Annotated in this window: 48 protein-coding genes, 2 tRNA genes, 3 rRNA genes, 1 other RNA gene and 2 pseudogenes (1 of these 56 cut by a window edge); 33 read left to right on the plus strand and 23 right to left on the minus strand. The window is 58.8% G+C overall.

All coding sequences use genetic code 11. The annotated features are described in order from the left end of the window. On the plus strand, positions 1–761 hold the final stretch of the coding sequence (locus IOD17_RS11165) for a type I secretion system permease/ATPase (protein WP_418904268.1). It extends 1390 nt beyond the left edge of the window; the window shows 761 of its 2151 coding nt (coding positions 1391–2151); the start codon falls outside the window, past its left edge; the stop codon is at positions 759–761. An 8-nt stretch (positions 762–769) separates the two neighbouring features. Then, on the plus strand, positions 770–2128 hold the full coding sequence (locus tag IOD17_RS11170; RefSeq protein ID WP_233685163.1) for an HlyD family type I secretion periplasmic adaptor subunit: 1359 nt from the start codon (positions 770–772) through the stop codon (positions 2126–2128). Between the two features lie 17 nt (positions 2129–2145). On the opposite strand, the gene IOD17_RS11175 is transcribed toward IOD17_RS11170, so the two are convergent. From IOD17_RS11175 to aceK, 6 genes and pseudogenes are all read right to left on the minus strand, one after another. Beyond that, positions 2146–2754, minus strand: coding sequence for a tRNA-uridine aminocarboxypropyltransferase (locus tag IOD17_RS11175; protein WP_233685164.1), 609 nt, complete (start codon positions 2752–2754; stop codon positions 2146–2148). A gap of 76 nt (positions 2755–2830) precedes the next feature. Further along, positions 2831–3850: a methyl-accepting chemotaxis protein gene (locus IOD17_RS11180; RefSeq protein WP_418904269.1), complete on the minus strand. Its 1020-nt coding sequence runs from the start codon at positions 3848–3850 to the stop codon at positions 2831–2833. A gap of 264 nt (positions 3851–4114) precedes the next feature. Next, positions 4115–4396 (minus strand): annotated as a pseudogene (locus IOD17_RS19530) (PAS domain-containing protein); the annotation flags it as partial. 185 nt (positions 4397–4581) lie between these two features. Beyond that, entirely contained in the window at positions 4582–4713 is a 132-nt protein-coding gene (locus IOD17_RS19385) for a PA1414 family protein (RefSeq protein WP_325175664.1), read from the minus strand. A gap of 89 nt (positions 4714–4802) precedes the next feature. Further along, positions 4803–6860, minus strand: a complete 2058-nt coding sequence (locus tag IOD17_RS11185) for a TonB-dependent receptor family protein (protein ID WP_233685166.1) — start codon at positions 6858–6860, stop codon at positions 4803–4805. A 5-nt stretch (positions 6861–6865) separates the two neighbouring features. After that, positions 6866–8596, minus strand: coding sequence for a bifunctional isocitrate dehydrogenase kinase/phosphatase (aceK, locus tag IOD17_RS11190; RefSeq protein ID WP_233685167.1), 1731 nt, complete (start codon positions 8594–8596; stop codon positions 6866–6868). 202 nt (positions 8597–8798) lie between these two features. Between aceK and IOD17_RS11195 the strand changes: the two genes are divergently transcribed. Next, positions 8799–9698 (plus strand): DMT family transporter, encoded by a 900-nt coding sequence (locus IOD17_RS11195; protein ID WP_233685168.1) that lies wholly within the window; start codon positions 8799–8801, stop codon positions 9696–9698. An 81-nt stretch (positions 9699–9779) separates the two neighbouring features. On the opposite strand, the gene IOD17_RS11200 is transcribed toward IOD17_RS11195, so the two are convergent. Beyond that, positions 9780–10082: a DUF1883 domain-containing protein gene (locus IOD17_RS11200; RefSeq protein ID WP_233685169.1), complete on the minus strand. Its 303-nt coding sequence runs from the start codon at positions 10080–10082 to the stop codon at positions 9780–9782. 233 nt (positions 10083–10315) lie between these two features. On the opposite strand from IOD17_RS11200, the gene IOD17_RS11205 reads away from it, so the two are divergent. Together IOD17_RS11205 and IOD17_RS11210 are read left to right on the plus strand one after the other, a co-directional pair. Continuing rightward, on the plus strand, positions 10316–11962 hold the full coding sequence (locus IOD17_RS11205) for an alkaline phosphatase D family protein (RefSeq protein ID WP_233685170.1): 1647 nt from the start codon (positions 10316–10318) through the stop codon (positions 11960–11962). Positions 11963–12046: 84 nt separating this feature from the next. Further along, a complete protein-coding gene (locus IOD17_RS11210) occupies positions 12047–13084 on the plus strand; it encodes an RNA methyltransferase (protein ID WP_233685171.1) in 1038 nt (345 codons plus the stop codon). A 78-nt stretch (positions 13085–13162) separates the two neighbouring features. Here the strand turns inward: IOD17_RS11210 and nfuA are convergent, their stop codons facing one another. Beyond that, complete coding sequence (nfuA, locus tag IOD17_RS11215; protein WP_090386038.1) at positions 13163–13747, minus strand: Fe-S biogenesis protein NfuA; 585 nt, start codon at positions 13745–13747, stop codon at positions 13163–13165. Positions 13748–13857: 110 nt separating this feature from the next. Next, positions 13858–14538 carry an alpha/beta family hydrolase gene (locus IOD17_RS11220; RefSeq protein WP_233685172.1) on the minus strand — a complete coding sequence of 227 codons (681 nt, stop codon included), beginning with the start codon at positions 14536–14538 and terminating at the stop codon, positions 13858–13860. A gap of 105 nt (positions 14539–14643) precedes the next feature. Here IOD17_RS11220 and ccoN (IOD17_RS11225) point away from each other — a divergent pair, with 105 nt between their 5' ends. From ccoN (IOD17_RS11225) to hemN, 15 genes are all read left to right on the plus strand, one after another. Then, positions 14644–16083, plus strand: a complete 1440-nt coding sequence (gene ccoN / locus IOD17_RS11225) for a cytochrome-c oxidase, cbb3-type subunit I (RefSeq protein ID WP_233685173.1) — start codon at positions 14644–14646, stop codon at positions 16081–16083. Beyond that, positions 16083–16691, plus strand: coding sequence for a cytochrome-c oxidase, cbb3-type subunit II (ccoO, locus tag IOD17_RS11230; protein ID WP_233685174.1), 609 nt, complete (start codon positions 16083–16085; stop codon positions 16689–16691). The genes ccoN (IOD17_RS11225) and ccoO (IOD17_RS11230) overlap by 1 nt, the downstream gene beginning before the upstream one ends. Before the next feature lie 3 nt (positions 16692–16694). Further along, positions 16695–16895 (plus strand): cbb3-type cytochrome oxidase subunit 3, encoded by a 201-nt coding sequence (locus IOD17_RS11235; RefSeq protein ID WP_233685175.1) that lies wholly within the window; start codon positions 16695–16697, stop codon positions 16893–16895. Further along, positions 16892–17830, plus strand: a complete 939-nt coding sequence (ccoP, locus tag IOD17_RS11240) for a cytochrome-c oxidase, cbb3-type subunit III (protein WP_233685176.1) — start codon at positions 16892–16894, stop codon at positions 17828–17830. The genes IOD17_RS11235 and ccoP (IOD17_RS11240) overlap by 4 nt, the downstream gene beginning before the upstream one ends. Positions 17831–18207: 377 nt before the next feature. Next, positions 18208–19650 carry a cytochrome-c oxidase, cbb3-type subunit I gene (ccoN, locus tag IOD17_RS11245; RefSeq protein WP_233685177.1) on the plus strand — a complete coding sequence of 481 codons (1443 nt, stop codon included), beginning with the start codon at positions 18208–18210 and terminating at the stop codon, positions 19648–19650. Beyond that, positions 19650–20258, plus strand: a complete 609-nt coding sequence (gene ccoO, locus IOD17_RS11250) for a cytochrome-c oxidase, cbb3-type subunit II (protein ID WP_090256144.1) — start codon at positions 19650–19652, stop codon at positions 20256–20258. The genes ccoN (IOD17_RS11245) and ccoO (IOD17_RS11250) overlap by 1 nt, the downstream gene beginning before the upstream one ends. A 6-nt stretch (positions 20259–20264) precedes the next feature. After that, on the plus strand, positions 20265–20450 hold the full coding sequence (locus IOD17_RS11255) for a cbb3-type cytochrome oxidase subunit 3 (RefSeq protein ID WP_090256143.1): 186 nt from the start codon (positions 20265–20267) through the stop codon (positions 20448–20450). Further along, positions 20447–21436: a cytochrome-c oxidase, cbb3-type subunit III gene (ccoP, locus tag IOD17_RS11260; protein ID WP_233685178.1), complete on the plus strand. Its 990-nt coding sequence runs from the start codon at positions 20447–20449 to the stop codon at positions 21434–21436. Before IOD17_RS11255 ends, ccoP (IOD17_RS11260) begins: the two co-directional genes overlap by 4 nt. Before the next feature lie 137 nt (positions 21437–21573). Further along, positions 21574–22986: a cytochrome c oxidase accessory protein CcoG gene (ccoG, locus tag IOD17_RS11265; RefSeq protein WP_233685179.1), complete on the plus strand. Its 1413-nt coding sequence runs from the start codon at positions 21574–21576 to the stop codon at positions 22984–22986. 24 nt (positions 22987–23010) lie between these two features. Then, positions 23011–23523 (plus strand): FixH family protein, encoded by a 513-nt coding sequence (locus tag IOD17_RS11270; protein ID WP_233685225.1) that lies wholly within the window; start codon positions 23011–23013, stop codon positions 23521–23523. Between the two features lie 8 nt (positions 23524–23531). Continuing rightward, positions 23532–25931: a heavy metal translocating P-type ATPase gene (locus tag IOD17_RS11275; protein WP_233685180.1), complete on the plus strand. Its 2400-nt coding sequence runs from the start codon at positions 23532–23534 to the stop codon at positions 25929–25931. A gap of 101 nt (positions 25932–26032) precedes the next feature. Continuing rightward, positions 26033–26299, plus strand: coding sequence for a hypothetical protein (locus IOD17_RS11280; RefSeq protein WP_233685181.1), 267 nt, complete (start codon positions 26033–26035; stop codon positions 26297–26299). 3 nt (positions 26300–26302) lie between these two features. Beyond that, positions 26303–26521, plus strand: a complete 219-nt coding sequence (gene ccoS / locus IOD17_RS11285; protein ID WP_233685182.1) for a cbb3-type cytochrome oxidase assembly protein CcoS — start codon at positions 26303–26305, stop codon at positions 26519–26521. Continuing rightward, on the plus strand, positions 26514–27197 hold the full coding sequence (locus tag IOD17_RS11290) for a sulfite exporter TauE/SafE family protein (protein ID WP_233685183.1): 684 nt from the start codon (positions 26514–26516) through the stop codon (positions 27195–27197). The genes ccoS and IOD17_RS11290 overlap by 8 nt, the downstream gene beginning before the upstream one ends. A 123-nt stretch (positions 27198–27320) precedes the next feature. Then, positions 27321–28703 (plus strand): oxygen-independent coproporphyrinogen III oxidase, encoded by a 1383-nt coding sequence (gene hemN, locus IOD17_RS11295; protein WP_233685184.1) that lies wholly within the window; start codon positions 27321–27323, stop codon positions 28701–28703. A 41-nt stretch (positions 28704–28744) separates the two neighbouring features. On the opposite strand, the gene IOD17_RS11300 is transcribed toward hemN, so the two are convergent. Then, a complete protein-coding gene (locus tag IOD17_RS11300) occupies positions 28745–29197 on the minus strand; it encodes a hypothetical protein (RefSeq protein WP_233685185.1) in 453 nt (150 codons plus the stop codon). A gap of 153 nt (positions 29198–29350) precedes the next feature. On the opposite strand from IOD17_RS11300, the gene fnr reads away from it, so the two are divergent. The 3 genes from fnr to IOD17_RS11315 all read left to right on the plus strand — a co-directional run bounded on the left by fnr (position 29351) and on the right by IOD17_RS11315 (position 31749). Continuing rightward, positions 29351–30085, plus strand: coding sequence for a fumarate/nitrate reduction transcriptional regulator Fnr (fnr, locus tag IOD17_RS11305; RefSeq protein ID WP_233685186.1), 735 nt, complete (start codon positions 29351–29353; stop codon positions 30083–30085). 28 nt (positions 30086–30113) lie between these two features. Then, entirely contained in the window at positions 30114–30662 is a 549-nt protein-coding gene (locus IOD17_RS11310) for an adenine phosphoribosyltransferase (protein ID WP_233685187.1), read from the plus strand. Positions 30663–30918: 256 nt separating this feature from the next. Beyond that, positions 30919–31749 carry a metal-dependent hydrolase gene (locus IOD17_RS11315; protein WP_233685188.1) on the plus strand — a complete coding sequence of 277 codons (831 nt, stop codon included), beginning with the start codon at positions 30919–30921 and terminating at the stop codon, positions 31747–31749. Between the two features lie 61 nt (positions 31750–31810). Here the strand turns inward: IOD17_RS11315 and IOD17_RS11320 are convergent, their stop codons facing one another. Then, positions 31811–32533, minus strand: a complete 723-nt coding sequence (locus tag IOD17_RS11320) for a TetR family transcriptional regulator (RefSeq protein ID WP_233685189.1) — start codon at positions 32531–32533, stop codon at positions 31811–31813. 115 nt (positions 32534–32648) lie between these two features. Between IOD17_RS11320 and IOD17_RS11325 the strand changes: the two genes are divergently transcribed. From IOD17_RS11325 to IOD17_RS11350, 7 genes are all read left to right on the plus strand, one after another. Beyond that, positions 32649–34202 (plus strand): flavin-containing monooxygenase, encoded by a 1554-nt coding sequence (locus IOD17_RS11325; RefSeq protein ID WP_233685190.1) that lies wholly within the window; start codon positions 32649–32651, stop codon positions 34200–34202. Next, entirely contained in the window at positions 34199–35083 is an 885-nt protein-coding gene (locus IOD17_RS11330; RefSeq protein ID WP_233685191.1) for an SDR family NAD(P)-dependent oxidoreductase, read from the plus strand. Before IOD17_RS11325 ends, IOD17_RS11330 begins: the two co-directional genes overlap by 4 nt. 156 nt (positions 35084–35239) lie before the next feature. Further along, complete coding sequence (locus IOD17_RS11335) at positions 35240–35689, plus strand: MarR family winged helix-turn-helix transcriptional regulator (protein WP_233685192.1); 450 nt, start codon at positions 35240–35242, stop codon at positions 35687–35689. A 271-nt stretch (positions 35690–35960) separates the two neighbouring features. After that, positions 35961–36089 carry a hypothetical protein gene (locus tag IOD17_RS19320; RefSeq protein ID WP_267925748.1) on the plus strand — a complete coding sequence of 43 codons (129 nt, stop codon included), beginning with the start codon at positions 35961–35963 and terminating at the stop codon, positions 36087–36089. Positions 36090–36152: 63 nt separating this feature from the next. Further along, positions 36153–36581 (plus strand): organic hydroperoxide resistance protein, encoded by a 429-nt coding sequence (locus IOD17_RS11340; RefSeq protein ID WP_267925749.1) that lies wholly within the window; start codon positions 36153–36155, stop codon positions 36579–36581. 53 nt (positions 36582–36634) lie between these two features. Continuing rightward, entirely contained in the window at positions 36635–37651 is a 1017-nt protein-coding gene (locus IOD17_RS11345) for an alpha/beta hydrolase (RefSeq protein ID WP_233685193.1), read from the plus strand. 426 nt (positions 37652–38077) lie between these two features. Then, positions 38078–38290: a cold-shock protein gene (locus IOD17_RS11350; RefSeq protein WP_233685194.1), complete on the plus strand. Its 213-nt coding sequence runs from the start codon at positions 38078–38080 to the stop codon at positions 38288–38290. A gap of 68 nt (positions 38291–38358) precedes the next feature. On the opposite strand, the gene IOD17_RS11355 is transcribed toward IOD17_RS11350, so the two are convergent. From IOD17_RS11355 to dnaX, 4 genes are all read right to left on the minus strand, one after another. Then, positions 38359–39507, minus strand: coding sequence for an acyl-CoA dehydrogenase family protein (locus IOD17_RS11355; RefSeq protein ID WP_233685195.1), 1149 nt, complete (start codon positions 39505–39507; stop codon positions 38359–38361). Positions 39508–39612: 105 nt separating this feature from the next. Beyond that, positions 39613–40212, minus strand: a complete 600-nt coding sequence (gene recR, locus IOD17_RS11360) for a recombination mediator RecR (RefSeq protein WP_233685196.1) — start codon at positions 40210–40212, stop codon at positions 39613–39615. Between the two features lie 87 nt (positions 40213–40299). Then, on the minus strand, positions 40300–40626 hold the full coding sequence (locus tag IOD17_RS11365; RefSeq protein ID WP_233685197.1) for a YbaB/EbfC family nucleoid-associated protein: 327 nt from the start codon (positions 40624–40626) through the stop codon (positions 40300–40302). A gap of 18 nt (positions 40627–40644) precedes the next feature. Then, on the minus strand, positions 40645–42714 hold the full coding sequence (dnaX, locus tag IOD17_RS11370) for a DNA polymerase III subunit gamma/tau (RefSeq protein WP_233685198.1): 2070 nt from the start codon (positions 42712–42714) through the stop codon (positions 40645–40647). Positions 42715–43174: 460 nt separating this feature from the next. On the opposite strand from dnaX, the gene IOD17_RS11375 reads away from it, so the two are divergent. Together IOD17_RS11375 and IOD17_RS11380 are read left to right on the plus strand one after the other, a co-directional pair. Then, complete coding sequence (locus IOD17_RS11375; RefSeq protein WP_233685199.1) at positions 43175–43396, plus strand: hypothetical protein; 222 nt, start codon at positions 43175–43177, stop codon at positions 43394–43396. 69 nt (positions 43397–43465) lie between these two features. Further along, positions 43466–43753, plus strand: coding sequence for a DUF3509 domain-containing protein (locus tag IOD17_RS11380; protein ID WP_233685200.1), 288 nt, complete (start codon positions 43466–43468; stop codon positions 43751–43753). Between the two features lie 226 nt (positions 43754–43979). On the opposite strand, the gene ffs is transcribed toward IOD17_RS11380, so the two are convergent. The 3 genes and pseudogenes from ffs to IOD17_RS19540 form a co-directional block, all read right to left on the minus strand. Then, positions 43980–44076: signal recognition particle sRNA small type (ffs, locus tag IOD17_RS11385), an RNA gene on the minus strand. 100 nt (positions 44077–44176) lie between these two features. Continuing rightward, positions 44177–44956, minus strand: coding sequence for a methyl-accepting chemotaxis protein (locus IOD17_RS19535; protein WP_418904270.1), 780 nt, complete (start codon positions 44954–44956; stop codon positions 44177–44179). 78 nt (positions 44957–45034) lie between these two features. Beyond that, positions 45035–45811 (minus strand): annotated as a pseudogene (locus IOD17_RS19540) (MCP four helix bundle domain-containing protein); the annotation flags it as partial. A 99-nt stretch (positions 45812–45910) separates the two neighbouring features. On the opposite strand from IOD17_RS19540, the gene IOD17_RS11395 reads away from it, so the two are divergent. Beyond that, a complete protein-coding gene (locus tag IOD17_RS11395; RefSeq protein WP_267925752.1) occupies positions 45911–46249 on the plus strand; it encodes an HU family DNA-binding protein in 339 nt (112 codons plus the stop codon). Positions 46250–46383: 134 nt separating this feature from the next. Here the strand turns inward: IOD17_RS11395 and rrf are convergent. The 5 genes from rrf to IOD17_RS11420 all read right to left on the minus strand — a co-directional run bounded on the left by rrf (position 46384) and on the right by IOD17_RS11420 (position 51551). Then, positions 46384–46499 (minus strand): 5S ribosomal RNA (rrf, locus tag IOD17_RS11400). A gap of 133 nt (positions 46500–46632) precedes the next feature. Further along, positions 46633–49523 (minus strand): 23S ribosomal RNA (locus IOD17_RS11405). Positions 49524–49765: 242 nt separating this feature from the next. Continuing rightward, a tRNA-Ala gene (locus tag IOD17_RS11410) sits at positions 49766–49841 on the minus strand. 31 nt (positions 49842–49872) lie between these two features. Further along, positions 49873–49949: transfer RNA gene (locus IOD17_RS11415), tRNA-Ile, on the minus strand. Between the two features lie 65 nt (positions 49950–50014). Continuing rightward, positions 50015–51551, minus strand: a 16S ribosomal RNA gene (locus IOD17_RS11420). The 16S, 23S and 5S rRNA genes sit together here with 2 tRNA genes alongside, the layout of an rRNA operon. Positions 51552–52301 lie beyond the last annotated feature (750 nt).

Consider the following 52301-nt stretch of genomic DNA (forward strand, 5'->3'; position numbering starts at 1 on the left):
GCCAGTCGAAACAGCGGCCACTGGATCGCACCCACCTGCATGGCGCACTGGATGTGCGCGATGTCACCTTCAGTTACCCAGGACAAAGCACGCCCGCCCTGGCCGGCGTCAGCCTGCGCATGGCAGCTGGCGAGCGCATCGGCATCATCGGCCGCAGCGGCTCGGGCAAAAGCACCCTGGCACGTTTGGTGATGGCCTTCTACAGCCCGGACAAAGGGCAGATCCTGCTCGACAACCTCGATCTGCGTCAGCTCGATGTAGCCGACCTGCGCCACCAGATCGGCTATGTCGCCCACGACTTGCCGCTGCTCGCGGGCAGCCTGCGTGACAATCTGACCCTCGGCGCCCGTTACGTCAGTGATGCACGCATGCTCGAAGTGGCTGAACTGACCGGGGTGGTCGACCTGGCACGGCAACACCCGCAAGGCTTTGATCGCCCCGTAGGCGAGCGCGGCCAGCTGCTCTCGGGGGGGCAACGGCAAGCTGTACTGCTGGCCCGCGCGCTGCTTCTGGACCCGCCCATCCTGCTACTGGATGAACCCACCAGCGCCATGGACAACACCAGCGAGGAAATCCTGCGCAACCGCCTGCAAACCTGGGCCCAGGGCAAAACCATGCTGCTGATCACTCACCGCGCCTCCATGCTCAGCCTGGTTGATCGCCTGGTAGTACTGGATAACGGCCACATTGTCGCGGACGGTCCGAAAGAAGCGGTCATTGAGGCGCTACGCAAAGGTCGAGTCGGCCCTGCAGCGGTATAGGAACGATCATGCCCACACGCCATTCGATTCGCGATTATTTCGCCAGCATGCGCCAGCGCAAGCAGGACACCGAGTTCATGCCGGAAGTCGACGGGGCCATTCTCGAAGACTCGCCCTGGTTCACCCGCATCACCGTGTGGGTGGTCAGCAGTTGCCTGCTGGTGGCACTGGTCTGGGCCAACTTCGCAGTGCTGGAAGAAGTTACCACGGGTGAAGGCAAGGCCATTCCCTCCAGCAAGATTCAGGTTATCCAGAACCTGGAAGGCGGCATTGTCAGCGAAATTTTCGTGCGCGAAGGCCAGGTGGTGGAGAAAGGTGCCGTGCTGCTGCGCCTGGACGACACACGCTTTCTCTCCAACCGGGGTGAAACCGAAGCCGACCGTTTGGCCCTGGTTGCTCGGGTCGAACGCCTGACAGCCGAGGCCGAAGGCCGGCCGATCAATATGCCGGAGGATATTCTGCGCCAGGCACCGCAGTTGGCCGAGGATGAACTGGCGCTCTACCAGTCCCGACAAAATCGCCTGCAAAGCGAACAACGCACCCTCGGCGAACAGCTACGGCAGAAGACTCAGGAACTGGCCGAGTTTCGCGCCAAAGCCCAACAGTACCGTTCCAGCATGGGCCTGCTGCAACAGGAGCTGAACATGTCACAACCGCTGGTGGCTACCGGCGCCATTTCCCAGGTGGAAATCCTGCGCCTGCGCCGCAGCCTGGTAGAAGTGCGCGGTTCATTGGACGCCACCAACCTGGCCATCCCCAGAGCAGAAGCGGCGATGGATGAAATCAAGAGCAAGATTGAAGAATCAGAACTTAGCTTCCGCTCAGAGGCCTTCAAAACACTCAATGAAGTGCGCACGGAACTGCAGAAGATCACCGCCACCAGCGTGGCCATTGATGACCGACTCAGCCGCACGACCGTGGTTTCACCAGTGCGTGGCATCATCAAGCAACTCAAGGTCAACACCATTGGCGGCGTGGTTCAGCCTGGCAGTGACATGCTGGAAATCGTTCCGCTGGATGACAGCCTACTGATCGAGGCCAAGGTGCGGCCGCAGGATGTCGCCTTCCTGCACCCTGGGCAGAAGGCCATGGTCAAATTCACCGCCTACGACTACACCATCTACGGCGGACTCAAGGCCAACCTTGAGCTGATCAGTGCCGATACCATCACTGACGAAGAAGGCAACAGCTTCTATCTAATCCAAGTACGTACCGACAAAAGCCATTTGGGCAGTGAGGAACATCCACTGCTGATCATCCCCGGCATGGTCGCCACCGTGGACATCATCACCGGTGAAAAGAGCGTGCTCGACTACCTGCTCAAACCGGTGCTCAAGGCCCGTTCGGAAGCCATGCGCGAACGCTGAGGCAGCTGCTAGTCAGACTACGACGACAGCCCAGTATCAACGTGATTGCGCTGGTAGGTGTGCTCGCCCATCGCCTCAATCTGCCCATCAATCAACGCTTCGAATGGTGCAAGCAAGGCATCGAAACGGTTAGGGGCTTCAACACTGTTGAGGGCCTCAACAATCGCTTCAATGGTCGACAGCGCTCCCGACATCGGCGCTTTGCGCAGGCGATAGCGCGACTGCTGCCCCTGCGCCAGCATCACCCGTGGCAACGCTGCTAAAAGCGGGTTCAGGTGCAGCAGTTTGCGCGCCTTGCGCCAGGTGCCGTCGGGCACCACCAGCAACAGTTCGCCACTCTGCTCGGCAAACGGCACTAGCGCGTGCGCCTGCTCTCCGGGAAACAACAGGCAGGCACGGTACCCCGGTTGCTGCAACAAGGCAGGCAACTGGTCGAACACTTCGCCCACCAGCAACTCGGCATTGCTCAGCCCCAGCGCGGCCAACCGTGCAGTATTGAGCGCATGACGCACCTCACTCGGGTGCTGCAGGATCAGCACCCGGGTGCGGCTCGCTAAATGGGGAATCAGTGCGCATAAACAGCGTTCGACCGGGCGGGTGCAGCGTGGGCATTGCGGGCGTGGCATGGGTCTCTCCTCGGCCGCGCAGTGTGCCACAAGCGCAGGCAACCGGCCCGCTTTCACTCGGGCCGGCTGCCCTGACTCAACGGTTGAAGCGTTCGGCCAAGCTGTGCAGATAGTCAGCCATGTCCTCCAGTTCCTGACCGATCTGCGCACCCTGATGCGCCTGCTCGGCGCTACGATCAGACAACTGCGCGATCTGGGTAATCTGCCGGCTGATGTCTTCCGCAACATGGCTCTGTTCTTCGGAAGCCGAGGCCATCTGCTGGCTCATGCCGGTGATACGGCTCACTGCCTCACTGATGCCATCCAGGGCGGTGCGCACCGACTCGACGCTCTCGACACTCTGCCTGGAAATCGACTCGCCCTTGCCTGCCGTCACCACCGCCCGCTCGGCACCGGCCCGCAGCGACGAGATGATCTGGTGAATCTGCTCGGTTGACTCACGGGTTCGCGATGCCAGCGAGCGCACTTCATCTGCCACCACGGCAAAACCACGGCCTTGTTCACCCGCACGCGCGGCTTCAATCGCGGCGTTGAGCGCCAGCAGGTTGGTCTGCTCGGCAATCGAGGTGATCACATCCGCCACGCTGCCAATGGACTGCGTGGAGTTGGCCAGATCATTTACCGCCTGGCCGATGTCTACCACGGCCTGTGCCATGTGCTGCATCGAATCCAGGCTGCCGCTGGCCAATTGCAGGCCCTGTTTGGCCAGGCGGTCGGCCTCCTCTGCGGCATGTGAAGTGTTCTGCACGTTGTGTGTCACTTCCTGGATGGTGGCCGCCATCTGGTTGATTGCAGTCGCCGACTGATCGGTTTCACTGCGCTGCTGATCCAGCATCTTGGCCCCGGAGCGGGACAGGTCTGCCGAACGCGTTGCGTGTTTCTTGACATTGTTGCCGGCATCTTCGATACGCGTCAGCGCGGTCTGCAAACGCGCGTCCTCACTGATCATGGCCATATCGAGCAAGGCCTGGGCACCGCGGCTGTCGGTATAGGTCAGGGCCACCAGTGAACTGGTAAAGGCCTTGGGATGCTCGGCCAGGGTTTGCCGGATCAGGCTGCGCTTGGCGTAGGACTGGTAAGCCCCCAGGCCAAACATCGCGGCAAAGATGAACGCCCAGAGCCAAGGACCACTGAGCACGAAGTGCGACGCAAGAATAATCAGCCCGGTGAGAATCAGTGGCAAGGATTGCACGATATCCAGCAACCAGTACTCCAGCTTGGGCACCGGTGGTTTACCTTCGCGCAGGCGTGCGTAAAGCTTCTCAGCGCGCCGTTTCTGCGCCTCATCGGGCAGTGAGCGCACCGACTCGTAACCGGCAATACGGCCGTTTTCATAGATGGGTGTGACATAGGCGCTGACCCAGTAAAAGTCGCCATTCTTTGAGCGATTCTTGACGATGCCCATCCAGGGCTTGCCCTGTTTGATGGTTTCCCACATGTGGGCGAATACACCGGGCGGCATATCTGGGTGACGAACCAGGTTGTGTGGCTGGCCGATCAGCTCTTCGCGGGTAAAGCCGCTGATCTCGACAAAAGCATCATTGCAATAGGTGATGATGCTGTTGAGATCGGTGGTAGAAATCAGCCGTTCGCTTTCAGGAAATGTTCTTTCACGCTGAGTTACTGGGAGGTTCTGGCGCATCTGGAGCTATCCCTGTCTGAGCTATTTACATAACTGCTGATGTAGGTCTAGCACAGCCATGTAAAGGCGCTAGCAAATGCTTGTTTTAAAAAACACAGCACTGATCCAGAGCAATTTTCCCAGGCGACAGCATGCTGCTGCCAGGCATGACCTGGCGACAGACAAGCTGCATTCAGAAGGAAGAATCAGTGTCGACGTATAGTCGAGCGGGCCGCGGGCACGTCGCTACGTACAGGGACTGGTTGCAGGCGCGGCCGCTCGCGCAAGCCCAGGGCAACCAACAGGTTCAGCAGGACAGTCTGCAACTTGGCACTCATAACATTGCCTCCAGCCAAGGACATCGGACAGGTGCATGCACACCTGCTTCCAGCCTAGTTCAGGCCTGAGCAGTCTGCAGGCACAGCCGTTAAAACATCACCCGCACGCCGGCATACAGGGTGCGCCCCGGGCCTGGTTCGAAGTAGCGTGCGTTGCCGTCATTGATGCGCAGGTTGTCAAAGTACTCGCGCCCGAGCAGGTTATCGATGCCCAGGTACGGCTCCAGGCTTTGCTCGGCAAACTGCAGGCGTTTGCCAAGCCGCAGGCTAAGCAAGGCATGCCCGGGGGCAGACTGAGTATTGCCATCATTGGCGTAGACCTGCGCCTGCGCCGTGACGCCCAGGCGCAGGTAGAAATCCTGATGCTCATAGGCCACTTCACTGAACAGGCTCTGCGCCGGAATACCGGGCACACGGTTGCCAGAAAAATCCTCAGTCTGTGCCTGGTAGTCGATAAAGCGGTAGCGGTTGTAGGCATAGGCCAGGGACCAGCGCCAGGCGTCGGCAAGCTGCCAGTCGAGACTTAGCTCCAGGCCATCGCGTCGCGATTGCCCGGCGTTACGGTAAAAGTTGCGCCCCGGTTGTGCCGGCAAGCTGAACGCGACCAACTCATCCTCCAGGTCGATGCGGTATACCGCCAGGGCATAGCGCAGCGCGGGCCATTCCCCCTTGATGCCCAGTTCACGGCTGAATGCCTGAGCCGGTTGCAAGGCACTGTTGAAGCCTGCGCCTTGCGGGTTACCCAGCTCATTGATGGTCGGCGTTTCGAACGAGCTGGCCAGGCGCGCATAGAGTGATTGCTGCGCGCTGAAGCGATAACTCAACCCGCTGCTGTAATTCCAATCAGCCAGGCGCCGTGAGCCGGAGTCATCACGGTTGTCGATCAGATAGGCATCATCCACCGCCAGGCGCACGCGGTCATAGCGCAGCCCGAATGTGGCCTGCCATTGCTCGCTGAGGTCGATCTGATCTTCGACAAACAGCCCCTGACTTAGCGCCGATTCCTCCTGCTGCTGGCGCAGGGTGCCGCGCTTGCCGAGCAGGTTGTCGTAGCGCTGCCGCTCATCGCGCTGCGCCTCCAGGTCGAAACCGGCGCTGAGCTTATGCGCCAGACCGGCCACATTACGGTAATGGCTGTACTGCCCACCTATGCCTGTGAAATAACGCTCGAAGGTGGTCTGCCCGTTTCGCTCAAAACCCAGTCGATTGCCAAACTCGCGGTGCCCCAGGTAGCTGCGCAGCTGATACTCATCGGCACCCGCCGCGTAGCCATCCCAAACCAGACCCAGGCGCTGCTGGCGGATATATTCATCAGCATCAAAGCGCAGGTTACCGGCTGCCGCCTGGCGGCGATCGGCCTTGACCTCAGCCGCCGTCAGGCCGCCGGGGTCTTCGGCACGGTTGTCGATGGCGTTGAGGTTCAAACGCAGTTGGCCGTTAGGCGCATACCAGCGCAGCTTGCCGGTCAGGCTATTGGTCTGCGCACGGCTGTGCTCACGGTAACCGTCCAGCTGGCTGCTGTTGAAAGCCAGCAGCCCACCCAGATTGCCATCGCTGCCACCCAACTCGCCGCGCAGGCGCTGATAACCCAGCCCCGCTGCACTCAGGTCCAGTTGCGTCGACGGCAGGCTTGGCGGCTCGCGGGTATCAATGGCCAGTACGCCGCCGGCGGCATTGCCATACAGCACCGAGGCGGGACCGCGCAGCACTTCCATGCGTTCGACCAGGCCGAGGTCGAGGCCGTCAAGCTCGGTCTGGCCATCCGGCATGGTCAGGGGCACACCATCGACCAGCACGCGAATCCCACGCACACCGAAATTGCCGCGTGCGCCAAAACCGCGAATGGCCGGACGCAGGCCCTGAGCCAGGTTGTAGCGGTTGAGGCTGAACACCCCGGGCACGCGGGCCAGCCACGAATCCAGTGCGAGGGACTGCTCGCCCTGAGTAGTCGATGCGTCAACCACGGTTACCGCCGCTGGCGTACTCAGCCAGCGCACATGACTGCGCGGGCTGGTAATCAGCAAAGGCGAGAGTTCGACCGCTTCAGCTTCAGCTTCAGCTTCAGCCTCGACCTCGGCCGCCAGCAGCACAGGGCGCTCCGCCAGCAGGCACAAGCCGGCAGCCAGCGCGGCCCAGGCAACACGCACGCGGCTCAATACTCCTTGTCGGCCTGATCCTTGCGCCGATAAGGGAACACGTCGATCACCTTGCCAGCGCGGATGGCTTCCTGCAGGCCCTTCCAGTAATCGGCGTCATACAGATCGCCATGCAATTCACTGAACAGCCTGCGCTGCTTGATATCGGCAAACAGGAACGGCGGGAATTCCTCCGGAAAGACATCCAGTGGGGCCACCGAATACCAGGGCTCGGAGGACATTTCATCCTCGGGGTAACGCGGTGGCGGAATGCGCCGGAAGTTGGCTTCGGTGAGGAAGCAGATCTCGTCGTAGTCGTAGAACACCACACGGCCGTGGCGGGTCACGCCGAAGTTCTTCAGCAGCATGTCGCCGGGGAAGATGTTGGCTGCCGCCAGCTGCTTGATCGCCAGACCGTAGTCATCCAGCGCCTCACGCACCTGAGCTTCGCTAGCACTTTCCACATAGAGGTTGAGCGGGGTCATGCGCCGTTCGGTCCAGCAGTGGCGCACCAGCACCGTGTCGCCATTGACCTCGACGGTGGATGGCGCCACTTCCAGCAGTTCCGCCAGGCACTCGGGATCGAACTTGCTCAGCGGGAAGCGGAAATCGGCAAACTCCTGAGTGTCAGCCATGCGCCCTACCCGGTCGACGGTTTTCACCAGGCGGTACTTCTCGATCACCGTGGCGCGGTCGACGTTCTTCGACGGCGAGAAGCGGTCCTTGATGATCTTGAATACGGTGTTGAAGCCCGGCAGGGTGAATACGCTCATCACCATGCCACGCACCCCCGGAGCCATGACGAACTTGTCGTCGGTGGTGGCCAGGTGGTTGATCAGCGAGCGGTAGAACTCCGACTTGCCGTGCTTGTAGAAACCGATCGAGGTGTACAGCTCGGCAATGTGCTTACCCGGCAGGATGCGTTTGAGGAAGCCGACAAACTCCGCCGGATAGCCAACCCGCACCATGAAGTAGGAACGGGTAAAGGAGAAGATGATCGACACCTCGGCTTCGTCAGTAATCAGCGCATCGATCTGAATGCCCTGCCCCTCGCGGTGCAGCAACGGGATCACCAGCGGCCATTGTTCATCGCGGGTGTAGATACGCCCCACCAGGTAGGCGCCCTTATTGCGGTACAGGCGCGAGGCGAACAGCTCGATGCGCAGGTCAGGGTCCTTGCACACCCAGTCCGGCAGGCTGTCGCGCAGTTGCTTGAGCAGACGCGCGAGGTCACGTTCAAGGTTTTCGTAGCCCACTTCGAAACTGAAATCTTCGAAAATCTGCCGCAGCGCCGGCTCTACATCGCCCTTGGGCTCGTACACGCGGGTTTGTGGGGCACGCTCATTGACCCGCAGCGCCGGGCGGGTGGTGTGGATGAACATGCAGCCGTCGTTGATCTGGTCATGGCTGAACAGGCCGCAGAAGATCGAGTTGAACCAGGTTTCCGCCAGCTCATCGTCGTAGCGCAGGTCGATCAGGGCGATGTAGGCCGACTTGACCAGCGGCCACTGCTCCACATCCAACAGCACATCGGTCTCATAGGCCTTGCGCAGGCGCTCGCTGACCGCCGTGACAAACTCTTCATAGAGGGCAATCCGAGCCGCAGATGCCTGCTGGATCTCTTGCCACTGGGCCTGCTCGAAACGCACCCGCGCCCCGTTGGTAATCTGCCGGAACTGCTCGCGGTAATCGTCGAAGCCTTCGAGGATAAGTGCGGCAATCGCGCTGGCCGGCCATTGCTGTGGCATAAACGAACCCCTACAGAAGAAATGCGGATAATCCGCCGAGCTTATCCAGTGGCCGCGCCAAGTAAAAGCCGGCAATGCATGGATAGGCGCTTATCTACGACGAAATATTGCCAATTCAGTACTTTGAAAGCGTATTTCGGATTGCCTTGGCAGGCGCGCCCGGCAACACTGCTCGGCCTGTTTCGCTGTTGTGGAGTCTGTTGTGCGCCTTGCTGACCTGAGCCGTCTGCTGTTGCTTGCTGCCATCTGGGGCGCCAGTTTTCTCTTCATGCGCATCGTCGCGCCGGTACTGGGCAGCATGCCGACCGCGTTTTTCCGCGCCAGCCTGGGCATGCTCGGCCTGCTGGTGATTCTCCTGCTGATGCGCGTGCGCTGGGACTTCACAGGCAAGCTCAAGCATTGTCTGCTGCTTGGAGTAATCAACGCCGGCCTACCCTCGGCCATGTATTGCATGGCCGCGCTGGTGCTGCCGGCCGGCTATTCTGCAATTTTCAATGCCACCACGCCCATGATGGGCGTGCTGATCGGCATGCTGTTCTTCGCTGAAGCGCTGACCCTGAGTAAAGCGGCCGGCGTGGCCATCGGTCTGTTCGGAGTAGCGGTGCTGACCCGCACCGGCCCGGTGGAGTTCGACCTTAACCTGCTGCTGGGAGCCGCCGCCTGCCTGGTGGCGACCGCCTGCTATGGCGTTGCCGGTTTTCTCACCCGCCGCTGGATTGGTCAGCAAGGCGGCCTAGACAATCGCTTGACGGCTTTTGCCAGCCTGTGTGGTGCCAGCCTGTTTCTGCTGCCCTGGTTTGCAGGTTCCCTGGTGTTACAGGCACCAGCCAGCTGGGGCGGGCTGGAGGTCTGGCTGTCGCTGGCCGGGCTGGGTTTTATCTGCACAGCATTCGCCTACGTGCTGTATTTCCGCCTGCTCAGTGATATCGGGCCGATCAAGGCCAGCACCACCACCTTCCTGATCCCGCCCTTCGGCGTACTCTGGGGCGCCTTGTTGCTCGATGAACCGCTGTCCTGGGCGTACCTGTATGGCGGTGTGCTGATCGCAATCGCCCTGTGGCTGGTGGTTCGCCCGACAGCCGGAGCCGGGAAACCGGCCTGATGCCAGCCTAAGCCAGGAAAAACCGCACAAAAAAGCCCGCAGTGAGGCGGGCTTTTTTGTGCAACACCGATCAAGCAGTGCTCAACTCAGGCGCGAGGTCGACTTGCGGATGATCTTGATCGAATGCTTGAGCGTCGGCTTGCGCGTCACGCTGATGGCGCGGCGGGTCACGGTGTCGATGGTGATATTCCAGAAACCGCTGCTGGGCACGGTGATCTTCGCCGGGAAGCTGTCGAACGCGCCGCCGTGATAGGTATGCCGGCCGCCGTTTTTAAAGCTGCGGAAGTTGGCATCACTCATCAGGCGAATGTTGCAGGTCTGCGAGCACTCGATCACGACGATATCGTCTTCGTAGAGGTGCTCGCGCTGGTGTATGAATTTCATCTGCTGTCTCAGGCTGCGTAGGCGACAAAGCCGCGACTATAGCATGCCGCCTGGGCATCCACGGCCAACGGGGCCGGGCCTAGACGCGAGACGTTACACAATCTGCGCCACCCAAGCTGGTCAGCGCCGGACTTTCACTTTATACAGCCCAAGTAGTCGCTCAGTGTCCGGTACGGTTATTGGAATCCAGTTGTCGAGCGTTTGATCTCCCCCTCGACTTCAGGAGCCTCACCATGACCTTGCTTGACCCTCGCGCCAACGAGCTCTACGCCAGCAAGCTCTACAGCGCCAGCATCATCGGCCACACCACCGCGCACAGTGCGCGGATCTGGATCCGCCTCTACGAACCCGGCCAATGGACCCTGGTGGTGTCCAAACAACCGTTCAGTGGTGACCTCAAGCGCCTGGGTGAACACAACATTGCCGCCTTCCTGCAAGAGCAGGCCATCCAGCCCTGCGCGCTGCTGAACCATGACTTCAGCTACGCCAGCAACCTGACCCACTGCTTTGACGTGGCCGATCTGGAGCCGTCGACACGCTATTTCTATGCGGTGATGACCGAGCGCAAGGAGGTCAGCCGCCGCACCGAACTGGGCTACGGCACACCTCGGCAGTTCCGCACCCTGGCGGCCAACCCGGAGGAAATCGTCTTCGGTTTCTACAGCTGCCACGACCATATCAACGCGGGCGGCGATGCCGGGGCCTGGCCGAACTTTCTTGAACAGCTGAACGACCTCAAGGCCGATTTCGTGATTGGCGGTGGTGACCAGATCTATGTCGACACCAATGCCAAGCTGGGCTTCCCGGACATCTGGAAATGGCTCAAGGACAACAAACCGGCTCTGCTGGAGCGTTACCGCAAGGGCCGTGGCTACGACCAGGCTGGCCTCTACGAGTACCTGCTGGACATCTACCGCTGGTACTACCGGGTGTACTGGAATGTCGGGGCGCTGCAACAGGTATATGAACGCTTCCCTCAGTACATGATCTGGGACGACCACGAGATCATGGACGGTTGGGGCTCGTTCACCGAAAAAGAACGTCTGAAACGCCTCTCGCGGCTGTTCAATGAAAATCAGCCAAGTGTCGACAAGATGCTGGTGAACCTGATGTGGAAGGCTGCCTGCCGCGCCTATTACGAATACGAGCACAGCCACAATCCCCAGACGCCCTACGACGCCGACGAGCCGGATAACTGCCAGTGGGATTATTCCTTCGCCCATGGCCCTGCCGCCTTCTACGCTCTGGATGTGCGCGGCCACCATGATGTGGAAAAACAGGGCGATCCCTACCTGCTGCTTGGCAAGGCGCAAATGACTCGCTTTCAGAACTGGCTGCAGGCCGCTGCAGACAACCCTGCCTGCGCCGTGCTGTTCGTGATCACTCCGGTGCCGCTGCTGCACTGGGTCGATACGCTGGTCAACTATGCCGACCTGGGCAGCGTCAAAGACGACTTCATGGATGAGTGGGACCACCAGAGCAACTGGAGTGAACGCGCGGTGCTACTGCGCAACGTCTTCGACCGCCTGGACAGCCAGGGCAAGCTGCTGGTGTTTCTCAGCGGTGATGTGCACTGCGCCTCGGCCTATCGCCTGACGCACGAGCGTTACCGTAAAGCCCGCATTTACCAGCTCACCTCCAGCGCCATCTCACGCAAACCTGCGCCCTCTGCCAGCATGCTTGGCATCAGCGCCGGCGGTGAACTCAAGGGCAGCAAAGGTGTATTTGGCGAGCGGTTGTTTGCCCTGACCGGCAACAAGAACTTCTCGCTGCTGCGCGTGCGCCAGCAACCAGGTGGCCAATATGAGGTGGCCGTGGACCTGTGCTGGCCCGGTGAAGAGGCCGGCGCCACCATCCGCAAGCGCCTGATTCTCGACTAGCCGAACTACGCCGGTCGGCCCGGCAGCCAGGCTGTTGTAAGCCGGCTGCCGTTTCGCTGGCGCCGGTGGTAGCATGCGCGCCCCATGCATATTCACGACTTTCAGCAACGCCTGACCGACCTCGGCGCCAAGCCCATGCACATCGGGCGCATTACCCGTGCCTGGCTGCGCGGTGTACCACTGGACACCGGCACGCGTAACCAGAAGACCGAGAATTTTCTGCCACTGGCGGTGCGTAACGCTCTGCCCGAAATCAGCAGCGAACTCGATGGACTGGCGCGCCTCAGCTCTGAACACCCCGGCGGCGATGGTTCGGCGCGGCTGCTGGTGGAGCTGGCCGACAAACAGATGGTGGAAAGCGTACTGCTGCCGCGCGATGGCCTGTGCGTCTCCAGTCAGGTCGGTTGTGCGGTGGGCTGCGTGTTCTGCATGACTGGCAAAAGTGGCCTGCTGCGCCAGCTGAGCACTGCCGAGATCGTCGCTCAGGTGGCGCTGGCGCGGCGCTTTCGCCCCGTTAAGAAAGTAGTCTTCATGGGCATGGGCGAGCCGGCGCATAACCTCGACAACGTACTCGAAGCGATCAACCTGCTCGGCACAGAGGGCGGCATCGGCCAGCGCAACCTGGTGTTCTCCACCGTCGGTGATCCACGGGTGTTCGAGCGTTTGCCACAGCAGCAGGTCAAGCCGGCGCTGGCGCTTTCGCTACACACCACCGACGCCGAACTGCGCCAGACCCTGCTGCCGCGCGCGCCGCGTATCGACCCTGAAGAGCTGGTAGAGCTGGGTGAAACCTACGCACGGCAGATCGACTACCCGATCCAGTATCAGTGGACGCTGCTCAAGGGCATCAACGATAGCCAGGAGGAAATGGACGGCATCTTGCGCCTGCTCAAGGGCAAGTACGCGATCATGAACCTGATCCCCTACAACAGCCTGGAAGCTGACGAATTCCAGCGCCCTGATGGTGACCGTATCGTGCAGATCGTGCGTTATCTGCACAGCCGTGGCGTGCTGACCAAGGTGCGCAACAGCGCCGGCCAGGACATTGATGGTGGTTGTGGGCAGCTGCGCGCACGGGCGACCGAAGTGCTTGAGCGTCGCAAAGGCCGTACTAAGCAGTGACCTCGCGAGCTTTTTATTAAATAACCAGCAGCATAAAAAATGCCCGCAGTGCGCGGGCATTTTTATCTGACCATCTACTCAGTAGTAGGCATTTTCCTTGATGCTGTGGTCGGTCACGTCACGCACACCTTTAAGCTCGGGGATGCGCTCCAGCAGAGTTTTCTCGATACCTTCCTTGAGCGTCAGGTCAACCTGACCGCAACCCTGGCAACCGCCGCCGAATTTCAGCACGGCAATGCCATCGTCAACCACATCGATCAGGCTGACTTCGCCACCATGGCTGGCCAGACCGGGGTTGATCTCGGTTTGCAGGTAGTAGCTGATGCGCTCGTTGATCGGGCTGTCTTCGTTGACCATTGGCACTTTGGCGTTCGGCGCCTTGATGGTCAGCTGGCCGCCCATACGGTCGGTGGCATAGTCAACCACGGCGTCTTCCAGAAACGGCTCGCTGACAGCGTCGATCCAGGCAGTAAAGCTGGCCAGGCCCAGCGCGGTGTCTTCAGCCTTCTGCTCACCTGGCTTGCAGTAGGCAATGCAGGTTTCCGCGTACTGGGTGCCCGGCTGGGTGATAAACACGCGAATGCCGATGCCCGGGGTATTCTGCTTGCTCAGCAGGTCAGCCAGATAATCGTGGGCAGCGTCGGTAATGGTAATGGTGCTCATGGCAACTCCTCGCAAACATGGGCGCAGTGTACGCCACTCGCCAGCGCCGGCAAAGTCCTAGTGTTTTAGTAGGAATATAACGTATTCACCAAACGCCAGCCCTCGCCGACTTATGCGCAGAGAAACTGCGCAATCGCATCGGCGGCCGCCTGCATGTGCTGCTGATGGCTGAGGCCTGAGCTTTTTAGTGGCTTTAGGTCATGGTCGCCGGCGGTTAACCAGTGCAACGTGATCGCCGCAGACAGCGTATAGCCTGCTACCGCTTGGTGATCGCCCAGGGCATCGCGCTCCCCCTGAATGATCAACGTCGGCGTACTCAGCTCGGCCAAGTGCGCGACACGCGGCTTTTCCGGCTTGCCGACGGCATAAAAGGGATAGCCCAGGCATACCAGCGCATCCGCGCCTAATTCATCAACCAGCAGACTGGCCATGCGCCCGCCCATGGACTTGCCGCCAATCGCTAGCGGCCCTGCGACCTGTTGGCGCACCTCGCGGTACACCTCACGCCATTGCTCGAGCAGTTTGGCCTGGGGGTTGGGGGGGCGTTTCTTGCCGTCCAGACGCCGCGCAGCCATGTAGGCAAACTCGAAGCGCACTACAGCAATCCCACGCGCAGCAAGGCTTCTCGCCATGGTTTGCATGAACTCGCTGTCCATTGGCGCACCCGCACCGTGAGCCAGAATCAGGGTGGCGTGCTGCTCGCCAAGCGGGCGATCCCACAACCATGCGCCCTCACCCTGCCCCTGCACGTATTGATCCCCGTCAATACCTGCCACCTGCCCTTTGCTCATGCTTGCCTCGCTTAAAGAATCCGTTGGACTGCGGTGCAGATCGTACAAGCCCGCAGCCGCTGATTTTCGATGATCTGCCTATAAACCGTGGATGGAAGCCCAGACATGAACACAGCAACCAGTTCCGCCTACAACTACAGGGTGGTTCGCCAATTCGCCATCATGACAGTGGTGTGGGGCATTGTCGGGATGGGGCTCGGCGTGTTTATCGCCGCGCAACTGGCCTGGCCCGAACTCAATTTCAACCTGCCGTGGACCAGCTTCGGCCGCCTGCGCCCGTTGCATACCAACGCGGTGATCTTCGCCTTTGGCGGTTGCGCACTGTTCGCTACCAGCTATTACGCGGTGCAACGCACCTCGCAGGCCACCCTGTTCGCCCCCAAGCTTGCCGCCTTCACCTTCTGGGGCTGGCAACTGGTGATTGTGCTGGCGGCCATCAGCTTGCCATTGGGCTGGACCAGCTCCAAGGAATACGCCGAGCTGGAATGGCCGATCGACATTCTGATCACCATTGTCTGGGTCAGCTACGCCATCGTGTTCTTCGGCACGGTGATCAAGCGTAACGTCAGCCACATTTATGTAGGCAACTGGTTCTTCGGTGGTTTTATCCTCACCGTGGCCCTGCTGCACCTGGTCAACAACCTGGAAGTGCCGGTCACCCTGACCAAGTCCTACTCGGCCTATGCCGGGGCGACGGACGCGATGATCCAGTGGTGGTACGGCCACAACGCCGTGGGCTTTTTCCTTACCGCCGGTTTTCTGGGGATGATGTATTACTTCGTGCCCAAGCAGGCTGGACGCCCGGTGTATTCCTACCGCTTGTCCATCGTGCACTTCTGGGCGCTGATTGCCGTGTACATCTGGGCCGGCCCGCACCACCTGCACTACACCGCGCTGCCGGACTGGGCGCAGAGCCTGGGCATGGTGATGTCGCTGATCCTCCTGGCACCGAGCTGGGGCGGCATGATCAACGGCATGATGACCCTCTCCGGGGCCTGGCATAAGTTGCGTACCGACCCGATCCTGCGCTTTCTGGTGGTATCCCTGGCGTTCTACGGCATGTCGACCTTTGAAGGTCCGATGATGGCGATCAAGACCGTCAATGCCCTGTCTCACTACACCGACTGGACCATCGGTCACGTGCACGCCGGTGCGCTCGGCTGGGTGGCCATGGTGTCGATCGGCTCGCTGTATCACATGCTGCCGAAAGTCTTCGGCCGCGAAGAGATGCACAGCACCAGCCTGATCAACGTGCACTTCTGGCTCGCCACCATCGGCACCGTGCTCTATATCGCCTCGATGTGGGTCAACGGTATCGCCCAGGGCCTGATGTGGCGCGCAGTCAACGAAGACGGCACCCTCACCTACTCCTTCGTCGAAGCACTGGAAGCCAGCCACCCCGGCTTTGTGGTGCGGGTGATCGGCGGCGCGATCTTCTTCGCCGGCATGCTGGTGATGGCCTGGAACGTCTGGCAGACCGTGCGTCATACCAAAGCCGCTGAGATGGAAGCCGCCGCGCAGTTTTCGCTTGAGGGAGCCCACTGATGAGACACGAAATACTCGAGAAGAACATCGGCCTGATGGCGCTGATGATGGTACTGGCCGTGAGTATCGGCGGCCTGACGCAGATTGTTCCGCTGTTCTTCCAGGACGTCACCAATGAACCGGTGGCCGGCCTCAAGCCCTACACCGCGCTGCAACTGGAAGGCCGCGACATCTATATCCGCGAGGGTTGTGTGGGTTGCCACTCGCAGATGATTCGCCCGTTCCGCGCCGAAACCGAGCGCTACGGCCACTACTCGGTCGCCGGTGAAAGCGTCTACGACCACCCCTTCCTCTGGGGCTCCAAACGCACCGGGCCGGACCTGGCCCGTGTGGGCGGCCGCTACTCGGATGAATGGCACCGCGCGCACCTGTACAACCCGCGCAACGTAGTGCCGGAGTCGAAGATGCCTTCTTATCCCTGGCTGGTGGAAGGCACTCTGGACGGCCAAGACACCCCGGCCAAGATGAAGGCCCTGCGCCTTCTCGGCGTGCCCTACAGCGATGAAGACATTGCCGGCGCCACCGCAGCCGTTAAAGGCAAAAGCGAGATGGACGCCATGGTTGCCTACCTGCAAGTGCTTGGCACTGCCGTGAAGAACAAGAGGTAAGCCATGTCATTCGAACTCATTGATATCGGCGCTCTGGATATTGGAACCATACGCGGCATCGGCACGGCACTGGTCCTGCTGTCGTTTGTCTGCGTGACCCTCTGGGCTTACAGCGGCAAACGTCGCGCAGCCTTCGATCAGGCCGCCCTGCTGCCCTTTGCCGATGAACCCAAGCTGGCTGCACCAAGGAGCAAGACCCCATGAGCACTTTCTGGAGCTGGTACATCACCCTGCTGACAGTCGGCACCCTGATCGCGCTGTTCTGGCTGATTTTCGCCACCCGCAAGAGCGAAGTTCACAAGAGCCCTACCGATCAGACCATGGGGCATGCCTTCGACGGCATCGAGGAATATGACAACCCGCTGCCCAAGTGGTGGTTCATGCTGTTTCTCGGCACGCTGATCTTCTCGATTGGCTACCTGGTGCTGTATCCCGGCCTGGGCAGCTGGAAAGGCGTACTGCCGGGTTACGAAGGTGGCTGGACCCAGGTCAAGCAATGGCAGCGCGAAGTCGACAAGGCGGACGAGCTGTATGGGCCGATCTTCGCCAAATATGCCGCCATGCCCCTGGAAGAAGTGGCCAAAGACGAACAGGCGCTAAAAATGGGTGGCCGCATGTTCGCCACCTACTGCTCGGTCTGCCACGGCTCTGACGCCAAAGGTGCAGTGGGCTTCCCCAACCTGACCGACAGCCACTGGCGCTGGGGCGGCGAGCCTAATGTGATCAAGACCAGCATCCTCCATGGTCGCATCGGTGCCATGCCGGCCTGGGCCGCCGTGATTGGCGAAGAAGGCGTGCAGCAGGTCGCCGCCTATGTGCGCAAAGACTTGGCCGGCTTGCCACTGTCAGCCGACAAGCAGATTGACCTGGAAAAAGGTGCCGCCATCTTTGCCGCCAACTGCCAGGCCTGCCACGGCGCGCAAGGCACCGGCATGGCCATGCTCGGCGCGCCCGACCTGACCAGCCCGGCTGGCTGGATCTACGGCAGCAGCCTGGTGCAGCTGCAACAGACCATCCGCCACGGTCGCAATGGCCAGATGCCGGCGCAAGAGCAGTATCTGGGCAACGACAAAGTGCATTTGCTCGCCGCTTATGTACTGAGCCTGAGCAAATCGCAGCAGAACGCTGCCGCCCAGTAAGACGCCCGTAGCACACTGACTGGCGAGCCAACCTCGCCAGTCAGTGCAAAACCCTCGCTCCCCGCGCTGGACAGTCGCTCCAGCCATGCGACCCAAGGTCGCACCCTTCCGACCAAGTGCACGCGTGATGTTTGACTTGAGCTAATCTTGTCGACAGTCGCCACCTGTCATAACTCCAAGGCGATTCCCATCTTTCGCGCTACGCCTGTTAGGCGTTTATTGCTTGCGGCAATGCCCTGCATACGCGGCCATGCAGGCTTGCCAACAGCCCTGAAAGCCTTATCGCGCCGGCTTGTGTCGTTGCAATGAGCACCTGCTTTCTCCATACTTGCCGCCGATTTTTGCCCCTAAAAAATCCATTAACCGTGGAACCCATAATGAGCACAGCAATCAGTCCGACTGCTTATAACTACAAGGTGGTTCGCCAGTTCGCCGTAATGACGGTGATCTGGGGAGTCATTGGCATGAGCCTGGGTGTTTTCATCGCCGCACAGCTGGTGTGGCCTGAACTTAACCTGGGTATGGAATGGACGAGCTTTGGCCGTCTGCGTCCGCTGCACACCAACGCGGTGATTTTCGCCTTCGGTGGTTGTGCGCTGATGGCCACCTCGTTCTACGTGGTGCAACGCACCAGCCAGGCACGCCTGATTTCTGATGGCCTTGCCGCGTTCGTATTCTGGGGCTGGCAAGCCGTGATCGTCGCAGCAGTGATCACTCTGCCGATGGGTTTCACCGGTTCCAAGGAATACGCCGAGCTTGAGTGGCCAATCGATATCCTCCTGGGCATCGTCTGGATCGCTTATGCCGTGGTGTTCTTCGGCACCATTATCAAACGCCAGACCAAGCATATTTATGTAGGTAACTGGTTCTTCGGTGCCTTTATCCTGGTTACCGCAATGCTGCACATCGTTAACAGCGCGGCCGTTCCGGTCAGCCTGTTCAAGTCGTACTCCATGTACGCCGGTGCAACAGACGCGATGATCCAGTGGTGGTACGGCCACAACGCCGTGGGTTTCTTCCTGACCACCGGCTTCCTGGGCATGATGTACTACTTCGTACCCAAGCAGGCTGAGCGTCCGATCTACTCCTACCGCCTGTCCATCGTGCACTTCTGGGCACTGATCACCCTGTACATCTGGGCCGGTCCGCACCACCTGCACTACACCGCACTGCCGGATTGGGCTCAATCCCTGGGTATGGCCATGTCGATCATCCTGCTGGCGCCAAGCTGGGGCGGCATGATCAACGGCATGATGAGCCTGTCGGGCGCCTGGCATAAGCTGCGTACCGACCCAATCCTGCGCTTCCTGGTGGTTTCTCTGGCGTTCTACGGCATGTCGACCTTCGAAGGTCCGATGATGGCGATCAAGACCGTCAACGCCCTGTCCCACTACACCGACTGGACCATCGGCCACGTACATGCCGGCGCGCTCGGCTGGGTAGCAATGATCTCTATCGGCGCCCTGTACCACCTGCTGCCGAAAGTCTTCGGTCGCCCGCAGATGCACAGCGTTGGTCTGATCAACGCACACTTCTGGCTGGCCACCATCGGCACCGTGCTGTACATCGCTTCGATGTGGGTCAACGGCATCACCCAGGGCCTGATGTGGCGTGCAGTCAACGAAGACGGCACCCTCACCTATTCCTTCGTTGAAGCGCTGGAAGCCAGCCACCCAGGTTACGTGGTGCGCATGATCGGCGGTGCCTTCTTCGTCGCTGGCATGCTGCTGATGGCTTACAACACCTACCGCACCGTGCGTGCCGCCAAGGCTTCTGAATATGAAGCCGCTGCACAGATCCCTGCTGGAGTAGCGCACTGATGAAACACGAAATCATTGAGAAGAATATTGGCCTGATGGCGCTGCTGATGGTTCTGGCCGTCAGCATCGGCGGCCTGACTCAAATCGTTCCGCTGTTTTTCCAGGACGTTACCAACGAGCCGGTAGAAGGCCTCAAGCCTTACACCGCGCTGCAACTGGAAGGCCGCGATGTGTACATCGCCAACGGCTGTGTCGGCTGCCACTCGCAGATGATCCGTCCGTTCCGTGCTGAAACCGAACGTTACGGCCACTACTCGGTAGCCGGTGAAAGCGTCTGGGATCACCCGTTTCTGTGGGGTTCCAAGCGTACCGGGCCGGACCTGGCTCGCGTCGGCGGTCGTTACTCGGATGAGTGGCAACGTGCGCACCTGTACAACCCGCGCAACGTAGTGCCTGAGTCGAAGATGCCGGCCTACCCTTGGCTGGTCGAGCACAAACTCGACGGCAAGGACACCGCCAAGAAGATGGAAGTCATGCGTGGCTTTGGTATCCCCTACACCGATGAAGACATCGCTGGGGCCAAGGACGCGGTAAAAGGCAAGACCGAAATGGACGCTCTCGTTGCGTACCTGCAGGTTCTCGGCACTTCCATCAAGAACAAACGGTAACGCGCGATGGACATCGGGACTATTCGTGGCATAGGCACAGCAGTGGTGTTCATCGCCTTTATTGGCGTGGTGCTCTGGGCCTACAGCAGCAAGCGTAAATCCAGCTTCGACGAGGCCGCCAACCTGCCCTTCGCCGACGATCCCAAACCCAACGAGCGTGACGAGCAATCTTCCAGGAGCAATAACCAATGACCACGTTCTGGAGTTGGTACGTAACCATTCTGTCTCTGGGCACTATCTTTGCCCTGACTTGGCTGATCTTCGGCACCCGCAAGGGCCAGCGCGAAGAAACCACCGAAGAAACTGTCGGCCATTCCTTCGACGGTATCGAAGAGTTCGACAACCCGCTGCCGAAGTGGTGGTTCATGCTGTTTGTCGGCACCATCATCTTTGCCCTCGGCTACCTGGCGCTCTACCCGGGCCTGGGTAACTGGAAAGGCCTGCTGCCGGGCTACGACTACCTCGACACCGAGGCCAAGACGCCATTTGCCACCAACGTGCAGATCGCCGGCGACGCCGAGCGCAATGCCGGCTGGACTGGTGTGCACCAGTGGGAAAAAGAGATGGCCAAGGCTGATGCCCAGTACGGCCCGATCTTCGCCAAGTACGCCGCCATGCCGATTGAACAAGTGGCCCAGGACGAGCAAGCGCTGAAAATGGGCGGTCGCCTGTTTGCTTCCAACTGCTCGGTCTGCCACGGTTCTGACGCCAAGGGCGCCTACGGCTTCCCCAACCTGACCGACAACGATTGGCTGTACGGTGGCGAACCAGAAACCATCAAGACCACCATCATGGGCGGCCGTCAGGCAGCCATGCCTGCGTGGAAAGACAGCATCGGCGAAGAAGGCATCCGCAACGTTGCCGGCTACGTGCGCAGCCTGTCTGGCTTGAAGAATCCGGAAGGTATCGAGGTTGACCTTGCTGCAGGTCAAAACATCTTTGCCACCAATTGTGCAGTCTGTCATGGCGCTGAAGGTAAGGGCCAACAGGCCATGGGCGCCCCCAACCTGACCGACAAAGTCTGGCTCTACGGCTCCAGCTTTGCCCAGGTGCAACAAACTCTGCGCTACGGCCGTAACGGCAAGATGCCAGCCCAGGCTGATTTCCTGGGCAACGATAAAGTGCATCTGCTGGCGGCTTACGTGTACAGCCTGTCGCAAGGTAAAACCGAGAAGTGATTCTCCGGCTCTGGCAGGCGCGACCGCGGGTCGCACCTGCCGAGCAATCGTCAGGCGTACGATAGCGCAAGAGCACGTATGACTTCGGCCGGCACGTATCGGTTGAAGCAGCCAATCAACCGCCGTGGTACGAACTGATGAGCGCACAGATTCCAGTTAAAGACGTCACCCCTGCCCCGGCCAAGGTCGAAGTTGTTGACCTGTACGCCAACCGCGAAAAAATCTACACCCGCTCCTTCACCGGCCTCTTCCGCAACCTGCGCATGCTCGGTGGTGCAGCCCTCTTTCTGTTGTACTTCGGCACCGTATGGTTGAACTGGAATGGTCGTCAGGCCGTCTGGTGGAACCTGCCGGAGCGCAAGTTCTATATCTTCGGTTCCACCTATTGGCCGCAGGATTTCGTCCTGCTCTCGGCGCTGCTGATCATCTGCGCCTTCGGTCTGTTCTTTATTACCGTGTTCGCTGGCCGCGTGTGGTGTGGCTACACCTGCCCGCAGAGTGTGTTCACCTGGGTATTCATGTGGGCGGAGAAAGTCACCGAAGGTGACCGCAACCAGCGCATGAAGCTCGACAAGACCCCCATGAGCACGCAGAAATTCCTGCGCAAGCTGGCCAAACACGGCATCTGGGTCGGCGTTTCGCTGGTCACCGCGATCACCTTCGTCGGCTACTTCACGCCAATCCGCGAGCTGATTCCGGAGCTGTTCACCCTTGAGGCCAGTGGCTGGGCGCTATTCTGGGTCGGCTTCTTCACCCTCGCCACCTATGGCAACGCCGGCTACCTGCGTGAGCAGGTGTGCATCTACATGTGCCCCTACGCGCGCTTCCAGAGCGTGATGTTCGACCAGGACACCCTGATCGTCTCCTATGACCCGCGCCGTGGCGAATCCCGTGGCCCGCGCAAGAAGGACGCCGACTACAAGGCCCAAGGCCTGGGTGACTGCATCGACTGCAAGATGTGCGTGCACGTCTGCCCTACCGGCATCGATATCCGCGACGGCCTGCAGATCGAATGCATCGGCTGCGCGGCCTGTATCGATGCCTGCGACAGCATCATGGAGAAGATGAACTACCCGAAAGGGCTGATCAGCTACACCACCGAACACAACCTGTCCGGGCAGAAAACCAACCTGATGCGCCCGCGCCTGATTGGTTACGCGGTAGCGCTGACCGCCATGTTCTGCGTGTTCGCCTGGGCCATTGCCGAGCGTTCGTTGGTGGAGCTGGATGTGCTCAAGGACCGTGTGCTCTACCGCGAAAACGAAGAGGGCCGGATCGAGAACGTCTACACCCTGAAGATCATGAACAAGGCCCAGCACGACGTGACCTACCTGATCGAAGCCGATGGTCTCGACGGTCTGGTGTACGAAGGCAAGCGCGAGATCAAGGCAATCGCTGGCGAGGTGTTGTCCTTGCCGGTCGAGCTGTCCATCGACCCGGAGAAGCTACCTTCAAGCACCAATGAAATCACTTTCCACCTGCACTCGGTGGATGACCCCAGTATCAAAACCGACGCCGCCAGCCGCTTTATCGGCCCGAGCGTGCGCTGATTAGAGAAGCCCATGTCTGAACCCATGCCTGAAAAGAACCCCGAGATCATCAAGCCCTGGTACAAGCAATTCTGGCCCTGGTTCCTGATAGGCCTGCTGGCTTATTCAGTGGTCCAGGGGCTGACCCTGCTGACCATCGCCACGAAGAATCCACCGGGGCTGATCTCCGATGACTATTACGACGTCGGCAAGGGCATCAACCAGTCGCTGGAGCGGGAAAACCATGCCATTCGCCTCAAGCTGCACGCCACCTTGCTGCTCAACGATGACAATGGCACCGCCACCCTGCAGCTGAATGGCAACAGCCGTCCGCAGCAGCTGGTGCTCAACCTGATTTCGCCGACCCAGCCGGAACGTGACCGCCGGGTGATCCTGCAACCGCAGGCCGATGGCAGTTACAGCGGGCAGATGATCGATGCGGTTGAAGGCCGCCGGTTTGTCGAGCTGATCGGTCAGGAAGGCGGCAAGGACTGGCGCCTGTTCGAAGAGGAAAACGTGCAGAGCGGACAAACGATTAACCTCGGGGATGCCCAATAAGCGCACCGATGGCCAGTCCGACTCCCTGCTATCACTGTGGCCTGCCGGTTCCGGCCGGCAGCCGGTTCCAGACCCAGGTACTGGGCGCAACCCGCGAGATGTGCTGCCCGGGTTGCCAGGCCGTGGCCGAAGCCATCGTCAGCGGTGGCCTGGAGCACTACTACAAGCACCGCAGCGAAAGCGCCGCCAACCCGCAAAGCCTGCCCCAGGCGCTGCCCGAAGAATTGGCGCTGTATGACCGCAGTGATGTACAGCAGCCCTTTGTCGAACATGACGGCGAACTCAGCGAAACCTGCCTGCTGATCGAAGGCATCAGTTGCGCGGCCTGTGGCTGGTTGATCGAAAAACACCTGCGCAGCCTTCCAGGCGTCAGCGAGGCGCACCTCAACCTGTCCAACCACCGCCTGCAAGTGCGCTGGGCCGACAGCAAACTGCCGCTCAGCAGCCTGCTCAAGGCGCTGCGCAAGATCGGCTACGCTGCCCACCCCTGGCAGGCCGATGCCGCCGCCGAACAGCTGCACCGCGAGAACCACCGTGCCATGCGCGAGCTGGGCGTGGCGGGCATGCTGTGGATGCAGGTGATGATGGCGACCATGGCCACCTGGCCAGAATTCAACATCGACCTCAGCCCCGAGCTGGACAAGATCCTGCGCTGGGTCAGCCTGTTTCTCACCACACCGATTGTCTTCTACTGCTGCGGCCAGTTCTTCCGTGGCGCGCTGCGTGACCTGCGCACCCGCCACCTGACCATGGATGTATCGGTGTCCCTGGCCATCGGCGGGGCTTATATAGCCGGGATCTGGTCAACGGTGACCGGCCAGGGCGAGCTGTATTTCGATGCGGTGGGCATGTTCGCCCTGTTTCTGCTGGCTGGCCGCTATCTGGAGCGCCGCGCCCGCGAACGCACGGCGGCCGCTACGGCGCAGCTGGTCAATCTGCTACCCGCCTCCTGTCTACGCCTGGACGCAGCAGGTCAGAGCCAACGCATTTTGCTCAATGAACTGCAGGTCGGTGATCAGGTACTGGTGCCACCCGGCGCCCTGCTGCCAGCCGACGGTTGCATCATCCAGGGCCAGTCGAGTGTGGATGAGTCCGTGCTGACCGGCGAGTACCTGCCACAACCACGCAACATCGGCGACAGCGTGACCGCCGGCACCCTCAACGTAGAAGGTCCGTTGCAGGTAGAAGTGCAGGCCCTTGGCGATGCCACGCGGCTGTCGGCCATCGTTCGTCTGCTGGAGCGCGCGCAGAGCGACAAACCGCGCCTGGCGGTCCTGGCCGATCAGGTTGCGCAGTGGTTCCTGCTGATCGTGCTAGTGGTAGCCGCCGTCGTCGGCCTGGTCTGGTGGCAACTCGATCCGTCACGCGCATTCTGGATTGTTCTGGCCCTGCTGGTCGCCACCTGCCCCTGCGCGCTGGCCCTGGCCACGCCGACAGCACTCACGGCCGCGACCGGCTCACTGCACAAACTGGGCATGTTGCTGACCCGTGGCCACGTGCTGGAAGGCCTGAATCAGATCAACACCCTGGTGCTGGACAAGACCGGCACCCTCACCGAAGGTCGCCTGACTCTCAGCGCCATTCATCCCCTGCGCGAGCTGGATGCCGACACCTGCCTGGCCCTTGCCGCGGCGCTGGAAAACCGCTCCGAACACCCGATTGCCCGCGCCTTCGGTCAGGCCCCTGAGGCCGCCGAAGCGGTCGACAGCCATCCGGGCCTCGGCCTGCAAGGGCGTGTTGGCAGCCGACTGCTGCGCATCGGTGAGGCCGGATTTGTCTGCGCGCTGAGCGCGCAACCCGCGCCAACAATTGCCAGCGAGCACGGCCAGTGGCTGCTGCTGGGTGATGAACAGGGGCCGCTGGCCTGGTTCGTGTTGAATGACCGCCTGCGCGACGACGCGCCGCAACTGATCGACATGGCCAAGGCCAAAGGCTGGCAGATCATGCTGCTGTCCGGCGACAGCTCACCGATGGTCGGCGAAGTAGCACGCCAGCTGGGCATCACAGACGCCCGTGGCGGCCTTACGCCGGATGCCAAGCTGGACGTGCTCAAGCAGCTGCACAGCCAGGGCAGCCGGGTGCTGATGCTGGGTGACGGGGTTAACGATGTGCCGGTATTGGCCGCCGCCGATATCAGCGTGGCCATGGGCAGCGCCACTGACCTGGCAAAAACCAGCGCCGATGCCGTGCTGCTGTCCAACCGCCTGAGCAGCCTGGTGCAGGCGCTACACATGGCGCAACGAACCCGTCGCATCATCATCGAGAACCTCACCTGGGCCAGCCTGTACAATGGCTTGGTGCTGCCCTTCGCGGCCATCGGCTGGATCACCCCCATCTGGGCCGCGCTGGGCATGTCGGTCAGCTCTTTACTGGTGGTGATCAACGCTCTGCGCCTGACTCGTACGTAGGTCACCGATCCACCGCCGTACCGTCGCGGTGGAAGTGATAACCGACATGCACAGGTCAAACAGTCCACTAATACGCTCGGCGAGGTCCTATGCGAAACAACATGACTGGCAAGGTTGCCGGGTGGGTACGCTTACTGGCCGTAGTGCTGTTCAGCCTGCAGCTGTTTATGGCCTACCACTTTGCTACCGCGCTGATCAGCCAGCAGACCACGCTCAGCAGTCTGTTTACTGACAGCCTGCCGGACATCCTGATCATGCTTTTCCTTAATGTTCTGTTTGCCTTCGTCGCGCTGACCGGCCGCAGCCCGGACAGACTCTTCCCAGTTGCCAGCCTTGATCTGCGGCAATTCTTGCGCCGGAGCCACTAAGCCATGCCCGCCCTCTATATCCTGATCCCGGTCGCCATCGCCTTGGTAGCTTTTGCCATCTGGCTGTTCTTCTGGGCGGTGGACAGCGGTCAGTACGACGACCTCGACGGCCCGGCGCACAGCATCCTGTTTGATGACGAAGACCCCAAGCACACGGCCGCCGTAAGCCAGGTACAACAGCTCGACGAACCCCAGCCTGAGCAGGACAAACCCGGTGCTTGAACTGCTGCCGCTGCTGGCCTCGGCGCTGATTCTCGGCCTGCTCGGCGGTGGACACTGCCTGGGTATGTGCGGCGGGCTGATGGGCGCGCTGACCCTGGCCATTCCGCCCGAGCGCCGCGCACAGCGCTTTCAGCTGCTGCTGGCCTACAACCTGGGGCGCATTCTCAGCTACAGCCTGGCAGGCCTGCTGCTCGGCCTGGCAGGCTGGGCAGTGGCCAATAGCCCGCTGGTGATGGGCTTACGGGTGGTTGCGGCGTTGCTGCTGATTGCCATGGGCCTGTACCTGGCCGGCTGGTGGAGCGGCCTGACTCGTATCGAAGCCCTCGGCCGTGGCCTTTGGCGACATATCCAACCGCTAACCCGTCGCTTTATGCCGGTTACCAGCCTGCCCCGCGCCTTGGTACTCGGCAGCCTCTGGGGCTGGCTACCCTGCGGCCTGGTCTACAGCACCCTGCTGTGGGCCGCCAGCCAAGGCAATGCAGTCGACAGCGCAGCGCTGATGTTGGCCTTTGGCCTCGGCACCCTACCCGTGCTGCTGGCCACCGGCATGGCCGCCGAACGCCTGACCGCCTTGCTGCGCAAACAGGGTGTGCGCACGGCAGGCGGCATTCTGGTGATCCTCTTCGGCATGTGGACAATGCCTGGCCCGCACCAGCACTGGCTGATGGGCCACTGAAGCGGAACACACTACAAGCAAGTGCGATTACTGAGGCTTGCAGCTCCATGATCCAGGTCAAAACAGCACAACAGCAGCGCCCATAGACTGCCCGGTATTGAAAGCCAAACCGGGAATACCCGCATGCTCAACGCCATCCAGTGGGACAGCGCCCTGATCCGCCGCTACGACCAGGCCGGTCCGCGCTACACCTCCTATCCGACCGCAGTGCAGTTTCATGAGCGCATCAGCCAGTTCGATCTACTGCACGCCCTGCGTGACAGCCGCAAAGCCCTGCGGCCGCTGTCGCTGTACGTGCACATCCCGTTCTGCGCGCACATCTGCTATTACTGCGCCTGCAACAAGGTGATCACCAAGGACCGTGGGCGCGCTCAGCCGTACCTGGAAAAACTCCAACACGAAGTGGAGATCATCAGCCGTCATCTGGACCCTAAACAGAAAGTCGAGCAACTGCACTTCGGCGGCGGCACGCCAACCTTTCTCAGTCACGATGAACTGCGCCACCTGATGGGCCACCTGCGCCAGCATTTCAATCTGCTGGATGACGACAGCGGTGACTACAGCATCGAGATCGACCCGCGCGAAGCCGACTGGTCGACCATGGGCCTGCTCCGCGAGCTGGGCTTCAACCGCGTCAGCCTCGGCGTGCAGGACCTCGACCCGGCCGTGCAACGGGCAGTCAATCGCCTGCAAACCCTGGAAGAGACCCGCGCCATCATCGAGGCCGCGCGCACCCTGCAGTTCCGCTCGGTGAACATCGATCTGATCTACGGCCTGCCACTGCAAACCCCGGAACGTTTTGCCCGCACCGTCGCAGAAGTCATCGCCCTGCAACCGGATCGCCTGTCACTGTTCAACTACGCGCATCTGCCGGAACGCTTTATGCCGCAACGGCGGATCAACACCAGCGACCTGCCCAGCCCCGCCGACAAGCTGGCCATGCTGCAAGCCAGCATCGAGCAACTGAACGCCGCCGGCTACCGCTATATCGGCATGGACCACTTCGCCCTGCCTGACGACGAATTGGCCAGTGCCCAGGAAGACGGCAGCCTGCAGCGCAACTTCCAGGGCTATACCACCCACGGTCATTGCGATCTGATTGGCCTGGGCGTGTCCTCTATCAGCCAGATTGGTGATCTGTACTGCCAGAACAGCAGCGACTTGAGCAAATACCAGGACAGCCTCGATCACCATGAACTGGCCACCGTACGCGGTCTGCACTGCGACTCCGACGATCGCCTGCGGCGCGCAGTGATTCAGCAGCTGATCTGCCATTTTCAACTGTGCTTTGCCGATATCGAGCAAGCCTATGCCATCGATTTTCGCAGCTACTTTGCCGATATCTGGCCGCAACTGCAGCAGATGGCCAGTGATGGCCTGATTGAGCTGAACGCCCAGGGGATTGATGTGCTGCCAGCCGGCCGGTTGCTGGTGCGCTCACTGTGCATGCTGTTTGATCGCTACCTGAATGAGCTGAGCAGGCAACGCTTTTCCCGAGTGATCTAGCCAGTCGTTGAAAAACGACCTGCTGACTTTATGGACCGAGGTTATTTCAGGATCAGGCCGGCCACTTCCTGCATCTGCTGATCGCTCAAGTCCTGATCACGCATGACCTTGAGCAGCGTGGCATTGGTACTGCTCAAGGCACCCTGCAATGACGCCAGTTCAGCTTGCAGGGTTTCGATTTTCAAGCGTTTGGCTTCGGGGTCAAGGCTCTGGTCACTCATGACCGCCTTCAACTCTTCTTTCTTGGCCTCGATCTGCTCCTTGAGCTCGCGGATTCGCTTGAGCAGATCCTTGACCACATCTGGCAAGCTGCTGTCATCGATATCCTGGTTCTTCTGCGCCGCCGCAGAGCGGGCCTTACCGAGTTCCGACAAGCTGACGCGCAGGCTATCGCGCAGCGCCTGATCATCTGGCTCGGCACCTTCGGCGGCAGCGCTTTTGCGCTCCAGCGCCAGCCCCAGGCGACCAATCATCGATGTCGATTCCACGCGCATAGCCGTACTCCCTTGCAGACTCTTTAAAATCGCCAGAGTTATCGGCCGCCCAGCAACATACTTGAACACTTGGTCAGAACAGCGTTTGGCTGGCTGTACCCTGCCGCCTGCTGTAACCTTACGAATATTGTGTGCTTAAGCTAGGAACCGACGATGTCCGAAAGCATCAAGTTGCATACCCCACATCAAGCCCACTGCAAGGATTGCAGCCTGGCGAGTTTGTGCCTGCCGCTGTCCCTGAACCTGGAAGACATGGATGCGCTCGACGAAATCGTCAAACGCGGCCGCCCACTGAAAAAGGGTGAATTCCTGTTCCGCCAGGGCGATGCCTTCAATTCGGTGTTTGCCGTACGTTCCGGCGCACTGAAAACCTTCAGCCTGAGCGACAGCGGTGATGAACAGATCACTGGCTTTCATCTGCCCAGCGAACTGGTCGGTTTGTCCGGCATGGACAGCGAAAGTTACCCCGTGTCGGCCATGGCCCTGGAAACCACCTCGGTCTGCGAAATCCCCTTCGAGCGCCTGGACGAGTTGTCCGTGCAACTGCCACAACTGCGCCGCCAGCTGATGCGCATCATGAGCCGCGAGATCCGCGACGATCAGCAAATGATGCTGCTGCTCTCGAAGAAGACCGCCGACGAACGTATCGCCACCTTCCTGGTCAACCTCTCAGCACGCTTCCGCGCCCGGGGCTTTTCGGCCAACCAGTTCCGCCTGTCGATGTCGCGCAACGAAATCGGTAACTATTTGGGCCTTGCGGTGGAAACCGTATCGCGTGTATTCACGCGTTTTCAGCAGAACAGCCTGCTAGAAGCCGAAGGCAAAGAAGTGCACATCCTCGACCCGATCGAATTGTGCGCACTGGCCGGCGGCAACCTTGAGGGCTGACCGATCCGCTCAGCGCAGGACCTAACCGATGATCTTCGATGAATTCAGCATCAAGACCCTGATCCGCCCGGTGGTGGATTTCCCCAAACCTGGGGTGATCTTTCGTGACATCACCCCGCTGTTTCAGTCGCCACGCGCCCTGCGCATGGTTGCCGACAGCTTTATCCAGCGTTACGTCGAGGCCGACTTCAGCCATATCGGCGCCATGGACGCACGCGGTTTTCTAATCGGCTCGATCATTGCCTACGAGCTGAACAAGCCGCTGATCCTGTTTCGCAAGCAGGGCAAACTGCCTGCAGACGTGCTCAGCGAGGGCTACCAGACCGAGTACGGCGAAGCCAAACTGGAAGTGCACGCCGACAGCCTCTGCGAAGGCGACAAGGTACTGATTTTCGATGACCTGATCGCCACTGGCGGCACCCTGCTGGCGGCCGCCCAACTGGTGCGACGCATGGGCGCAAGCATCATCGAAGCCGCGGCGATCATCGACCTGCCCGAACTGGGCGGTTCGCAGAAACTGCAGGACAGCGGCATCCCCACCTTCGCCTTGACCTGCTTCGGGCTTAACGAGCAATAAACCTGCCTTACCTCCCAACGCCCGCACTCTGCGGGCGTTTGCTGATGCGCCAGCCAGAGCGGCGCGCGCCACGCAAACTGTCCGACAACTATCCATAAGTTGGCCCATTTCCGGCTGCCCTGGCCAGGAATGACCTCGCGCCAAAATTCGCCTCGGCTAAAGATAAATCACGGCCCAAGACAGCTTCATCTGTCACCCCGAGCCCTATAACAAGAGCGGTCGCGGACCGCGATCAATACGCCCAGGAGTCGCCTTTATGACAGCCAAGATCAGCACCCCACCCGCCAGCTTTCCGGTGCGCCGCATGGACTTCAGCTTCGATGACAGCCAGAAGTTCTGGTTTGCCGGCGACCCCTTCATGAGCCACTTCATGAACAACCTTTCGTCGCTGTTTCCTTATGGCGAGAAGTTCTTCGTCGACAGCGTGCGGGCCGTCCGCGATCAGGTCACCGAGCCGCAACTGAAAAAGGACATCAGCGCCTTTATCGGCCAGGAGGCCATGCATTCCAAGGAACACGCGGCCTACAACGACTACGCCGCCGAGCACAATATCGACCTGGAGCTGCTGGAACTGCGCATCAAGGTGTTGCTGGAATGGGTGACCAAGATCACCACCAAGAAACAGCGCCTGGCCGCCACCTGTGCCCTGGAACACTTCACCGCGACCATGGCCGAGCAGCTGCTGCAACGTGAAGACCTGACCACCCAGATGAACGATCCCAAGCTGTATCAGCTGTGGATGTGGCATGCGATTGAAGAGAACGAACACAAGGCCGTGTGCTACGACGTGTACCAGAAGGTCTATGGCGGCTACTTCACCCGCGTCGGCATGATGGCGATCTCCACCGTGATCTTCTTCGGCGTGATCGGCTGGTTCCAGCTGCACCTGCTGCGCAAGGACGGCCAACTGTTCAACTGGCGCAGCTGGGGCAAAGGCCTGAAAACCCTGTTCGGCCCACGCAATGGCTTCCTGACCAAACTGATCCTGCCGTACCTGGACTACTACCGCCCTGGCTTCCACCCCTTCGATCACGACAGCAAAGCGCTGGAACAACGCTGGCGTCAGCGTCTGGGCTTTAACAACTGAGTATTCGCCCACCCATAAAAAACCCGGCCTCGGCCGGGTTTTTTATGGGTTCGACAGACACCTACTCCACCGGCAATTTCAACTGCCCCAGCCCCTGCAACACGCTGGCCCCGGTAAACAGCATCACGATCTGCTCTTCGGCCAGCGCGCAGATCGCCGCTTGCCGTTCAGGCTGCTCGATATAGTCCAGCGACAGCTGGAACAGGTTGCGGCTGATCAGGTTCGACACCTGCCGCACCACCGCCGGGTTGACCATATCTGGCAGCAGTTTGAAGGCAATGATGTCCTCGGCCATGTCTGCGCCGAAGTCGTCCATCACCTCCTGCAACGCCGCGCGCAACACCGCAGAGGCACCATGCAGCTCGCGCACGCCAATGATGAAGGCTTCAGGGTTTTGCGCGACGAAATCGAAGAACAGCTGCACGGTTTCGTGGCACACCCGCCGCCCACGTTGCAGGTCGATACCAAAAAGCATCGGCAGGCTTTTGCCGCTCGTCTGCACCGCTCGTTCGGCTGCCTCACGGCGCAAGTCACGCAAGGGTTGGCGCAGCTGGGTGGAGATCTGCCGAATCACCGTCAGCCCCAGGTCATCCACATCCTTGAAGTGCCGGTAGAAGGTATTGGGATTGAGCCCCGCCTCACGCGCCAGCTCGCGCAGGCCCAGGTTGCTCAGGCTGCGGCTGGTTGAGGTGAGACGTAACGCGGCCTCCAGTAACAGGGTCTTGCCGGGGGCCTCGGTGGCTTTTTCTGCGGCTGGCTGCTGCTCGCTGGCGTCTGCCTGCATGACGAACCCTACCTAAAAGTTGGCTTGTGAGAATGCTGCTTGCTGGCGAGTATACATTTGTCTACCTTGGTATACAGCTGTATACGCCAGCAATAAACATAACAGGAGCTTGGCCATGAATGCACCCGTCTCACCCCCTACTGCCACCCGCCACTGCAAGGTGGCCATTATTGGTACGGGCTTCTCCGGCCTGGGCATGGCCATCCGCCTGAAGCAGGCCGGTGAACATGACTTTCTGCTGTTCGAGAAAGAAGCCGGCGTCGGCGGTACCTGGCGGGTCAACAATTACCCGGGCTGCGGCTGTGACGTGCAATCGCACCTGTACTCCTTCTCCTTCGAGCAGAACCCCAACTGGACGCGCATGTTCGCCAAACAGCCAGAAATCCAGGGTTACCTGGAGAGCTGCTGGAGCAAGTACCGCCTGCAGAATCACACCCAGCTGAACACCGAGATCACCCGCCTGGCCTGGGATGAGCAGCAGGAGCTGTGGCATATCAGTGACCGCGCGGGCAACCAGTACACCGCGCAGTTTGTGGTGTCCGGCATGGGTGCGCTGTCCACCCCGTCGATTCCAGCCCTCAAGGGCCTGGGCGACTTCACCGGCAAGATCTTCCACTCGCAGCAGTGGGACCACAGCTATGACCTCACCGGCAAGCGCATTGCGGTAATCGGCACTGGCGCCTCGTCGATCCAGTTCGTGCCACAGATCCAGAAGCAGGTCAGCCAGCTCGACCTCTATCAGCGCACCGCGCCGTGGATCATGCCCAAGCCGGACCGCGCCATCAGCGAGCGCGAGCGCAACCGCTTCAAACGCTTCCCACTGCTGCAGAAGCTCTGGCGCGGCACCATCTATGCCCTGCTGGAAAGCCGGGTGATCGGCTTTGCCATGCTGCCCAAGGTGATGACCGTCGCCCAGAAAGTCGGCAAGTGGTACATCAACAAGCAGATCAAGGACCCGGTCCTGCGCGCCAAAGTCACCCCGGATTACCTGATGGGCTGCAAGCGCGTGCTGATCTCCAACGATTACTTCCCGGCGCTGACTCAGCCCAACGTCGACCTGATCACCGATGGCATCGAGGAAATCCGCAGCGGCAGCATCCGCACCGTGGACGGTAAGGAGCGCGAGATTGACGCGATCATCTTCGGCACCGGCTTCACCCCGAGCGACCCGCTGCCGCGCGGCGTGGTGTTTGGCCGTGGCGGCGTCGACCTGCTCGACACCTGGCCACAAGGCCCACAAGCCTACAAAGGCACGCTGACCGCCGGTTTCCCCAACCTGTTCTTCCTGATGGGGCCGAACACCGGCCTGGGTCACAACTCAATGGTCTACATGATCGAGTCGCAGATCCATTACGTGCTTGGCGCGCTCAAGCTGGTTGGCGAGCAGGAGTTGCAGAGCCTGGAGGTCAAACAGGCGGTGCAGGATAAATTCAACGGCAAGCTGCAAGGCAGCCTCGATAACACCGTGTGGAATGCCGGCGGCTGCAAGAGCTGGTACCTGCACCCGGTCAGTGGACGCAACTGCACCGTGTGGCCTGGCTTTACCTGGCGCTTCCGCCTGCTGACGCGCAACTTTGACCCAGCGGCCTATCATTTCAGCCGTAAGCACGCGGCACACCCGGCGCAGAACAGCGCAATCCAGTTGACTGCCCAGGAGGCCAACGCATGAAGTCGTTTGAAAACAAGGTAGCTGCCATCACCGGCGCAGGTTCCGGCATTGGCCGCGCCCTGGCCTTCGGCTTGGCTCGTCAGGGTTGCCAACTGGCGCTCTCCGATGTGAATGCCGAGGGTCTGGCGGAAACCGCTGCGCAAGCGCGCAAGCTCGGTGTGCAGGTCAGTGAAACCATCGTCAACGTCGCCGACCGTGCCGCCGTGCATGCCTGGGCGGATCAGGTGGTAAGCGAATTCGGCCGGGTCAACGCGATCTTCAACAACGCCGGCGTGGCCCAAGGCGGCACCGTGGAAGGCAACGACTACGCCGACTACGAGTGGATCATGAACATCAACTTCTGGGGCGTGGTCAACGGTACCAAGGCCTTCCTGCCGCATATCAAGGCCTCAGGCAGCGGCCATATCGTCAACGTGTCCAGCGTGTTCGGCCTGTTCGCTCAACCGGGCATGAGCGCCTACAACGCCAGCAAATTCGCTGTGCGCGGCTTTACTGAGTCGCTGCGCCAGGAACTGGATATGGCCGACTGCGGCGTATCGGCCAGCTGCGTGCACCCCGGCGGGATCAAGACCAATATCGCCAAGACCGCACGGATGAACGCTAGCCTGAGCAGCGTGACAGGCCAGGACGCCGACAAGGCGCGCGAGCAGTTCAACGATCAGTTGCTGCGCACCACACCAGAGAAAGCCGCTCAGGTGATCATCAACGGGGCGCTGGCGAACAAGCGGCGCATTCTGATCGGCCCGGATGCCTATGCCCTGGATGGCATGCAACGCCTATGGCCGGCGTTCTATCAACGCCTGGTAACCGCCTCCATGCGTCTGGCTGCCCGCTTTGCGCCGAAAGGCTCAAGCAAGAAAGCCCAGGCGGCCGTGGAGTAATCGGCAAGCGCTAAAGCCCCAGCACCATAGGGTGTCTGGGGCTTTTTTATGCCTGCCATTTGCCTGTGCGAAGTGAATGCCACGCGCACTCAATTGGCATAACAGTAATTAGCGCGATAAATTATCGCCAACTGTCCTGTGCCACTGGAGAACGCCATGACAACACCAGAGCCTTGCGCCGAACTGCTGCTCGATAACCAGCTGTGCTTTGCCCTCTACTCGACATCGCTGCTGCTGACCAAGGTCTACAAGCCCTTGCTGCAGGAACTGGGCCTGACCTACCCACAATACCTGGCGATGATGGTGCTCTGGGAAGGCGATGGCATCACCGTGGGCGATATCAGCAGCCGCCTGCTCACCGACCCAGGCTCCGTCACCCCGCTGCTCAAACGCCTGGAAGCCGAAGGGCTGCTCAAGCGCACGCGTAGCAGTGCTGACGAGCGCGTGGTCGAGCTGTTTCTCACCGACAAAGGCCGCAGCCTGTATGAACAGGCCAAGGCCATCCCTAGCTGCATCCTCGCCGCCAGCCAGCAATCCTTTGCCGAACTCGGTGCCCTGAAGAACGAACTGGTCGCCCTGCGCAGCAACCTGCAACAAGCCATCTGAAGCCGCGGCGACAGTTCTGTCGCCCCAGCCCACCGCCACGCCTGCTTTTTCATCCCCCCTACCCCAGCGGCAACACGCGCTACGCCTCGCTTATGCCTGAATCCTCAGCGTTTATCGCTAAATAATCGAAAATATATCTTGCGCGCAAAATTAATGAGCACTAGAGTTCGCCCTATGGAAATGATTTGCACGCAAAATATTAGCGATTAAATCTTTCGAAACACAGCATTCACTAACTAACCGAACAACCCTGCAACCTGAGGAGAACGCCATGCAAACGCTGCTCACTTTCACCATCGCCATCACGCTCTCCGCTGCCGCACTGGCGGATCACAGCCAGAAGCAGCAAGAGAATGGCAAGGGTCTGTACCCAGAGTGGTTGATCAGCCACGAAGGCTGATCAACCACAAACACCGCAACGCTTTAAACAAACCAACCCAAACAGCTCCAGAGGATTACCACCATGTCGATTCAAACCATTGCTTACCGTGCCTATGCAGAAGCCACTGGCGGCCGTGACGGCCGGGCCATCTCTTCCGACGGCGTACTCGACGTCGCACTGACCACTCCGAAAGAACTCGGCGGTGCAGGCGGTGCGGGTACTAACCCCGAGCAGCTGTTCGCTGCGGGCTACTCGGCCTGCTTTATCGGCGCGATGAAGTTCGTTGCCGGCCGCGACAAGCTGGCGATGCCAGCCGATGCCTCGATTGAAGGCATCGTAGGCATCGGTGCGATCCCCAACGGTTTCGGCATCGAAGTCGAACTGCGCATCAGCCTGCCAGGCATGGACCGTGAGCAAGCGCAGACCCTGATCGAGCGTGCGCACATCGTCTGCCCGTACTCCAATGCCACCCGCGGCAATATCGACGTCACCCTGACGCTGCTCGACTAACCCACCACTCATCCGGCCGCTGCCAGTCAGCGGCCCGCCCCAGGAGGCCGCACATGAACATCAAACAAGGTTTGTCGATCGCCGTACTCGCCCTTGCCGTCAACAGCGCGTTTGCCGCTGGTAGCCCCGGGGTGGAGCGTACTACTCAAGGTTTCCTCAATGCCCTTGCCGCTGGTGGTGGCAAGCCCCTCGAACAGCTGAGCCCGAAAGACGCCCGCGCTGTATTGGTCGGCGCGCAGGCCGGGATAAAGGTCGATGTATCGGGCATCAAGGTGGTCGACAAGACCATTGAGGTTCATGGCCAGTCGATCCAGCTCAAGGTCGTGCGCCCGGCCGATGCTCAGGGCACGCTGCCAGTCTTTATGTTCTTCCACGGTGGCGGCTGGGTGCTGGGCGATTACCCGACCCACGAACGCCTGATCCATGACCTGGTAGTGGGCTCTGGCGCGGCGGCGGTGTATGTCGATTACACCCCATCACCGGAAGCCAAGTACCCGACTGCGATCAACCAGGCTTACGCCGCAACTCAGTGGGTGGCGCAGAACGGCGCGCAAATTGGTGTCGACGGCAAGCGTCTGGCTGTAGCCGGCAACAGCGTGGGCGGCAATATGGCCGCGGTGGTCAGCCTGATGGCCAAAGACAAAGGCACCCCGGCGATCAAGTTCCAACTGCTGCTGTGGCCGGTCACCGACGCCAACTTCAACAACGCCTCCTATAACCAGTTCGCCGACGGTCACTTCCTCAGCAAGAGCCTCATGCAGTGGTTCTGGGATAACTACACCACCGATCCGAAACAGCGCGCCGAGATCTACGCCGCGCCGCTGCAAGCATCGGTTGAACAACTGCAAGGCTTGCCGCCGGCCCTGGTGCAAACCGCCGAATTCGACGTGCTGCGTGACGAAGGTGAAGCCTATGCGCGCAAGCTGGATGCGGCCGGGGTCAACGTCACCTCTGTGCGCTACAACGGCATGATCCATGACTTCGGTTTACTCAATGTAATCAGTCAGATCCCCGGTACGCAAAGCGCCATGCAGCAAGCCGCGAGCGCGCTGAAAGCCAACCTCAAGTAAACAACCACCGATAAGCGCCCCGGCACGCACCACGTACCGGGGCGTTCGAGTCAGCAGATAACAAACACCTGCACAAAGGCGTGGCAATCGACGCCAGCGAGACTCGATCACCTGACGCAGAAAAACTTCCGCCCCCTGGATGCAGCCGCCAAAACCATCACCTGTGCGATACCCACCGCTGCGCGACTGGGCGCACCTATGCCGCTCGACCGAAAGCATTTATCCGATAGAAACGCACCGGTTGTGCTGACAAATAGCGGCCGGCCTGATTTCACCCTGATAAAAATATGAATAATTCACGTTAAGCCCAACACTCATAGTGAAAACGGCCTATGATGGTCGAGCTGGAATTTAGTTATCAGCAAAACCGCATAGGTGCTATGAGCACTCTGGCACCGAAATTCGTATCGATTTAAGAGACACACCATGGCAAATCGCGAAACTGGCACCGTCAAATGGTTCAACGATGAAAAAGGCTTCGGCTTCATTACCCCGGCTAACGGTGGCGATGACCTGTTCGTGCACTTCAAAGCTATCCAAAGCGACGGTTTCAAAAGCCTGAAAGAAGGCCAGACTGTTACCTACGTGCCCGCTCGCGGTCAGAAAGGTATGCAAGCTGAAGAGGTACAGGTGGCCTAAGCCCCTGTCCGCTTGAAAACAAACCCCGCGCTCGCGGGGTTTGTTTTATCTGCAATCTGCAAGTTGGGTTACAGCCCCATCTGCTTGCTGATGATCTCGTTCATGATTTCCCGTGAGCCACCGCCAATCGAAAGAATACGATTGTCGCGATACAGGCGCTCCACCAGGCTTTCACGCATATAGCCCATGCCTCCCATGATCTGCACTGCGTCGTAGGTCAGCCGGTCGGCAATGTCTGTGGCGAAATTCTTGGCCATGGAAATTTCCTTGATCACGCTTTTACCTGCAGCCATCTTCGCTGCCTGCCGATAGGTAAACTCCCGAGACACCTCCAACTGGGTCGCCATCTCGGCCAGACGATGCTTGAGCACCTGAAACTTGCCAATGGGCTTGCCAAACGCCTCTCGCTCCTTGGCCCAGCGCATCGACTCTTCCAGCGCCAATTGCGCCGTCATATTGGCCATGATCGCCAACGACAGACGCTCGCTCTGGAAGTTGGCCATGATGCAGGCAAAGCCCATGTTCTCCACACCGATCAGGTTGTCCACCGGCACCTTGCAATCATCGAAGAACAACTCGGCGGTGTCAGACGCCCACCAGCCCATTTTCTTCAGCTTGCGACCGACAGTGAAACCTGGCGTGCCCTTCTCCACCAGCAACAAGCTGACCCCACCAAAACCATCACCACCTGTTCGTACAGCAACGGTGTAGTAATCCGCACGCACGCCGCTGGTGATAAAGGTCTTGCTGCCACTGATGCGATAGAAGTCACCATCGCGTACTGCGCGAGTTTTCAGATTGGCCACATCAGAGCCACCGGAAGGCTCGGTCACCGCCAGGGCCATGATTTTCTCGCCTGCCAGCACCTGCGGCACGATACGCTCTCGCAAGGCTGGCTTGGCCCACTTGACCACCGGCGGCAGGCCAATATCCAGAGAGCCAAGCCCTGCAACCAGACCACCAGAGCCTGAGCGCATCAGCTCTTCGCTGGCCGCCACTTTGGCAAACACATCGCCCTCATGACTGCCACCGAAGGCTTCCGAGTAGCCAATACCAAGAATGCCGGCGGCTCCAGCCTTGAGGTAGAGCTCACGAGGAAACTCCCCGGCCTCTTCCCAGTCATTGATGTGCGGCAGGATTTCCCGCTCGACAAAACGCCTGACGGAATCACGCACCAGTTGGTGGGACTCATCAAAATATTCCTGAAAAGCAGACATGAGGGTATTTCCACTGAGGTTTCAGGGAAATTACCAAGCGCTTGCTTGGTTTACAAGAAGAGGATCATGCCATGTACAAGGGCAATCAAGCCGCAGGGGATTGCGTCAGAGCAGAATCGGCCGCCGGCCGGCAATCGAGTGCGCCAGGGTTCCACCATCCACCAATTCAAGCTCGCCGCCCAGCGGCATACCGTGGGCAATACGTGAGGCGATCAGCCCCTTGCCGGCCAGTAACTGAGCAATATAGTGAGCCGTTGCCTCACCCTCGACGGTCGGATTGGTCGCCAGAATCACTTCATTGAATGAGCCAGCCTCGATACGCGCCAGTAATTCGGGAATACCAATGGCTTCCGGCCCCAGGCCATCAAGCGGAGACAGATGCCCCTTCAGCACGAAGTAGCGCCCGCGAAAGCCCGTGTGCTCAACTGCGTAGACATCCATGGGACCCTCAACCACACACAGCAGGCTGTCATCACGTCGCGGGTCGAGGCACAGCTGGCACACCTCGTCTTCACTCAGGCTCCGGCACTGCTTGCAGTGACCAACGCCCTCCATCGCCTCGGTCAGCGCCTGCGCTAGACGCAGTGCGCCATGCCGATCTCGCTCAAGCAACTGCAAAGCCATCCGCTGAGCCGTCTTTTGCCCGACCCCGGGAAGGGTGCGCAACGAGTCAATCAGATGACGAATCAGTGGGCTAAAGCTCATGGCAGGGCAACTCAAAGGCAACGGCGATTGGGGATGGAAGCATAGCGGCCGGCCTGGACAGTTCAGCCCAAGCCGGCCACAGATGCTTTAGAACGGCATTTTGAAGCCCGGCGGCAGCTGCATGCCGGCGGTCATGCCAGCCATTTTGTCCTGGCTGTTCTGCTCGACTTTGCGTACCGCATCATTCACGGCGGCGGCGATCAGGTCTTCCAGCACTTCTTTGTCTTCTTGCATCAGGCTGTCGTCGAGGTTGATGCGTTTGACGTCATGCCGACCAGTCATCACCACACTGACCAGACCGGCACCAGATTGCCCGGTGACTTCAGCATTGGCTAACTCTTCCTGCATCTTTTGCATCTTTTCCTGCATCTGCTGTGCCTGCTTCATCAGGCCGGCCATGCCACCTTTCATCATGCTGCGAATCCTCGGTAATCAGGGGTTAACGGAAATATCCAGGGGTTCAATGCTGTCCGCCCGAATAACCGCGGCGAACTGCTGAATCATTTGTTGGATCACAGGGTCCTGGTGAATCGATGCTTCGGCTTCACGTTGGCGATTGGCCCTTTTGCGTGCGGCAGCCTGCGCCGGGGTTTCCTGCTCAGGTTTGCGTAACTCGATCTGCACCTTGAGTTCGCGGCCATGAAACTGGTTGAGCGCATCATTCAGGCGGCGCTGCTGGGTTGGGTTGAACAACGCCGAATGGGCGGGATCCAGGTGCAGCAACCAACTATCACCTTCGACAGAAATCAGCGTGCAGTTAGCACCAATACTCCCTGTCATTCCCGACAGACCAAGCTTGGGGAACAGCTCCAGCCAATCAGCGGCCAAACCAGTGGCCGGCTGCGCGGCTGGCAGCACTTGCGGCTCGACCTGTGGCTCAGGCTCGACGGCATCGAAGTCATATTCAAATGACTCGGCATCCATTTCGACATAGTCATAATCGCCCAAGGGCGGCTCGTCATCATCAGCTTCGGCTGCCGACGCAACAGATACTGCAGCAGCGCTCTCAGGCTCCGTTGGTACAGCTGGCGCCGGTGCCACAAACTCTGCAACAGGCTCAACAGCTATTGCCGGAGTCGCTTGCGGCTCTTCCCAAGGCAGATCGCTGACGGCCACCTCAGGCTCAACAACCGACGCAGCAGTTACCTCGACACGTAGTTCAGGCGCAGGCTCAACAGCCACGGGTTCGGGTTCGGGTTCGGGTTCGGGTTCGGGAGAATCCATCACCGGCACCGGTGCCGCCACTGTAGCAGCAGGCGGCAGCGGCGTAGCAACAACGGCAACAGGGGCTACTGGCGCAGGAACAACATTGACCGGTGCTGGCATAGCAGCACCGGCCACTGGGTTGGTCGCGGGATCAGCAGTGGCCTGGCTAATCCCCAACGGCTTTAGTGCCACCCTGGGTGCATCGTGGGTATCCGCCGGGCGGAACGCCAACATGCGCAGCAGCACCATCTCAAAGCCGCTGCGTGGATCGGGCGATAATGGCAGGTCGCGGCGGCCGATCAGGCCCATCTGATAATAGAACTGCACATCTTCACTGGGCAGAACCCGCGCCAGTTCAAGCACGCGCTCACGGTCACCCTGACCATTGTCCACTGCATCAGGCAGTGCCTGAGCGATGGCCACACGGTGCAGTACATTGAGTATCTCCGCGAGCACACCGTTCCAGTCTGGGCCTTGCTCGGCCAGATGACGCACCGCCTCGATCAGGCCGCGCGCATCGCCCTCCAGCAAAGCGTGCAGCACACCATAGACCTGACCATGGTCCAACGTACCCAGCATGGCCCGCACATCAGCTGCCAGCACCTTGCCTTCGCCAAAAGCAATTGCCTGATCGGTGAGGCTCATGGCATCACGCATGGAACCGTCTGCCGCACGGCCCAGCAACCACAGCGCATCGTTCTCGAACAGAATCTGCTCAGCCGTCAAGACATGGGTCAGGTGATCAACCACACGCTCTGGTGGCATGTTCTTCAGCGAGAACTGCAAGCAGCGCGACAGCACAGTAACCGGTAATTTCTGCGGATCTGTGGTGGCCAGAAGGAATTTAACGTGAGGTGGTGGCTCTTCCAGGGTCTTCAGCAACGCATTGAACGAGCTGGTAGAGAGCATGTGCACTTCGTCGATCAGGTAGACCTTGAAACGTCCACGACTGGGCGAGTACTGCACGTTGTCCAGCAGCTCACGTGTGTCTTCAACCTTGGTACGGCTAGCGGCGTCGACTTCAATCAGGTCGACAAAGCGCCCTTCGTCGATTTCCCGGCAAATCGAACACACACCACAGGGGGTCGAGCTGATCCCCGTTTCACAGTTCAGGCACTTGGCGATAATCCGCGCAATGGTGGTCTTGCCCACGCCACGTGTACCCGTAAACAAATAGGCGTGGTGCAAACGCTGGCTATCGAGCGCGTTGATCAGCGCCTTGAGCACATGGGTTTGACCAACCATTTCGTTGAACGAGCGCGGACGCCACTTGCGTGCAAGAACCTGATAACTCATCGAAACCCGTCACGAGAGGAAAGCAAAAGTGGGCTAATCCTAACGGAGCATGGGGTAAATTGCATCCGATGCTCGGCCCGCATGCGGCAGGAGTAAAAACAAACAGCAGATTACACTGGCGAAAAAATGATCAGTCGTTTAAGATCCGCGCCGTTTGTACCACGCTGTAAGTCAATTAGGCCTTTTGGCCCACCTTGCTGGTTTCCAGGCAAAGAGCGCATTGCACATCAATGCCGCACAGCTCTCGCCCATGACCCCAACCTGCTGACTGATCTGGCCATCACGCGCAAGCGCTGATTCAAGCCCGCCTCCGAAGTACCGACCCGCACACATTCCCCCAATGGGAACTTGTGCGCGCAGTCCAGCTCCAAACCAAACATGCAATCGACCCAACAAGTCGACAGCCTGGAGCTTTATTCAGCGCAATGACGCGCACGTTGTTTTAGGAAGTACCAAAAGAATGAATACACAACACCAAATTCAGGATGCCATTCGCACCCTATCCAGTGCATTTGCACCCCTAGACTGCCGCATCATGGCGGCTCGCAAAGGCAGTTTCAGCTTCACTATCGTTAACCATGCTGGCATCGCCCAGCATAGCCAGCGCCTTTACCCTGGACAGTACAGCGGTGCGCATCTGCAACAAGTGATTGAGCGCGCACGCCAATCCTTGACCGCCTAACGCGCAGACAGACGAACCATCACGCCATCCTGAGGTCTGAATCAATCACTCTCAGGATGGAGCATCGTCATGGATAGCCTTAACCGCGAACTTGTTGAACAGCTGTTTGCGCCGCTACGCGCCACCTTCAGCCCACCGCGCCCAGATGGTGGCGTTATCCTCTCGCTGCTGGATGCCAGTGACACAACCGCCTACAGCCGCGTACTCAGCGCTGCCCAGCGTGCAGACCCGCAAGCCTTTGCACAAAGCCTGGAAGACATCCGACTGGAGCTCGCCATGCGCTCCGGTAGCATCCCCGTCGATATGCGCAAGGCGCTCAAAGAACAGGACAGTGTGCTCAGCTATCACACCAACTGAATCAGGCAGAGGCCCGTTTTTTCGCCGGGCCTCGCCTACCCATCAGATACCGCTTGGCAGGGCCGCACACGTAGGAGAGGCGCTCAGGTAGACGGCAGAATTTCTGCGCGAGCAGCGAAGACTGGCAGAAAGCCATGCTGAAATGCAAAAGGTAGAGAGGGAAAATCAATGCTGGCACATGGTGCTAGTTAAATCCGCACATTCACGAGCCAGTAGATGGAGGCAACCCCACCAGCCACACCTCGGCACACAATGTCACCGCTGCGGCTGCTCCCTTCCAGGCCTGACCGGGTTCACGGCTGATCGTTGCGAGGGGACCGGCAGGGCCACCATAACGCGGCTCACCAGAAGTGAGCCGCGCCATTGTACCGGCTTGGATTGAAGTTACAACCGTTTCAACCACTTAGCCCATTGAATCGGCTATCAGACGCGGAATCGACCAACCAACTTGGTCAATCCCTGAGACAGCTCCGAAAGACGCTGACTCGCCTGCGCGCTCTGCTCAGAAGTCTGCGCGGCCTCATTGGAAAGATCGCGAATATCACTGATGTTGCGAGCAATCTCCTCGGTAACGCTGCTCTGCTCTTCACAGGCAGTGGCGATCTGTGCCGTCATGTCATTGATTCGCTGTACCGAATCGCTGGTGTCTGTAAGCGCCTGATCCACGCCTGCAGCCTGCTCGACACTCTGCCGCGCCTTGCTACTCCCCGAGTGCGTCGCCTTGACTGCGTTTTGCACACCAATCTGCAGCCGCTCAATCATAACCTGGATGTCCTTGGTCGAATCCTGAGTGCGGGCAGCCAGTGCACGCACCTCATCCGCCACGACAGCAAATCCACGCCCTTGCTCACCAGCACGCGCAGCTTCGATCGCCGCGTTCAGAGCCAGCAGATTGGTCTGCTCAGCAATCCCCCTGATAACCGCCAGTACCGCACCAATATTCGCGGCTTCCTGCTCCAGCGTTTGAATGGTGGCCGAAGCGCTCTCTACTTCTAGGGCCAGTTGGCGAATCGAGTTGATTGTCGCGCCAACTACCTGTGCACCTTCCCTCGATTGGGCCTCCGCGCTACGCGCAGCATCTGCTGCATTTTGCGCATTGCGGGCCACCTCATGGACAGCCGAACTCATTTCCGTAGCTGCTGTACTCACCTGATCCACAGCGGCATGCTCACTGCTGATCAGCCGATCATTGGCAGCCGCCATGCCAGCAAGACTCTGCGCAGAACTTTCGACCTCACCTGTTACGCGCCCCACCTCTTTGATCAGTGGCTGCAACTTATCCAAGAACCGGTTAAAGGCATGGCTCAACTTACCCAGTTCATCGTTAGACAGTACATCCAAACGAACCCGTAAATCCCCATCACCATCGGCAATCTGCTCAATCCGATTAAGTAAGCTGTGTAACGGCCCCGTGACCAGAATAGGAAAACCGACGACCAGTACAAGGCAGACAACTAGTCCAATCACAACGATCAAGCCCTGCTGCCAACTCAGGGTTTCGCCCAACTTGATCGCTGCCAACCCTTCAGCATTGGCAGCCAGATCATCCATCTCACCTAGCTTGTCGATGGCCGTACGCATGGCCTCGAATTGCTCTTCACTGGTTGTAAAACTCAACGCACTAGCAGCATGCGGGTCGCTAGCAGCCAGTTTCAATACCTGTTGAGACGTAGCTTTCCAACGCTCGAAGCCGGTATCAAATTGGCTGACTAGCTGCATCGCCTCGCTACCAGGCTGCATCGCAGCAAACTTATGCACCCGGTCATAAGCCTGCTGCAGGTTCTCCGTATGCGCATCTGTCAGCGCAGCTACACGCTCACCGACTGCCTCATCGAGCAAACTACGCTCTGCTACAAAAGCCTGGTAAAGATCGCGATCAGCATTTAGCAGCAAACTGATACCCGGCAAGAATCGGTTGGTCAATTTCGTGCTGGAATCTGCGACTTGGGTAATGCCGCGCATCCCCAGAAAACCCATGGTCACCAGCAATACCGCCAACAGCAAAATAGGTAACGCGATTTTCCAACGGAACCCCAAATCAGCGAAGGCACGAAGCATGCTGGCTCTCCTAGGCAATGGCCAAGTAGCATGAGCTTAGACCACGCCAAGAAAGCCTGATAAAAGTTACTCAGCCTTTTCCGTTAAAATCCAAGCCCCATGATTAAAAGCGCTCGACAGTACCGAAGTCGCCAATCTTTCACTCAAAGGAGTAACCGCGTGGCCATCACTAAAGACCAACTGATCAGCGATATTGCCGAAGCTATCGACACACCGAAAAGCACAGTACGCGCAGCCCTTGAGCAGCTCAGTGAAATAGTCTCAGACGCCCTGGAAAATGGTGATGAAATCACCCTGCCCGGCATAGGCAAACTCAAAGTCACTGAACGACCTGCACGTACAGGCCGCAACCCACAGACGGGTAAGGCGCTGCAGATTGCTGCAAAGAACGTTGTCAAATACGTTCCAGCAAAAGCACTTAGCGACGCAATCAACTAAGCATTGGGTATTGGCGCGCCCGACGGGTGCGCCTATTCTGGCAATCACACGCGCCGCCACGTGGAGGCGTTATGTTTTCGCTGCGCAAAGTAAAACCCCCGATCAGTTTCCTGATCGGGGGTTTTGGTATAGGTGCTTGACGATGACCTACTCTCACATGGGGAAACCCCACACTACCATCGGCGATGCATCGTTTCACTACTGAGTTCGGGATGGGATCAGGTGGTTCCAATGCTCTATGGTCGTCAAGCGATTCAGCTGGGATATCGCGGCGAGGCGCTATCCCGAATTGGGTATGTGATGTCTTGGTTTGCAGTCTTACAAATTTTCGGCTGTTGCAGTCTTCATAGAGACACACAAACATCAAATTGTTTGGGTGTTATATGGTCAAGCCTCACGGGCAATTAGTATTGGTTAGCTCAACGCCTCACAGCGCTTACACACCCAACCTATCAACGTCGTAGTCTTCGACGGCCCTTTAGGGAACTCAAGGTTCCAGTGAGATCTCATCTTGAGGCAAGTTTCCCGCTTAGATGCTTTCAGCGGTTATCTTTTCCGAACATAGCTACCCGGCAATGCCACTGGCGTGACAACCGGAACACCAGAGGTTCGTCCACTCCGGTCCTCTCGTACTAGGAGCAGCCCCTCTCAAATCTCAAACGTCCACGGCAGATAGGGACCGAACTGTCTCACGACGTTCTAAACCCAGCTCGCGTACCACTTTAAATGGCGAACAGCCATACCCTTGGGACCGGCTTCAGCCCCAGGATGTGATGAGCCGACATCGAGGTGCCAAACACCGCCGTCGATATGAACTCTTGGGCGGTATCAGCCTGTTATCCCCGGAGTACCTTTTATCCGTTGAGCGATGGCCCTTCCATACAGAACCACCGGATCACTAAGACCTACTTTCGTACCTGCTCGACGTGTCTGTCTCGCAGTCAAGCGCGCTTTTGCCTTTATACTCTACGACCGATTTCCGACCGGTCTGAGCGCACCTTCGTACTCCTCCGTTACTCTTTAGGAGGAGACCGCCCCAGTCAAACTACCCACCATACACTGTCCTCGATCCGGATAACGGACCAGAGTTAGAACCTCAAGGTTGCCAGGGTGGTATTTCAAGGATGGCTCCACGCGAACTGGCGTCCACGCTTCAAAGCCTCCCACCTATCCTACACAAGCAAACTCAAAGTCCAGTGCAAAGCTATAGTAAAGGTTCACGGGGTCTTTCCGTCTAGCCGCGGATACACTGCATCTTCACAGCGATTTCAATTTCACTGAGTCTCGGGTGGAGACAGCGCCGCCATCGTTACGCCATTCGTGCAGGTCGGAACTTACCCGACAAGGAATTTCGCTACCTTAGGACCGTTATAGTTACGGCCGCCGTTTACCGGGGCTTCGATCAAGAGCTTCGCGTTAGCTAACCCCATCAATTAACCTTCCGGCACCGGGCAGGCGTCACACCCTATACGTCCACTTTCGTGTTTGCAGAGTGCTGTGTTTTTAATAAACAGTCGCAGCGGCCTGGTATCTTCGACCGGCATGGGCTTACGTAGTAAATACTTCACCCTCACCGGCGCACCTTCTCCCGAAGTTACGGTGCCATTTTGCCTAGTTCCTTCACCCGAGTTCTCTCAAGCGCCTTGGTATTCTCTACCTAACCACCTGTGTCGGTTTGGGGTACGGTTCCTAATTACCTGAAGCTTAGAAGCTTTTCCTGGAAGCATGGCATCAACCACTTCGTCATCTAAAAGATAACTCGTCATCAGTTCTCGGCCTTGATTTCCCGGATTTACCTAAGAAACCAGCCTACTACCTTAAACACGGACAACCAACGCCGTGCTGGCCTAGCCTTCTCCGTCCCTCCATCGCAGTAATTAGAAGTACGGGAATATTAACCCGTTTCCCATCGACTACGCATTTCTGCCTCGCCTTAGGGGCCGACTCACCCTGCGTCGATTAACGTTGCGCAGGAAACCTTGGTCTTTCGGCGTGGGAGTTTTTCACTCCCATTGTCGTTACTCATGTCAGCATTCGCACTTCTGATACCTCCAGCAAGCTTCTCAACTCACCTTCACAGGCTTACAGAACGCTCCTCTACCGCTCAACTTACGTTGAACCCGTAGCTTCGGTGTATGGTTTGAGCCCCGTTACATCTTCCGCGCAGGCCGACTCGACTAGTGAGCTATTACGCTTTCTTTAAAGGGTGGCTGCTTCTAAGCCAACCTCCTAGCTGTCTAAGCCTTCCCACATCGTTTCCCACTTAACCATAACTTTGGGACCTTAGCTGACGGTCTGGGTTGTTTCCCTTTTCACGACGGACGTTAGCACCCGCCGTGTGTCTCCCGTGCTGACACTTGCTGGTATTCGGAGTTTGCATCGGTTTGGTAAGTCGGGATGACCCCCTAGCCGAAACAGTGCTCTACCCCCAGCAGTGATACACGAGGCGCTACCTAAATAGCTTTCGAGGAGAACCAGCTATCTCCGAGCTTGATTAGCCTTTCACTCCGATCCACAGGTCATCCGCTAACTTTTCAACGGTAGTCGGTTCGGTCCTCCAGTCAGTGTTACCTAACCTTCAACCTGCCCATGGATAGATCGCCCGGTTTCGGGTCTATACCCAGCGACTAAACGCCCTATTAAGACTCGCTTTCGCTACGCCTCCCCTATTCGGTTAAGCTCGCCACTGAATATAAGTCGCTGACCCATTATACAAAAGGTACGCAGTCACCCAACAAAGTGGGCTCCCACTGCTTGTACGCATACGGTTTCAGGATCTATTTCACTCCCCTCTCCGGGGTTCTTTTCGCCTTTCCCTCACGGTACTAGTTCACTATCGGTCAGTCAGTAGTATTTAGCCTTGGAGGATGGTCCCCCCATATTCAGACAAAGTTTCTCGTGCTCCGTCCTACTCGATTTCATTGATAAGAGAATTTCGTGTACGGGGCTATCACCCACTACGGCGGCACTTTCCAGAGCCTTCCACTATTCTCAAATCAACTTAAGGGCTAGTCCCCGTTCGCTCGCCACTACTAAGGGAATCTCGGTTGATTTCTATTCCTCAGGGTACTTAGATGTTTCAGTTCCCCTGGTTCGCCTTACACACCTATGTATTCAGTGTGTAATAACCAGCTTATGCTGGCTGGGTTCCCCCATTCAGAGATCTCCGGATCAAAGTCTGTTTGCCGACTCCCCGGAGCTTATCGCAGGCTACAACGTCTTTCATCGCCTCTGACTGCCAAGGCATCCACCGTATGCGCTTCTTCACTTGACCATATAACCCCAAGCAATCTGGTTATTGTCTCTAACGTGAAGACGACATTCGCCGAAAATTTGCAATTGAGAACTACAAATTTTACCTTGACCAGATTAATTACCAGTGAAAGTAATCAATCAGTCACTTCTATCACATACCCAAATTTTTAAAGAACGATTTGTTACTGGTCAAAGACCAGAAATCAACATTCATCTGCCTGCGCAGGAACGTTCATTTCTGAACTCTAAACGCGGTGTAAGTGGTGGAGCCAAGCGGGATCGAACCGCTGACCTCCTGCGTGCAAGGCAGGCGCTCTCCCAGCTGAGCTATGGCCCCAATTACATCTAAGGCCTCACCCCACAACAATTGGTGGGTCTGGGCAGATTCGAACTGCCGACCTCACCCTTATCAGGGGTGCGCTCTAACCAACTGAGCTACAGACCCAATCGTCTTTCGCAATGAATCAAGCAATTCGTGTGGGGACTTATGAAGAAGCTGAAGTCTTCGATTAAGGAGGTGATCCAGCCGCAGGTTCCCCTACGGCTACCTTGTTACGACTTCACCCCAGTCATGAATCACACCGTGGTAACCGTCCCCCTTGCGGTTAGACTAGCTACTTCTGGTGCAACCCACTCCCATGGTGTGACGGGCGGTGTGTACAAGGCCCGGGAACGTATTCACCGTGACATTCTGATTCACGATTACTAGCGATTCCGACTTCACGCAGTCGAGTTGCAGACTGCGATCCGGACTACGATCGGTTTTATGGGATTAGCTCCACCTCGCGGCTTGGCAACCCTTTGTACCGACCATTGTAGCACGTGTGTAGCCCTGGCCGTAAGGGCCATGATGACTTGACGTCATCCCCACCTTCCTCCGGTTTGTCACCGGCAGTCTCCTTAGAGTTCCCACCATAACGTGCTGGTAACTAAGGACAAGGGTTGCGCTCGTTACGGGACTTAACCCAACATCTCACGACACGAGCTGACGACAGCCATGCAGCACCTGTGTCTGAGTTCCCGAAGGCACCAATCCATCTCTGGAAAGTTCTCAGCATGTCAAGGCCAGGTAAGGTTCTTCGCGTTGCTTCGAATTAAACCACATGCTCCACCGCTTGTGCGGGCCCCCGTCAATTCATTTGAGTTTTAACCTTGCGGCCGTACTCCCCAGGCGGTCAACTTAATGCGTTAGCTGCGCCACTAAAATCTCAAGGATTCCAACGGCTAGTTGACATCGTTTACGGCGTGGACTACCAGGGTATCTAATCCTGTTTGCTCCCCACGCTTTCGCACCTCAGTGTCAGTATCAGTCCAGGTGGTCGCCTTCGCCACTGGTGTTCCTTCCTATATCTACGCATTTCACCGCTACACAGGAAATTCCACCACCCTCTACCGTACTCTAGCTCAGCAGTTTTGAAAGCAGTTCCCAGGTTGAGCCCGGGGATTTCACTTCCAACTTACTGAACCACCTACGCGCGCTTTACGCCCAGTAATTCCGATTAACGCTTGCACCCTTCGTATTACCGCGGCTGCTGGCACGAAGTTAGCCGGTGCTTATTCTGTCGGTAACGTCAAAGTAGCAACGTATTAGGTTACTACCCTTCCTCCCAACTTAAAGTGCTTTACAATCCGAAGACCTTCTTCACACACGCGGCATGGCTGGATCAGGCTTTCGCCCATTGTCCAATATTCCCCACTGCTGCCTCCCGTAGGAGTCTGGACCGTGTCTCAGTTCCAGTGTGACTGATCATCCTCTCAGACCAGTTACGGATCGTCGCCTTGGTGAGCCATTACCTCACCAACTAGCTAATCCGACCTAGGCTCATCTAATGGCGCGAGGTCCGAAGATCCCCCGCTTTCTCCCGTAGGACGTATGCGGTATTAGCGTCCGTTTCCGAACGTTATCCCCCACCACTAGGCAGATTCCTAGGCATTACTCACCCGTCCGCCGCTCTCAAGAGAAGCAAGCTTCTCTCTACCGCTCGACTTGCATGTGTTAGGCCTGCCGCCAGCGTTCAATCTGAGCCATGATCAAACTCTTCAGTTCAATACTGCTTGGGTTTTGAGAAAACCCTAAACTTGGCTCAGCAATCGCAAAACTTTCAAATTAATGAAAGGTAACTCTCGAATTAACGAGTGTTGCTTTGTGATGCTGATAATCTTGCGACTAACAGTCTTACCTCACAAGCACCCACACGAATTGCTTGATTCAGTTGTTAAAGAGCGGTTGGTTAAGTCTTTCGTCTCAACCGAGGCGCGCATTCTACAGCAGCCTCATCTTCCGTCAAGCGATTTCGAAAATTTCTTTTCAATCTCAACCACTTGCGCTTTCGATCAACTTCTAGCTTCTCGTCAGCGGGAGGCGAATTCTACAGCGTTTCAAACCACTGTCAACCACCTCTTTTACCGCTTTCGATCTACTCGACCGGAGCTCTTCAGGCTCAAACATCACCACCTGAAGAGGTGGCGCATTCTACGCAGCTTTCGCTGCTTTGCAACCCCTATTTTAAATATAACTTCTTGTTTTATAAGAAGTTTAAGGGGCCGCTTACGCCTGAAGAGCTGCGCATTATAGGGACAGAAAATCCAAGGTCAACTGAGTATTCGCATCGGTTCCGACACTAATTCGCATGCCGGATCGACACCGATTCGCGCTCAAAATCGACACTGAATAGGCCCCGCTTCCCTAGAGACCTCCGAGCCTCATAATTGAGGCCCATTAGGAGGTGCCATGAGCAACCAGCGTTACCCCGAAGAATTCAAGATCGAAGCGGTCAAGCAAGTGACCGAGCGCGAC

This window comes from Pseudomonas anguilliseptica (assembly GCF_021375795.1).
In the GTDB taxonomy this organism is placed as follows: domain Bacteria; phylum Pseudomonadota; class Gammaproteobacteria; order Pseudomonadales; family Pseudomonadaceae; genus Aquipseudomonas; species Aquipseudomonas anguilliseptica_A.

What these genes read in the sequence shown, in the direction of transcription:
- IOD17_RS11180 (WP_418904269.1), bottom strand. Translation starts at nt 3,850, where the DNA reads ATGTTTGGCCTGGGGGCTTACCAGTCCTACGCCAAGCGCAGCCTGATC.
- IOD17_RS11325 (WP_233685190.1), top strand. Translation starts at nt 32,649, where the DNA reads ATGAATGCACCCGTCTCACCCCCTACTGCCACCCGCCACTGCAAGGTG.
- IOD17_RS11200 (WP_233685169.1), bottom strand. Translation starts at nt 10,082, where the DNA reads ATGAAATTCATACACCAGCGCGAGCACCTCTACGAAGACGATATCGTC.
- IOD17_RS11205 (WP_233685170.1), top strand. Translation starts at nt 10,316, where the DNA reads ATGACCTTGCTTGACCCTCGCGCCAACGAGCTCTACGCCAGCAAGCTC.
- IOD17_RS11375 (WP_233685199.1), top strand. Translation starts at nt 43,175, where the DNA reads ATGAATACACAACACCAAATTCAGGATGCCATTCGCACCCTATCCAGT.
- ccoO (WP_090256144.1), top strand. Translation starts at nt 19,650, where the DNA reads ATGAAACACGAAATCATTGAGAAGAATATTGGCCTGATGGCGCTGCTG.
- IOD17_RS19320 (WP_267925748.1), top strand. Translation starts at nt 35,961, where the DNA reads ATGCAAACGCTGCTCACTTTCACCATCGCCATCACGCTCTCCGCTGCC.
- ccoP (WP_233685176.1), top strand. Translation starts at nt 16,892, where the DNA reads ATGAGCACTTTCTGGAGCTGGTACATCACCCTGCTGACAGTCGGCACC.
- IOD17_RS19385 (WP_325175664.1), bottom strand. Translation starts at nt 4,713, where the DNA reads ATGAGTGCCAAGTTGCAGACTGTCCTGCTGAACCTGTTGGTTGCCCTG.
- ccoG (WP_233685179.1), top strand. Translation starts at nt 21,574, where the DNA reads ATGAGCGCACAGATTCCAGTTAAAGACGTCACCCCTGCCCCGGCCAAG.
- ccoS (WP_233685182.1), top strand. Translation starts at nt 26,303, where the DNA reads ATGCCCGCCCTCTATATCCTGATCCCGGTCGCCATCGCCTTGGTAGCT.
- dnaX (WP_233685198.1), bottom strand. Translation starts at nt 42,714, where the DNA reads ATGAGTTATCAGGTTCTTGCACGCAAGTGGCGTCCGCGCTCGTTCAAC.
- IOD17_RS11315 (WP_233685188.1), top strand. Translation starts at nt 30,919, where the DNA reads ATGACAGCCAAGATCAGCACCCCACCCGCCAGCTTTCCGGTGCGCCGC.
- IOD17_RS11280 (WP_233685181.1), top strand. Translation starts at nt 26,033, where the DNA reads ATGACTGGCAAGGTTGCCGGGTGGGTACGCTTACTGGCCGTAGTGCTG.
- IOD17_RS11380 (WP_233685200.1), top strand. Translation starts at nt 43,466, where the DNA reads ATGGATAGCCTTAACCGCGAACTTGTTGAACAGCTGTTTGCGCCGCTA.
- IOD17_RS11340 (WP_267925749.1), top strand. Translation starts at nt 36,153, where the DNA reads ATGTCGATTCAAACCATTGCTTACCGTGCCTATGCAGAAGCCACTGGC.
- IOD17_RS11270 (WP_233685225.1), top strand. Translation starts at nt 23,011, where the DNA reads ATGCCTGAAAAGAACCCCGAGATCATCAAGCCCTGGTACAAGCAATTC.
- IOD17_RS11300 (WP_233685185.1), bottom strand. Translation starts at nt 29,197, where the DNA reads ATGCGCGTGGAATCGACATCGATGATTGGTCGCCTGGGGCTGGCGCTG.
- IOD17_RS11235 (WP_233685175.1), top strand. Translation starts at nt 16,695, where the DNA reads ATGTCATTCGAACTCATTGATATCGGCGCTCTGGATATTGGAACCATA.
- IOD17_RS11395 (WP_267925752.1), top strand. Translation starts at nt 45,911, where the DNA reads ATGATTAAAAGCGCTCGACAGTACCGAAGTCGCCAATCTTTCACTCAA.
- IOD17_RS11210 (WP_233685171.1), top strand. Translation starts at nt 12,047, where the DNA reads ATGCATATTCACGACTTTCAGCAACGCCTGACCGACCTCGGCGCCAAG.
- IOD17_RS11310 (WP_233685187.1), top strand. Translation starts at nt 30,114, where the DNA reads ATGATCTTCGATGAATTCAGCATCAAGACCCTGATCCGCCCGGTGGTG.
- fnr (WP_233685186.1), top strand. Translation starts at nt 29,351, where the DNA reads ATGTCCGAAAGCATCAAGTTGCATACCCCACATCAAGCCCACTGCAAG.
- nfuA (WP_090386038.1), bottom strand. Translation starts at nt 13,747, where the DNA reads ATGAGCACCATTACCATTACCGACGCTGCCCACGATTATCTGGCTGAC.
- ccoN (WP_233685173.1), top strand. Translation starts at nt 14,644, where the DNA reads ATGAACACAGCAACCAGTTCCGCCTACAACTACAGGGTGGTTCGCCAA.
- IOD17_RS11350 (WP_233685194.1), top strand. Translation starts at nt 38,078, where the DNA reads ATGGCAAATCGCGAAACTGGCACCGTCAAATGGTTCAACGATGAAAAA.
- ccoP (WP_233685178.1), top strand. Translation starts at nt 20,447, where the DNA reads ATGACCACGTTCTGGAGTTGGTACGTAACCATTCTGTCTCTGGGCACT.
- recR (WP_233685196.1), bottom strand. Translation starts at nt 40,212, where the DNA reads ATGAGCTTTAGCCCACTGATTCGTCATCTGATTGACTCGTTGCGCACC.
- IOD17_RS11365 (WP_233685197.1), bottom strand. Translation starts at nt 40,626, where the DNA reads ATGATGAAAGGTGGCATGGCCGGCCTGATGAAGCAGGCACAGCAGATG.
- IOD17_RS11275 (WP_233685180.1), top strand. Translation starts at nt 23,532, where the DNA reads ATGGCCAGTCCGACTCCCTGCTATCACTGTGGCCTGCCGGTTCCGGCC.
- IOD17_RS11335 (WP_233685192.1), top strand. Translation starts at nt 35,240, where the DNA reads ATGACAACACCAGAGCCTTGCGCCGAACTGCTGCTCGATAACCAGCTG.
- IOD17_RS11255 (WP_090256143.1), top strand. Translation starts at nt 20,265, where the DNA reads ATGGACATCGGGACTATTCGTGGCATAGGCACAGCAGTGGTGTTCATC.
- IOD17_RS11220 (WP_233685172.1), bottom strand. Translation starts at nt 14,538, where the DNA reads ATGAGCAAAGGGCAGGTGGCAGGTATTGACGGGGATCAATACGTGCAG.
- IOD17_RS11355 (WP_233685195.1), bottom strand. Translation starts at nt 39,507, where the DNA reads ATGTCTGCTTTTCAGGAATATTTTGATGAGTCCCACCAACTGGTGCGT.
- IOD17_RS11175 (WP_233685164.1), bottom strand. Translation starts at nt 2,754, where the DNA reads ATGCCACGCCCGCAATGCCCACGCTGCACCCGCCCGGTCGAACGCTGT.
- IOD17_RS11330 (WP_233685191.1), top strand. Translation starts at nt 34,199, where the DNA reads ATGAAGTCGTTTGAAAACAAGGTAGCTGCCATCACCGGCGCAGGTTCC.
- hemN (WP_233685184.1), top strand. Translation starts at nt 27,321, where the DNA reads ATGCTCAACGCCATCCAGTGGGACAGCGCCCTGATCCGCCGCTACGAC.
- IOD17_RS11320 (WP_233685189.1), bottom strand. Translation starts at nt 32,533, where the DNA reads ATGCAGGCAGACGCCAGCGAGCAGCAGCCAGCCGCAGAAAAAGCCACC.
- IOD17_RS19535 (WP_418904270.1), bottom strand. Translation starts at nt 44,956, where the DNA reads ATGGCGGCTGCCAATGATCGGCTGATCAGCAGTGAGCATGCCGCTGTG.
- aceK (WP_233685167.1), bottom strand. Translation starts at nt 8,596, where the DNA reads ATGCCACAGCAATGGCCGGCCAGCGCGATTGCCGCACTTATCCTCGAA.
- ccoN (WP_233685177.1), top strand. Translation starts at nt 18,208, where the DNA reads ATGAGCACAGCAATCAGTCCGACTGCTTATAACTACAAGGTGGTTCGC.
- IOD17_RS11345 (WP_233685193.1), top strand. Translation starts at nt 36,635, where the DNA reads ATGAACATCAAACAAGGTTTGTCGATCGCCGTACTCGCCCTTGCCGTC.
- IOD17_RS11170 (WP_233685163.1), top strand. Translation starts at nt 770, where the DNA reads ATGCCCACACGCCATTCGATTCGCGATTATTTCGCCAGCATGCGCCAG.
- ccoO (WP_233685174.1), top strand. Translation starts at nt 16,083, where the DNA reads ATGAGACACGAAATACTCGAGAAGAACATCGGCCTGATGGCGCTGATG.